General features: G+C 35.1%; 54 protein-coding genes, 6 pseudogenes and 1 riboswitch. Of the genes and pseudogenes, 22 read left to right on the top strand and 38 right to left on the bottom strand.

The annotated features are described in order from the left end of the window. Positions 1 to 297: 297 nt before the first annotated feature. Positions 298 to 406: riboswitch (NiCo riboswitch) on the bottom strand. Positions 407 to 1093: 687 nt separating this feature from the next. The 3 genes from IGJ25_RS17125 (at position 1094) to IGJ25_RS17115 (ending at position 3567) form a co-directional block, all read left to right on the top strand. Continuing rightward, positions 1094 to 1774 (top strand): IS6 family transposase, encoded by a 681-nt coding sequence (locus tag IGJ25_RS17125; protein WP_031645850.1) that lies wholly within the window; start codon positions 1094 to 1096, stop codon positions 1772 to 1774. A 257-nt stretch (positions 1775 to 2031) separates the two neighbouring features. After that, complete coding sequence (locus IGJ25_RS17120; protein ID WP_002341373.1) at positions 2032 to 2454, top strand: cupin domain-containing protein; 423 nt, start codon at positions 2032 to 2034, stop codon at positions 2452 to 2454. Between the two features lie 432 nt (positions 2455 to 2886). Further along, positions 2887 to 3567, top strand: a complete 681-nt coding sequence (locus IGJ25_RS17115; protein WP_162985213.1) for an IS6-like element IS1216 family transposase — start codon at positions 2887 to 2889, stop codon at positions 3565 to 3567. 305 nt (positions 3568 to 3872) lie between these two features. On the opposite strand, the gene IGJ25_RS17110 is transcribed toward IGJ25_RS17115, so the two are convergent. The 4 genes from IGJ25_RS17110 to IGJ25_RS17095 form a co-directional block, all read right to left on the bottom strand. Next, a complete protein-coding gene (locus IGJ25_RS17110; RefSeq protein WP_002337614.1) occupies positions 3873 to 4637 on the bottom strand; it encodes an ABC transporter permease in 765 nt (254 codons plus the stop codon). Further along, positions 4634 to 5287, bottom strand: coding sequence for an ABC transporter ATP-binding protein (locus IGJ25_RS17105; RefSeq protein ID WP_413118968.1), 654 nt, complete (start codon positions 5285 to 5287; stop codon positions 4634 to 4636). Before IGJ25_RS17105 ends, IGJ25_RS17110 begins: the two co-directional genes overlap by 4 nt. A gap of 83 nt (positions 5288 to 5370) precedes the next feature. Beyond that, positions 5371 to 5793 (bottom strand): cupin domain-containing protein, encoded by a 423-nt coding sequence (locus IGJ25_RS17100; RefSeq protein ID WP_002307506.1) that lies wholly within the window; start codon positions 5791 to 5793, stop codon positions 5371 to 5373. Positions 5794 to 6397: 604 nt separating this feature from the next. Further along, positions 6398 to 6823, bottom strand: coding sequence for a thioredoxin family protein (locus IGJ25_RS17095; RefSeq protein WP_086293238.1), 426 nt, complete (start codon positions 6821 to 6823; stop codon positions 6398 to 6400). 374 nt (positions 6824 to 7197) lie between these two features. Between IGJ25_RS17095 and IGJ25_RS17090 the strand changes: the two genes are divergently transcribed. Beyond that, the gene (locus tag IGJ25_RS17090) at positions 7198 to 7527 is read left to right on the top strand and encodes a hypothetical protein (protein WP_333719112.1); all 330 of its coding nucleotides are present in this window, start codon (positions 7198 to 7200) and stop codon (positions 7525 to 7527) included. 401 nt (positions 7528 to 7928) lie between these two features. Here IGJ25_RS17090 and IGJ25_RS17085 read toward each other — a convergent pair whose 3' ends face one another. The 4 genes from IGJ25_RS17085 to ssb form a co-directional block, all read right to left on the bottom strand. After that, positions 7929 to 8072 carry a putative holin-like toxin gene (locus IGJ25_RS17085; protein WP_221928441.1) on the bottom strand — a complete coding sequence of 48 codons (144 nt, stop codon included), beginning with the start codon at positions 8070 to 8072 and terminating at the stop codon, positions 7929 to 7931. Positions 8073 to 8417: 345 nt separating this feature from the next. Further along, entirely contained in the window at positions 8418 to 8777 is a 360-nt protein-coding gene (locus tag IGJ25_RS17080) for a transcriptional regulator (RefSeq protein WP_236596215.1), read from the bottom strand. Positions 8778 to 8963: 186 nt separating this feature from the next. Beyond that, the gene (locus tag IGJ25_RS17075) at positions 8964 to 9389 is read right to left on the bottom strand and encodes a hypothetical protein (RefSeq protein WP_201706002.1); all 426 of its coding nucleotides are present in this window, start codon (positions 9387 to 9389) and stop codon (positions 8964 to 8966) included. A 290-nt stretch (positions 9390 to 9679) separates the two neighbouring features. Then, positions 9680 to 10135, bottom strand: a complete 456-nt coding sequence (gene ssb, locus IGJ25_RS17070; protein ID WP_333719111.1) for a single-stranded DNA-binding protein — start codon at positions 10133 to 10135, stop codon at positions 9680 to 9682. Positions 10136 to 10215: 80 nt separating this feature from the next. On the opposite strand from ssb, the pseudogene IGJ25_RS17065 reads away from it, so the two are divergent. The 4 genes and pseudogenes from IGJ25_RS17065 to IGJ25_RS17050 form a co-directional block, all read left to right on the top strand. Continuing rightward, a pseudogene (locus IGJ25_RS17065) lies at positions 10216 to 10449 on the top strand (IS30 family transposase); the annotation flags it as partial. Positions 10450 to 10677: 228 nt separating this feature from the next. Next, complete coding sequence (locus tag IGJ25_RS17060; RefSeq protein WP_333719110.1) at positions 10678 to 11022, top strand: hypothetical protein; 345 nt, start codon at positions 10678 to 10680, stop codon at positions 11020 to 11022. A gap of 76 nt (positions 11023 to 11098) precedes the next feature. Further along, positions 11099 to 11488: a hypothetical protein gene (locus IGJ25_RS17055; RefSeq protein WP_333719109.1), complete on the top strand. Its 390-nt coding sequence runs from the start codon at positions 11099 to 11101 to the stop codon at positions 11486 to 11488. A 50-nt stretch (positions 11489 to 11538) separates the two neighbouring features. Further along, positions 11539 to 11715, top strand: a complete 177-nt coding sequence (locus IGJ25_RS17050) for a hypothetical protein (protein ID WP_010748115.1) — start codon at positions 11539 to 11541, stop codon at positions 11713 to 11715. A gap of 114 nt (positions 11716 to 11829) precedes the next feature. Here the strand turns inward: IGJ25_RS17050 and IGJ25_RS17045 are convergent, their stop codons facing one another. Next, entirely contained in the window at positions 11830 to 12168 is a 339-nt protein-coding gene (locus IGJ25_RS17045) for a hypothetical protein (RefSeq protein WP_438779482.1), read from the bottom strand. Between the two features lie 26 nt (positions 12169 to 12194). Beyond that, positions 12195 to 12737 (bottom strand): hypothetical protein, encoded by a 543-nt coding sequence (locus IGJ25_RS17040; protein ID WP_333719107.1) that lies wholly within the window; start codon positions 12735 to 12737, stop codon positions 12195 to 12197. 285 nt (positions 12738 to 13022) lie between these two features. On the opposite strand from IGJ25_RS17040, the gene IGJ25_RS17035 reads away from it, so the two are divergent. Next, positions 13023 to 13277 carry a hypothetical protein gene (locus IGJ25_RS17035; protein WP_333719106.1) on the top strand — a complete coding sequence of 85 codons (255 nt, stop codon included), beginning with the start codon at positions 13023 to 13025 and terminating at the stop codon, positions 13275 to 13277. 57 nt (positions 13278 to 13334) lie between these two features. Continuing rightward, a complete protein-coding gene (locus tag IGJ25_RS17030; RefSeq protein WP_333719105.1) occupies positions 13335 to 13979 on the top strand; it encodes a S41 family peptidase in 645 nt (214 codons plus the stop codon). 525 nt (positions 13980 to 14504) lie between these two features. Here IGJ25_RS17030 and IGJ25_RS17025 read toward each other — a convergent pair. Further along, positions 14505 to 14738 carry a hypothetical protein gene (locus tag IGJ25_RS17025; RefSeq protein ID WP_005237737.1) on the bottom strand — a complete coding sequence of 78 codons (234 nt, stop codon included), beginning with the start codon at positions 14736 to 14738 and terminating at the stop codon, positions 14505 to 14507. A 121-nt stretch (positions 14739 to 14859) separates the two neighbouring features. On the opposite strand from IGJ25_RS17025, the gene IGJ25_RS17020 reads away from it, so the two are divergent. Then, positions 14860 to 14946 carry a type I toxin-antitoxin system Fst family toxin gene (locus IGJ25_RS17020; protein ID WP_115224856.1) on the top strand — a complete coding sequence of 29 codons (87 nt, stop codon included), beginning with the start codon at positions 14860 to 14862 and terminating at the stop codon, positions 14944 to 14946. A 572-nt stretch (positions 14947 to 15518) separates the two neighbouring features. On the opposite strand, the gene IGJ25_RS17015 is transcribed toward IGJ25_RS17020, so the two are convergent. From IGJ25_RS17015 to IGJ25_RS16995, 5 genes are all read right to left on the bottom strand, one after another. After that, positions 15519 to 15872, bottom strand: coding sequence for a nucleotidyltransferase family protein (locus tag IGJ25_RS17015; RefSeq protein WP_333719104.1), 354 nt, complete (start codon positions 15870 to 15872; stop codon positions 15519 to 15521). A 345-nt stretch (positions 15873 to 16217) separates the two neighbouring features. Continuing rightward, the gene (locus tag IGJ25_RS17010) at positions 16218 to 16652 is read right to left on the bottom strand and encodes a hypothetical protein (RefSeq protein ID WP_104872370.1); all 435 of its coding nucleotides are present in this window, start codon (positions 16650 to 16652) and stop codon (positions 16218 to 16220) included. Positions 16653 to 17851: 1199 nt separating this feature from the next. Further along, positions 17852 to 18166, bottom strand: coding sequence for a hypothetical protein (locus tag IGJ25_RS17005; protein WP_142437834.1), 315 nt, complete (start codon positions 18164 to 18166; stop codon positions 17852 to 17854). Positions 18167 to 18169: 3 nt separating this feature from the next. Next, positions 18170 to 18457, bottom strand: coding sequence for a PrgN protein (locus IGJ25_RS17000; RefSeq protein ID WP_012481689.1), 288 nt, complete (start codon positions 18455 to 18457; stop codon positions 18170 to 18172). A gap of 135 nt (positions 18458 to 18592) precedes the next feature. Then, positions 18593 to 20092: a primase C-terminal domain-containing protein gene (locus tag IGJ25_RS16995; RefSeq protein WP_192415568.1), complete on the bottom strand. Its 1500-nt coding sequence runs from the start codon at positions 20090 to 20092 to the stop codon at positions 18593 to 18595. Between the two features lie 552 nt (positions 20093 to 20644). Here IGJ25_RS16995 and IGJ25_RS16990 point away from each other — a divergent pair. From IGJ25_RS16990 to ltrA, 4 genes and pseudogenes are all read left to right on the top strand, one after another. Beyond that, positions 20645 to 21556, top strand: a complete 912-nt coding sequence (locus IGJ25_RS16990; RefSeq protein ID WP_005237640.1) for a ParA family protein — start codon at positions 20645 to 20647, stop codon at positions 21554 to 21556. A 1-nt stretch (position 21557) separates the two neighbouring features. Continuing rightward, entirely contained in the window at positions 21558 to 21929 is a 372-nt protein-coding gene (locus IGJ25_RS16985; RefSeq protein ID WP_016612373.1) for a hypothetical protein, read from the top strand. Between the two features lie 308 nt (positions 21930 to 22237). Then, positions 22238 to 23227: pseudogene (locus tag IGJ25_RS16980) on the top strand (IS30 family transposase). Positions 23228 to 24075: 848 nt separating this feature from the next. Further along, positions 24076 to 25182 (top strand): group II intron reverse transcriptase/maturase, encoded by a 1107-nt coding sequence (ltrA, locus tag IGJ25_RS16975; protein ID WP_225582047.1) that lies wholly within the window; start codon positions 24076 to 24078, stop codon positions 25180 to 25182. 243 nt (positions 25183 to 25425) lie between these two features. Here the strand turns inward: ltrA and IGJ25_RS16970 are convergent, their stop codons facing one another. Both IGJ25_RS16970 and IGJ25_RS16965 read right to left on the bottom strand, forming a co-directional pair. Then, positions 25426 to 25854 carry a universal stress protein gene (locus IGJ25_RS16970; protein WP_005237651.1) on the bottom strand — a complete coding sequence of 143 codons (429 nt, stop codon included), beginning with the start codon at positions 25852 to 25854 and terminating at the stop codon, positions 25426 to 25428. Between the two features lie 10 nt (positions 25855 to 25864). Continuing rightward, positions 25865 to 27412, bottom strand: a complete 1548-nt coding sequence (locus IGJ25_RS16965; protein WP_141323609.1) for an Nramp family divalent metal transporter — start codon at positions 27410 to 27412, stop codon at positions 25865 to 25867. A 310-nt stretch (positions 27413 to 27722) separates the two neighbouring features. Here IGJ25_RS16965 and IGJ25_RS16960 point away from each other — a divergent pair, with 310 nt between their 5' ends. From IGJ25_RS16960 to IGJ25_RS16950, 3 genes are all read left to right on the top strand, one after another. Then, positions 27723 to 29522, top strand: a complete 1800-nt coding sequence (locus IGJ25_RS16960) for a heavy metal translocating P-type ATPase (protein ID WP_005237655.1) — start codon at positions 27723 to 27725, stop codon at positions 29520 to 29522. Positions 29523 to 29653: 131 nt separating this feature from the next. Beyond that, entirely contained in the window at positions 29654 to 30343 is a 690-nt protein-coding gene (locus IGJ25_RS16955) for a helix-turn-helix domain-containing protein (protein WP_034879047.1), read from the top strand. Further along, positions 30331 to 31227, top strand: coding sequence for an IS3 family transposase (locus IGJ25_RS16950; protein WP_142437796.1), 897 nt, complete (start codon positions 30331 to 30333; stop codon positions 31225 to 31227). The genes IGJ25_RS16955 and IGJ25_RS16950 overlap by 13 nt, the downstream gene beginning before the upstream one ends. A 147-nt stretch (positions 31228 to 31374) precedes the next feature. Here the strand turns inward: IGJ25_RS16950 and IGJ25_RS16945 are convergent, their stop codons facing one another. Both IGJ25_RS16945 and IGJ25_RS16940 read right to left on the bottom strand, forming a co-directional pair. Next, the gene (locus tag IGJ25_RS16945) at positions 31375 to 31575 is read right to left on the bottom strand and encodes a hypothetical protein (protein WP_005237664.1); all 201 of its coding nucleotides are present in this window, start codon (positions 31573 to 31575) and stop codon (positions 31375 to 31377) included. Positions 31576 to 31678: 103 nt separating this feature from the next. Beyond that, positions 31679 to 31924 carry a hypothetical protein gene (locus IGJ25_RS16940; protein WP_225582048.1) on the bottom strand — a complete coding sequence of 82 codons (246 nt, stop codon included), beginning with the start codon at positions 31922 to 31924 and terminating at the stop codon, positions 31679 to 31681. Positions 31925 to 32161: 237 nt separating this feature from the next. Between IGJ25_RS16940 and IGJ25_RS16935 the strand changes: the two genes are divergently transcribed. Then, on the top strand, positions 32162 to 32776 hold the full coding sequence (locus IGJ25_RS16935) for a recombinase family protein (RefSeq protein WP_270288498.1): 615 nt from the start codon (positions 32162 to 32164) through the stop codon (positions 32774 to 32776). 166 nt (positions 32777 to 32942) lie between these two features. Here the strand turns inward: IGJ25_RS16935 and IGJ25_RS16930 are convergent. The 8 genes and pseudogenes from IGJ25_RS16930 to IGJ25_RS16895 all read right to left on the bottom strand — a co-directional run. After that, positions 32943 to 33154, bottom strand: a pseudogene (locus IGJ25_RS16930) (hypothetical protein). A 69-nt stretch (positions 33155 to 33223) separates the two neighbouring features. Then, positions 33224 to 34321, bottom strand: a complete 1098-nt coding sequence (locus tag IGJ25_RS16925; RefSeq protein ID WP_270288497.1) for a hypothetical protein — start codon at positions 34319 to 34321, stop codon at positions 33224 to 33226. Positions 34322 to 34679: 358 nt separating this feature from the next. Next, positions 34680 to 34901, bottom strand: a complete 222-nt coding sequence (locus tag IGJ25_RS16920; protein ID WP_160806155.1) for a hypothetical protein — start codon at positions 34899 to 34901, stop codon at positions 34680 to 34682. 573 nt (positions 34902 to 35474) lie between these two features. Beyond that, complete coding sequence (locus IGJ25_RS16915) at positions 35475 to 37127, bottom strand: ATP-binding protein (RefSeq protein ID WP_160806157.1); 1653 nt, start codon at positions 37125 to 37127, stop codon at positions 35475 to 35477. Continuing rightward, the gene (locus IGJ25_RS16910; protein WP_160806159.1) at positions 37114 to 38487 is read right to left on the bottom strand and encodes an SIR2 family protein; all 1374 of its coding nucleotides are present in this window, start codon (positions 38485 to 38487) and stop codon (positions 37114 to 37116) included. The genes IGJ25_RS16915 and IGJ25_RS16910 overlap by 14 nt, the downstream gene beginning before the upstream one ends. Before the next feature lie 379 nt (positions 38488 to 38866). Next, on the bottom strand, positions 38867 to 39133 hold the full coding sequence (locus IGJ25_RS16905; protein ID WP_125395864.1) for a Txe/YoeB family addiction module toxin: 267 nt from the start codon (positions 39131 to 39133) through the stop codon (positions 38867 to 38869). After that, positions 39118 to 39369, bottom strand: a complete 252-nt coding sequence (locus IGJ25_RS16900) for a type II toxin-antitoxin system Phd/YefM family antitoxin (protein WP_125395862.1) — start codon at positions 39367 to 39369, stop codon at positions 39118 to 39120. Before IGJ25_RS16900 ends, IGJ25_RS16905 begins: the two co-directional genes overlap by 16 nt. Before the next feature lie 237 nt (positions 39370 to 39606). Next, positions 39607 to 40212, bottom strand: a pseudogene (locus IGJ25_RS16895) (recombinase family protein); the annotation flags it as partial. A 299-nt stretch (positions 40213 to 40511) separates the two neighbouring features. Here IGJ25_RS16895 and IGJ25_RS16890 point away from each other — a divergent pair. Then, positions 40512 to 40871 (top strand): ArsR/SmtB family transcription factor, encoded by a 360-nt coding sequence (locus tag IGJ25_RS16890; RefSeq protein WP_003726380.1) that lies wholly within the window; start codon positions 40512 to 40514, stop codon positions 40869 to 40871. After that, positions 40868 to 42985 carry a heavy metal translocating P-type ATPase gene (locus tag IGJ25_RS16885; protein WP_270288495.1) on the top strand — a complete coding sequence of 706 codons (2118 nt, stop codon included), beginning with the start codon at positions 40868 to 40870 and terminating at the stop codon, positions 42983 to 42985. The genes IGJ25_RS16890 and IGJ25_RS16885 overlap by 4 nt, the downstream gene beginning before the upstream one ends. A gap of 286 nt (positions 42986 to 43271) precedes the next feature. Here the strand turns inward: IGJ25_RS16885 and lspA are convergent, their stop codons facing one another. The 9 genes and pseudogenes from lspA to IGJ25_RS16840 all read right to left on the bottom strand — a co-directional run. Continuing rightward, positions 43272 to 43736 (bottom strand): signal peptidase II, encoded by a 465-nt coding sequence (lspA, locus tag IGJ25_RS16880; protein WP_201706028.1) that lies wholly within the window; start codon positions 43734 to 43736, stop codon positions 43272 to 43274. Between the two features lie 23 nt (positions 43737 to 43759). Next, complete coding sequence (locus IGJ25_RS16875) at positions 43760 to 43984, bottom strand: hypothetical protein (RefSeq protein WP_201706029.1); 225 nt, start codon at positions 43982 to 43984, stop codon at positions 43760 to 43762. A 206-nt stretch (positions 43985 to 44190) separates the two neighbouring features. Then, a complete protein-coding gene (locus IGJ25_RS16870; RefSeq protein WP_201706030.1) occupies positions 44191 to 44526 on the bottom strand; it encodes an ArsR/SmtB family transcription factor in 336 nt (111 codons plus the stop codon). Positions 44527 to 44549: 23 nt separating this feature from the next. Next, positions 44550 to 46517, bottom strand: coding sequence for a heavy metal translocating P-type ATPase (locus IGJ25_RS16865; RefSeq protein ID WP_201706031.1), 1968 nt, complete (start codon positions 46515 to 46517; stop codon positions 44550 to 44552). 29 nt (positions 46518 to 46546) lie between these two features. Then, entirely contained in the window at positions 46547 to 46882 is a 336-nt protein-coding gene (locus IGJ25_RS16860) for a hypothetical protein (RefSeq protein WP_074536935.1), read from the bottom strand. Positions 46883 to 47266: 384 nt separating this feature from the next. Further along, positions 47267 to 48607 (bottom strand): murein hydrolase activator EnvC family protein, encoded by a 1341-nt coding sequence (locus IGJ25_RS16855; protein WP_201706032.1) that lies wholly within the window; start codon positions 48605 to 48607, stop codon positions 47267 to 47269. A 396-nt stretch (positions 48608 to 49003) separates the two neighbouring features. Beyond that, positions 49004 to 49723 carry a glycoside hydrolase family 1 protein gene (locus IGJ25_RS16850; protein WP_270288494.1) on the bottom strand — a complete coding sequence of 240 codons (720 nt, stop codon included), beginning with the start codon at positions 49721 to 49723 and terminating at the stop codon, positions 49004 to 49006. Positions 49724 to 49758: 35 nt separating this feature from the next. Beyond that, positions 49759 to 50181: pseudogene (locus IGJ25_RS16845) on the bottom strand (family 1 glycosylhydrolase); the annotation flags it as partial. A gap of 3 nt (positions 50182 to 50184) precedes the next feature. Then, positions 50185 to 50634: pseudogene (locus IGJ25_RS16840) on the bottom strand (recombinase family protein); the annotation flags it as partial. A 407-nt stretch (positions 50635 to 51041) separates the two neighbouring features. Here IGJ25_RS16840 and IGJ25_RS16835 point away from each other — a divergent pair. Beyond that, complete coding sequence (locus tag IGJ25_RS16835) at positions 51042 to 51722, top strand: IS6 family transposase (protein ID WP_031645850.1); 681 nt, start codon at positions 51042 to 51044, stop codon at positions 51720 to 51722. A gap of 249 nt (positions 51723 to 51971) precedes the next feature. Here IGJ25_RS16835 and IGJ25_RS16830 read toward each other — a convergent pair. Next, positions 51972 to 53664: heavy metal translocating P-type ATPase (locus IGJ25_RS16830; RefSeq protein WP_438779481.1), on the bottom strand; the 1693-nt coding region annotated here is incomplete at its 5' end.

Genomic DNA, 53664 nt, shown 5'->3' with positions numbered 1-53664 from the left:
ACAACAGCATGTTTTGCCGCATAGAAGCCTAAAAAGAAAATTGAAATATAAAATAGTATGGAACTGTATGCATCATTTAGTGGGATAAAGATAAACCCTAAGATTGTAAATAAAACACCGACAACTAAAAATTGTCCTTGCCTACTTTTTGTTAGATACTCAACCATTTCTAAAACCTCTTTCTTATTTTTTGTTTTTTTGCTTACCAATTATTACAAATCCATTTCATCTCATCTTTTCACTCCCCTTTATTTAGAAATATATATATAAAAAAGGGCACACCTATAGAACAGAATTAACTGTCCCACAGGTATGCCCTTATTATTTACATACTCTGCTGCCGCAAAAATTGCAGCCCGGCTGCATGGACCTTTTATATGTCCACCGCCTGTTCAGATCACAATGAATATAACCAACAAACAAAATCTGTTATATTCCAAAGCTTTCATTATTTAGTTTTAATATGCTTCATTGATTCTCATGTGACTATTATAACAAATTTTTTTTGAATTTCAAATCGCTTTTCCATTATTTGAACAGGGTAGAATAGCAATCGCAGCCATAAGCTTTGTGGCGGATCGAAGTCTAGGAAATGTATGCTTCCTTAGTTAGTTCATAAAGTTTTATTTCCACTTTTTTAAATAATTTTTGATATTCTTCTCCCATTTTTTGGTAAATTTCTAATAATTGCATCAATTCTTTTTTTTTAATAAATCACCCATGTGTTCACTCCTGTTCTCCCTCTGTTGTTTTGAATATTCATAATACTTTAAAGTTAATATTCTTATTTTACCCTATTCCGTTATACGATTGTTTGAAAGTATTCATATAATTATTTACTCTTTATACTATTTTCCTACCTGATATTTTCTGGATTTATTTTCATATTAGAAAACAAACAAATACGGGTCAACAAAATATGTTAATCTATCAATAATTAAAAATGAACATATAAAAAAGGTTCTTAATAAGGCTAAAAAAGACTTAGTAAGAACCTTTCCCAATTTTAAAAAATTATGGTTCTGTTGCAAAGTTTTCTGATAAACTGATTTTAAGGTAAAATGAATGGAAAAGATAGCTTGGAGGAATCAAGATGGATCATTTTAAAGGCAAGCAATTTCAGAAAGATGTGATTATTGTCGCCGTAGGCTACTACCTTCGGTATAATCTTAGCTATCGTGACGTCCAAGAAATCCTATATGACCGTGGCATTAACGTTTCTCACACCACCATCTACCGCTGGGTACAGGAATATGGAAAACTACTTTACACTATTTGGAAAAAGAAAAATAAACAATCCTTCTATTCGTGGAAGATGGATGAGACCTATATTAAAATCAAAGGGAAATGGCACTATCTTTATCGAGCAATCGATGCAGATGGTTTAACCTTGGATATTTGGTTACGTAAAAAACGGGACACACAAGCAGCCTATGCTTTTCTTAAGCGGTTAGTGAAGCAGTTTGATGAACCGAAGGTTGTAGTCACAGATAAAGCCCCCTCTATTACAAGTGCCTTTAAGAAACTAAAAGAATACGGCTTTTATCAAGGGACAGAACATCGTACCATTAAATACCTGAATAATTTGATTGAACAAGACCATCGTCCAGTAAAGAGACGCAATAAATTCTATCGAAGTTTACGCACTGCCTCTACCACGATTAAAGGCATGGAAGCCATCCGAGGATTATATAAGAAAACCCGAAAAGAAGGCACTCTCTTCGGGTTTTCGGTCTGTACTGAAATCAAGGTATTATTGGGAATCCCAGCTTAAATCATAGATACCGTAAGGGATTTTATTCTTTATTTAAAACTTTGCAACAGAACCAATTCACGTCTTTTGTTAACGCCAATAATCACTATGAGGCTATTAGGGATATGATTTAAGTTAAATAAGCTATTGGAATTTGGAATTGATTATCATTGTCATATAAGCCTGTTTGGTAATTGATTTAATATGTGTCATGTTATAGTATTGATAGGATGAAGAGAAAAAATTTTCACCCTACAATAAAAAAGGAGGGTTTTGAAATGAGTTTAGATTATTCAGATCGAGGGAAACAACCTGTTGTAGAAAATATTGAGGCGATGACTGTCGAAAATGAAAATTTTCGAACAACTATTTGGACTGGTGAAAAGTTACAAGTGACGGTTATGTCAATTGAACCTGGTGATGATATTGGCTTAGAGATTCATGAAGGAATTGACCAATTTTTGCGTATAGAATCAGGTAGTGGAGTTTGCAAGATGGGACCAAAAGAAGATGATCTTTCATTTGAAAAGCCAGTAAAAGATGATGATGCAATTTTTGTTCCTGCTGATACTTGGCATAATGTGGAAAATACGGGAGACGTTCCTTTGAAACTGTATACTATTTATGCGGGGCCAGATCATGTAAAAGGAACCGTTCACCCTACTCATGAAGATGCTAGAAACGATCCGAATGAAGATTAGAAATTAATAAATGACTAGATAATAAGCAACCCCTACTATTTGCCGGTAATTTTTCGGTAAGTAGTAGGGGATATTTTTTTCTAAAAACCGAATTTGCAAAGTGTGTAAAATTTGCTAACTATTATTCGAAAATGTCCACCATTCATAAACAAAAATTTGTTTCATAAGCGGTTGACAAATGAATGGTCGTTCATATATGGTTGTCTTAACATATGATTCTTGGTTCATATGAATGAATTTAATGGTTGAGGAGATGAAGTTAGGATGGATAATTCTAAAATGAATAATTTCGAACAACATAGTCATACACATAGCTATGTTGGTGAGCATACACACGAACATACGCATGATCATAGCGGTTCTGTTGCAAAGTTTTCTGATAAACTGATTTTAAGGTAAAATGAATGGAAAAGATAGCTTGGAGGAATCAAGATAGATCATTTTAAAGGCAAGCAATTTCAGCAGGATGTGATTATTGTAGCCGTGGGCTACTATCTTCGTTATAACCTTAGCTATCGTGAAGTTCAAGAAATCTTATATGATCGTGGCATTAACGTTTCTCATACGACGATTTATCGTTGGGTGCAAGAATATGGCAAACTACTCTATCAAATTTGGAAAAAGAAAAATAAAAAATCCTTTTATTCATGGAAAATGGATGAAACGTACATCAAAATTAAAGGAAAATGGCATTATTTGTATCGAGCCATCGATGCAGATGGTTTAACCTTGGATATTTGGTTACGTAAAAAACGGGACACACAAGCAGCCTATGCTTTTCTTAAGCGGTTAGTGAAGCAGTTTGATGAACCGAAGGTTGTAGTCACAGATAAAGCCCCCTCTATTACAAGTGCCTTTAAGAAACTAAAAGAATACGGCTTTTATCAAGGGACAGAACATCGTACCATTAAATACCTGAATAATTTGATTGAACAAGACCATCGTCCAGTAAAGAGACGCAATAAATTCTATCGAAGTTTACGCACTGCCTCTACCACGATTAAAGGCATGGAAGCCATCCGAGGATTATATAAGAAAACCCGAAAAGAAGGCACTCTCTTCGGGTTTTCGGTCTGTACTGAAATCAAGATATTATTGGGAATCCCAGCTTAAATCATAGATACCGTAAGGGATTTTATTCTTTATTTAAAACTTTGCAACAGAACCGTTCGTCGAAAGTTCTCATTGGTTGAGGATAGGCATGTTCAAAACAATCAGTCCGATATCCTTTTAATCCAGTTGCTGCACTATATAAAAAATTTCATCATAGTTTCGCCCTAGTCGTTCCAAAGATTCGATGACAAAAATATCCTTCTTCCTTAAAAAATGAAGTTCTTTTTGCAATTATTCTCGTGAGGTCTTCTTTTAACTACATAAAATTGTAACCACTGGTTTTAAGAGTAGTGTATCATCCCAAATCATATAATTAATTGACTGCGATTGTTATAAAACTCACGGTAAGCCATATAACTAGCAATAAACGAAGAAATCGCAGTAACTGAAATCAACATAAACATCACAACAATTTGGTAACGAATCGCTTGAACAGGATCAATTCCCGCAAAAACCAACCCTGACATCATACCTGGTAGGCTGACAAGTCCAACCGTTTTTGTTTGGTCAATTGAAGGAGCCATGCCCGTTTTGACGCTTTCTCTTACAATACTCATGGACGCTTGTTTTTTATTGGCTCCCAATGCCAATTTTTCCAATACCTGTTGGCGTTGGTCCGTAAATTTTGAATTCAAAGACCGATAGGTCACTCCAATCGCAGTCATGGCGTTGCTGGCAATCATGCCTGTAATTGGAACGATTTGGGAAGGGGACCAGTCAATGACTCCTGAAAAAACAAGAATGAGTAAGGACAAGGCTGTTCCTACTCCAATAGCCGTCGTTGAAATTTTAAAAGAGCGGTTGATCCCCTCACTGCGTGTATGGGCGTTATAAGAAGCGTTGAACACAATGAACAAAACCATCGCTAAAGTGAGAAAGTTGTTATCCACTCGTAATACGTAGCTCAATACATATCCAATAAGGAATAATTGAACGACAGCGCGAATTCCCGCAATAAAAATGTCGTTTCCTAATCCCAATTTCTCTTTGTAATCAATCAACAAGGCAACTATCAAGAGGACAGAGGATAAAAGCAAAGAAAGATTACTGATTTCCAAATTGTTTGTCATTTCGATTCCTCCATTTTTCCACCTTTGATAGTAATCAGACGAGAAGCTTGGTCGATTTCTTCCTGGTTGTGAGTGACGGCCAACACCGTAGTTTGTTGGTCTTTCATCATGTCTCGGACTAAATCAAGGACAATCGCTCTGTTTTCTTGGTCCAATGAACTGGTAACTTCATCCAGGAGCAACACTTTCGGTTGATACATCAAATTTCGGACCAATGCAACCCGTTGTTTTTCCCCTCCTGATAGTTCCTTGACCTCTTTCGATAAGTAAGTTTCAGGTATTTGAACTCGTTCTAACAATTTTTTTGCACGCTCCCGATCAAATCCTTCTTCTCTTATGCGGGCAGGAAAAGACAAGTTCTCTTGAACTGTCTCATCGAATAGAGAAGCGTTTTGAAAGAAATAAGAGACTTCTTTTCTATACTCCACAGAATCGATTTTTTGCAGATCCGTACCTCGATAATAAATTTTTCCGGAAGTTGGGGAAAGCAGCGTACCAATTAATTTCAAAAGGGTACTTTTTCCACTTCCAGAAGGACCAGAAAAAACAATCACTTCCCCTTTGTTTACTGTAAAAGAGATATCTTGAAGGATTTGGTTTCCGTTTGCCTGAAAACCAACCTTCTCTAATTGAAACAATGAATCACTCATACCACTTCTCTCCTTTATAAAAAAGCCCTGCACCAGTGGACCATCCATACGGGTGCAGGGCTTTTGTTTCATCCTAGTGTACCTCAGTGTTCGTTTGGATCGTTTTTGGCGTCTTCATGAGTAGGGTGAACCGTTCCTTCAAGGTGATCTGGACCAGCATAAATGGTATACAGTCTGAGCGGCTTATCACCGGTGTTTTCGATGTTGTGCCACATGTCCGCCGGAACAAATACGGCGTCATCATCCATCACTTTTTGTTGAACATGTAAGTTATCTTTAGAAGGCCCCATTTTACACACGCCTTCTCCTTCTTCAATACGGATAAATTGGTCAATGCCTTCGTGCACTTCCAAACCGATGTCATCGCCCGGTTGAATGGACATTACGGTGACTTGCAGTTTACTGCCTGTCCAAATGGTCGTCCGGTAATTATCATTTCCTGTGGTGGCGTCTTCAATATTAATGATATACGGCTTCTTCCCATGATCCTTGTAGTCTATTTCCATCTTCCATTCCTCCTAGTCTTTGTACTGAAACAATGATACCTACTTCTTATTTATAATAATTCTAATTAATGGTACCACATCTAAAATTCTATGCAAAAAAATTGGCTTTTTGGAGAGCGATTCTAAACAAAGACCATATAACCCGCAATTACAATTGGTACCCCTTAATCCTCAGCACATAAAGGAAAAAATATGGAATCAAAAAATAACCGATATGTACTCTGGTTATGACTTGAATCAGGGAGAATTTCAGAGACGACACATCATACTTTTTTAGTTTGCACTTGTAAACTAACTAGCGTACATTAATTGTAGCCTATCCAGATCTTTATAAATGTAATTAAAGCAGCGATTCCTGTTAGGACTGCAGGGACGAACATTACGTATGTTGATTCAATTACGTACGCATCTACAAGGTATCCTTGCATTACAGAAAATGCAAGAACTGAAATGATATTCAATATAGTAATAATATAAAGTAAGTAATTTTTATATTTTTCTCGATTATTATCCTTTTTATAGACTATAAGTAACAAAAACACTTGTAGCAAAAATGGGACAACAGTAAGAAAAAAACCGATATTTTCTAACATCAAATCAACCTCTATTCTAAAAAATTATTTATGCTACCAATTTGATCGGTATAAGAGAAGCGCTCTTTAGTTTTCATATTTACTATAGTTGGAACTTCGGTTATCTCTAACTCATTAATATACCATAAAGTAGAAGGATTAGTTTCTTTTGTGTCCGTATCTATAATCAAGAATTTTTTATCTTCATATTGAGAAGATAAAAATAGTTTAGGGGCAAATGCATTGCAATACGGACAAGATTCTCTTGTAAATAGTACATAGTCAAAGTTATTAATATCTGATTTAGTAGTCACTGAAGTTTTTGCAGAGATTTCTTTTTCATAATAACTATATGAAAATACTGATCCAGAGGTCAACTGATTTTTAAACAAAAATAATACAAGCAAAATCGAGGTCAAAGCAAAAATACTTGAAATAACTTTAATTACTATTCTCATTAAGGATTACATGCCTTTGCAACAGTACCAGCAAACGTCTTCCATTTCCTTTTTTTTCAAATACGTCCTCAATTCTATCAATTTTTTTGCAAGGATTAAACTACCTTTTATCAACTTGATTCATTAGTTATAAAGGATTTATTATTTAACGAGCTGTATTAATAATACGTTTTATTTTAATTACATACATCGTTTTTATTCTAAAAAGTAAAATTTATTTTGCTTCAAACAATATGTTCAAGACACTTGGTATTTATCCAATTTAGCATCATCTATTTTTATGTTATTTTATAAAATGTTTTAATCTCATGATATTGTAACCCCTTTCTCAAATTTAAATTTAGTGTTATACTATAAAAAAAGGGGATTAAACTATGTCGAAAATATGTTTTACGCTAACTTCAAATTCTGGTATAGGAACAACTACAATATTCGCTACTCACGCTAGACTTAATATAGATGATTTATTAGCTTATTTTTCTGAATATTATAATGTAACAGCAGATTACCCAGAAGATAAAGATACTGTCGATATACTTGTTATCCCAGATTCCTTTGTAGCATTCATTAATAAACGCAATCTACCTGTTATTAAGGTACCTACAATTTTATTTTTAGAGAGGGACTTTGAGAAAATCAAGTTTTATATTGATAACTATTTTTTGGAAACTTCAAAAAACAAAATTCAGGTAGACAAAATATAATTCATTATTTAACAGTAGCTCTATTCAATGTCTCAGAATTTTTCATTGTTCACTCAGTTTCTTCATGCGTATGAAAGGTATTTCAAGTACCTGATGGATTTAGAATACCGAGGAGATAGTTTGTTAAATTACGAAACAATGGTGGTACTTAGGCCTTTTTTTAAGAAAGAAAAGCGATCTTTTTTGCCCTCTACGTTCCAGCCGTTTCCACCACTTAGGAGGACAAAAAAAATAGACGTGCAAGGCACATCTGTAGAGCAAAAGGTTGATATTTCACTGAAATCTTGCTATACTAACTATGTAAAGAGGAGTTGCGCTAACAACTCCCCTACAGCACCGTTTAAGACGGTGGCAGTACTATTATTTAAACGAAAATAACCGTGACCTGCTAAAGTAGACGGTTATTTTTTTTTGTCATTTTTCACTGCTGTTAGGATGCCAAAGATGATCGTTGCGATTAAAGAACCGAAACTAATCATTAGCCCTAATGCTTCAGCTACAGACAAAAAGCTTCTCCTTTCTAAAGAGTGAACACTTACTTTCATAAGCATCACCACCTTCCAAAAGATAGCCACCGTCACAAACTTTACTGTACTCATATTATACCATAACCCACGCTGAAAACCTATATTTATCAAGGTTTTTAGCGTTTTTTATCAACATTATTTAAGCCAATAAGCTTGTTCCTTCAGTCGCTCCAGCCACCACCACCGCTCCTTCAGAAACCGTGTTGTGGACACAACCCGAAGTGATCAATAGAAAAAAGTACCAGCATCAGGCAGAGATCTCTTGTTCTTTTAAAGCTAAAATAGACAAAGCATTCGCAAACTGCAGTAAGCTGGATTGAGAATCATCGACGATCACATTTTTCTGATAATGGATCCGATCGCTCACATGATTGATAATCCGTAGACAAAACGCATCAAAAAAATCTTTCGTCTCCGATCGGTGATTTCTGGTTTATATGGATGGCTAGTGGCCGTCAGACCCAAAGAAAATAAATGGTGAAAATAAAGAAACTCTTGTTTGAACTGCTGATTTTCTTGAACAAAGCTAGAGTGTTTGATTTCTGGTATATCTTGGTCTAAGAGCGAATACGTAGAATGGATCGGCGGCATCCTCGTCAATCCCATCCTTTCTCTTGAAACAAGATAACTAGAGAGCATCGATCCGATCTCTCTTTTGGTTTTATCCCAATCAATCACCTTTTTTTCAGGTAATTCAAATTGGTGAACATCAAATAATCGCACGTTTTTCCTCTTTTCATATTAAAGTAGTCACTGTTGTATGAGTATGGTTTACTCATACAGGCTTTGGCTAAGACGAAGGTGTAGCTTATACTATTGTCATTTGTTTTTTAGACACGAAAAAGCCCACGAGAGAATCATCGTGGGCTTTTTATAGATTAACTTATATCAGAGAATCAAACTCTAATATTAGTTAGAAATAAATAATGCACCTGAATAAGTTGCAATGTAAGAATTTCCACTTTTTTTAGATGATTGGAAAGTCAAAGTTCCTCTGTACCAAGCATTATATTTATATTCACTATATTTTGTACTTGATGGAAAATTTGTATTGCTGAAGGTCATTGTAATTGTTTTGTTATACGATCTGATTGGGACAACAGCTGCGGCTATAAAACCAGAATCGTTATTGTTACTTTTTTCTGGTTCGACTGAAATCCCTTCTAAAGAACCTAAATACCCCTTTTCAAATTCTAAATACTGCTCATCGTTCACTTCTACTTTTGCACTATTACCATTTATCTCTGCGTTATCAGTAACCGTAGAAGCATTTGCCTCATGTGAAAATACCATAAAAGATCCTAACGCAAGTAACATAACCATCAATTTTTTCATGCAATTAACTCCTTCTTATAAATATTTTTAAATTTTAAAAATACCATGAAGAATTTTTTAATCAATAAATCTATTTTGAACGATCCAACAATCATTATTTATTCTTCAACACTTAGAAATTGACTAGCTATTACCAAAATAGTAAGCTAAAGCTATGTTGATTATATGAGGTTAAAAAATCCAATAAGTGCACCTTTTATTTTCAACTCTCTCAGTGCCAACGTTACCAAACGTTGGCACTTTTTTGAGTTTTATTTCTGCAATCATTGGCTTTTGTATAATTAAAAAGGTTAATAATCATTTGACACATCAATTGCCGAACTGCTTTGTGCAAATGGATCCGTTTCTTGTTTTGGTAGCGGCGGCGGTGTTGGTTTGTTTTTTTCAGCTGTTTCGTTGGATTCATTCGCACGCTGCTCAGACACATCTTTTGATTCCATTAATTGAAACGTCTCTGCCACGACTTCTGTGACGTACACTCGCTGTCCTTGTGGGTTATCGTAAAATCTTGTCTGAATACGTCCAGTCACGCCGAGAAGCGTCCCTTTCTTTGCGTAAGTGGCAAGGGTTTCGGCTGGTTTACGCCAAATGACACAATTTATGAAGTCAGCTTCTCTTTGACCGCTTTGATTGGTAAAATTTCGATTCACGGCCAAAGTGAACGTGACCACTGCAGCACCGTTCGGTGTAAATTTTAATTCTGGATCTCTCGTTAATCTTCCTACTAATACGACGTTATTGATCATGCTTTATTCCCTACTTTCTTTGCTTTTTTTGGCGCATTGACAAATGAGACAAAAGTGATCTGTCCCGTATCGCTCAACTTGATTTTTGCATTATAGAAGGTGACACCATTGTCGGTAGAAAACATAAAAGTGCAGTCATTACTCTAGTGGAACAATTGTCCAAAGTAATCATTACGTTAAAACCTACTGGTAGACAAGCCAAGGATATTGAAAATAGATTGAATCAGTGGTTTGAAGCTGTCCCTAAACATTTATTTAAATCAATTACATTTGATTGTGGAAAAGAATTTTCTAATTGGAAAAGTATTAGCAACATCGATGTATCCTTAACAAGAACAAGCAAGTGGACGGATTTATAGTCCACTTGCTTGTTCGATAAATTTATTTGATATAAATATAGTGATTCGGTATAATTTTCACAATATTTAAACTTTTCAAAATATTAAATGTTCGGGTGAGAAATTCGAAAGAAAGGAGTAGATATAAAAAATATGAAGCGTTCAAAACAATAAATTCTCTGATTTGTATTCCCAAGTTTCTACATGGGAAAAACTGGGAAAACGTATACTACCAATGAAAATGGTATTGGGTATTCTGTTGTTGAAATTAGTACTGAAAATATATTTGAAGTGCCAGCCAGTCTTCCTATTACAGCTACAGATTATGAAAATGGCGTATTAGTTGATTACGATGGAAATGACAATGATTTTCAAGTGACATGGACAACAAGCGGAAATATGAGCGAAACGGTACACATGGATTCGAGTTTTAACGTTATAGACGAAACAACTGGAAAAACAGTTTCTAGTGAAGATATGAAAGTTGTAAAAAATGTTTTTACTAATGTGAAAGATAAGTGGAATCAAATCAATCAAAATTTGCAATAGTTTGAAGTGTTGTGCATGAAGAAATATTTGTTTTTATTGGGAGTAGTTGTGTCTTTGGGCGTATTGTTTTCTAAAAATGTTGAAGCTTCAGAAACGAAGGTCGCTACTATTTGACAACGAAACGGTAGCTTTAGAAAAAGTTGAAGACTTAGAAACAATTAGCTCGATTTTAGAAGAATATGGTTACTCGACAGAAGAAGTTGGATCTGTATATAAATATACTGTTGAAGATCCTGTACCAGTTTTTAATCGCACACGTGCTTACAGAGTGGATGTTCTATCTGCAGCTTATAGAAAGCATAAAATTGCTACAGGAGCAGCAGTTGGGGACTATTATAATAAGCGCTATAAGGCTTTAAATGTTCGAAATGGTTATGAATGGATAAGTGGGTATGCAGTTTATGTCAAGCAGGTAAGCACGACAGAGGAAGTTCTGGATCATATTCGAGTTTATAGGACATGGTAATATGCCATCTAAAAAAGTGATTCTTGAAAGGAAATAAGAGGTATTTAGAAATGAAAGTATTATTAGGCTCACAAGTAGACATTCTATTTTTAAACGATAAAATAGAAAATATTAGAGGTACAGTAATAAATATTTTTGAAGATTCTATGAGAGTAGAAGTTGAAACAACAAAAAAGCATTTAATCATATTGAAAACAGCAATCGCAACAATAACACTTTTGGATTAACTCAGTTAGTTTAAATATAGTTAACACAAGACGCCCGTCAATCAAACGATTGACGGGCGTTCTTTGTGATTTTCAATTGGTCTAGCTATGTTGAAAGCCTAAAACGTCGGTAAATCAAGCTTCTTCTCTTTGGGTCTTTTGTGAAGAAACCGGGGGGACGAGTTGGAACGGTGTTATGTTCCAAGCAGGACTCGTCGCAAGATAAGCGAAATGTTGCTTTTCTAACAAGCATAAAATGCAGCGGACTTGATCCGCTGTTTTGTCAGACGCAATGGCCAGACATTCCACAAAGTCAGCAGGCAAGGAGAAAACGGAACGATTCGCTGTCTGCCAACCAGTGACGATCGTTGGATCAAATTCATACCTACGACAAAAATCACCCACTGATAAACCAAGGTGACCTACGATATACGCAGTCACAGGATAGCTGGCAACATAAGCTGAAAACGACATACACAATTCATCCTTTCAACACTATCTTAGAGTTCACGGAAAAAGTGCCACCACTTCTTCTGTCTTTCTTGTTTCGGTCGCATGACTTCATTTTCAGGAGTAAATTTCCCTTTATGTTCTGAGGGGCTCTCATAACCAATCTGAGACGTTTTAAAATTTTTGGTATTATTGTAGGATTCTTTGTTTAAATCTTCTGAAAAATGTTCCTGCGACGTCAGAAGCAGTATTTGTTTGTTCGCTTGCAAAGTTAGTTGTTGTTGCTGATCAAGAAGTTTTTGTTGTTGGGCTAATAACGACTGCAGCTGTTCAATTTGTGCGTCCTTTTGTTGCAACTGTGCAAACAACTTAATTTCTATACTGTCAGAGCTTGCTACGTCAGGAAGTTCGAACGCTTCAAGCAATTCGGTACGTCCTAGCTTGTCAGCAAGGTGCAACACCCCTGACCATAGCACTGTCTTGTATCCTTGGCTATTTTTAGCAAGGTACGTTGGCTCTAGGTTGTCAACATGTTTCCTCATAGCTTGTCTGCTAATACCAAAAAGTTCAGCAAGTTCTTTTACTGTCAACATTTGTTTTGGTTATCTATCCGTTGTCACAAGGGTGTCACCTCGTTTGTTTTTCTTTTAGTATACAGGAATCCAATCTAATAAACGAATTTCAATAAGATCCTTTCTAATCAATTAGAAAATATTTTTCAAAAATGCATATGAAAAAAATATAATAAGCAACTATTTAGAGATTAGAGAGAAAAATGAACGCTAATAGTTTTTATCACTAATCGGTCGAAAGGTCCATGGTTTTCCATCCAAATTATGTTTTAATAATGTTAAAATCATTTATGGAGAATACTTAGTATGAAAATAGTGAAGCGTATTTTATTAGCTGTAGTGACAATATGTGTTTTATTTTTAGGGATTATCTATTTTTGGGGGTATAAATTAAACATATATTTAGTACCACCATCCCCTCAGAAGTATGTACAAGTTGCCCTAAATAACATGGACGAACTTGGGCTGTTCACTGACTCAAAAGAATGGGTAGAAACTAAAAAAAATACGATACAAGAAACATCAAATGCTAAAGATTATGCAGAAACAATCCCTAATTAAAAAAAGGCGATTAGAGTTGCAGGAGGCAAGCATTCGTTTATTGAAGATGAAGAAAATATGTCAAAAAAAAGTATTGAAGAATATATAAAACCCAAGGCAGAAGTCGAAAATGATATTTTAGTATTAACTATTCCTGCATTTACTGGAAGTGATAAAGAAGCTGAAGAGTATACTACTATTTTAGAAACGGCATTGCATAAGAAAATTTATAAGTCCGTAATTGTTGATTTACGTGGAAATACAGGAGGAGATATGGCTCCTATGATATTAGGTCTATCTGCCATATTACCAGATGGTAAATTATTTAGTTATGTAGATAGAAACAACGATTTAGAGCCTGTAACTCTTAAAAGTGGCGAATTAAACAGTAACATCTCAACAATAAAAATAAGTGATAACAAAAAAATAAAAAAAGTGCCGATTGCCATATTAATAGACAGTAATACAGGGAGTTCTGGCGAATTAACCGCTTTGTGCTTTAAGGGGATCCCTAATGTTAAATTTTTTGGGTCTGATTCAACAGGTTACACTTCTGCCAATCAAACTGTCTATTTATACGATGGATCGACATTACAAATAACTTCTGCTTTTGTAAAAGACAGAACAAATAAAATTTATAAAAATGTTCCTATTAATCCAGATGTTCAAACAAATAATAGCAAAAGTTCTGCAATAGAATGGATAAAATCTCAATTAAAGTAAAAAAACTTGCAAAGAAAAATCTTTGCAAGTTTTTTTTACTTTGCTACTTGTGCTTTTTTCTTGCAACATGAGTAAATCCAATACTTAACCACCCGAAAAATAACACTAACCAAATTGTACTATGTCTTGCTAGAAATGCGATTAAACTTAAAATAGCGACAATAAAATATAAAAAATAATCATATTTTGAAAAGAATTTACCCATAACTATTCCACCTTAGAGTTATATTTTCTATAATATATTCTCTTTTCTTAATGTTGGTCTATCAGTTTTTAGTCTTAGTATACGTGCAGCTGCTGTGTCAGGAACTTCGAACGCTTCAAGCAAATCGGGACGACCTAGCTTGTCTGCTGATACCAAAAAATTCAGCAAGTTCTTTTACTGTCAACATTTGTTTTGGTTATCTGTCCGTTGTCACAAGGGTGCCACCTCGTTTGTTTTTCTTTTAGTATACATGAATTCGCTTTGCCAAGAGAAACCGATTGAATGCAGCAATCAAAGTAGAGGAACATGCAGTAAGAAAACTACATGTTTTCTTCTAGTAATTTTAGTGTATAGTCGTCCGCTATGATCTCACCTTGCATGATCAGCAGTAAATGGTCGAAAGGGATTTTTGTGGATTTACTGAGTCGGTTCAGTTCTTCCTCACTCTTGATCCTTTCATAAATTTTTTTGGTTCGCTCGATTCGATCCCATTCTGTATTGGTCAAGTAGCGGGAAAGTTCATAGGTTAGCCGAGAATCCTCTTCACCGTGCACAAGATCAACTCCTCTTTTTATGGATTATTATAAAGGCAATAGAAAATAAAGAAACAACTGATCACTTGAATTGTTCATGTTATACTCGTTAATGGCAACTGCCCCGTGAGGGGGTGTAAATATGCTAGAAACTTTAATATCGCTGATTATCGCTCCACTATTCGTGGGTCTAGTACTCTTACTAGTTGATCGCTGGCTAGACGATTAGCCGATAGTCGAAGCAGTTGCCTTCTGGCCCCAACGCTGGAGTCGCAACAGCGCAAAAAAAGCCCTCCTATTCGCAGTAGGAGGGCTTTTTGGTGTAAACATGCTTGTTCTTTAATATCGCTTCGCACATTTATTATAGCAAGAAATTTTGAAAAAATCAAAATGCAGCAATCAGTACCGATCGTTTTTTCACATTGAAACTATTTGCGATTTTCTGTCTAAAAAAGTTGGTTACATTCTCAACTTTTATCGGTCAAAAATGTAACCAACTTTAAAATTGCTCAATCCCTTGCAGCACTGAGGTTTTTCTGACCTCGTTACATGTAGGAAGTCGTTTCCTAACCCCCCTATTAGTAAATGGGGGTCACGGTCACTTCAGCTTGCTGTGCGAGCTGAAGTGACCCAGAAAGGCTACAAGGATTTTTTGCTAGCGCAAAAATCCTACAGCGTCTGCACAGCAAACGCTGTACGCCATTTCTCTTTTTTATCATAACGAAAGTAAACTATTTTGCAAAGTTTTTTCTCTCTAGCTAAACAAAAGTTTTGTAAAAAACGATCAATGATATCTGCGCTTCAACCCTTTACTTTAAATGAGTCGCTCGTTTTAAAATCATAAATCATTACACAATCTGCTTCTATATTTTCTTTGAGAAGAGGGTTTCTTTTTTTGTTTGTTTCTGCGTTGATTGCACGTAGTGTAATAAGGTCTATCTCTTTTTTTAATGCGCTACTTAATTTACTTTTTAACCGAATCACATCAAATATATTGTGGAGCAAAGACCCTTCAGCGTCGATTAAAATATCTAAATCACTGGTTTCTGTTGCTTCGTTTCGAGCGTATGACCCAAACAAAAAAGCTTTTTTTATTTTCCATTCTAAAAATATTGGTGTACATAATTTTTGAATGTCACTAATTATATAAATCAACTAACCGAACTCCTTGTCTTCAATTTGAATATTAAAATAAAAATGAAAAGCGACAATTATACTCACCGTTTAGGAAAAAATATTGATAAAAAAGTGAAGGAACAGGTAAATCGATTGCTTCTTTTAGATCAAAAAAGGGAAAGAGCATAAGGTAAACGCACCACTCTCATGTTGAAAGTGGGAAAATAGGCTGTGCCTATTGCGTTTTGAAGAAAATAAATGTGATATCACAGCATAGTTTTTAGCAGTTGTCAGGGAGTTGTTCAGAGACTACTCAAGTAGTCATTTTTGCGAAAAGTAGTCTCTAGGTACCACCATCGATCGTCCTTTTTGAAAGACAAATTTTTACAAATACTTCGCAATCAGATCATTGTAAGTGAGCGATTCTGAATTTAGTTTTTCTTCTTTTGCTTTCTCTTTTTGATTATTAACGGGTCTTTTTTGTGATTTATTTTTTGCTTTTTTTCGCCGACTATTCGCCCATTTTCCTCTTTGTTGTGCCTTTACTTCTTTGTATTTTTCAGAATTTTCGAGATCAAAAATATCGACGTCCATCGTTTCCGCAAAACTATTTGAATAAATTAAAAGTTCATCCAAACGGTTTAAAAGTGCCCGCATTTGGATATTTTCTTTTGTCTTTAATCGATACAATTCCAAAATAATATAGCGAATTAAGGCACTATCCGTTGCTGAATCTTCCACTGCTAACAGTTCTTTTAATTCTTCTAATGCTTCTCTATGTTCAGGATCAATATAAATTTGCAGCCGTTCCTTTGTCATTTGTTTTCACTTCTTTCAGTCTGTTTATTTTTTAGTCGTATATTTTGTTACTTCTTAGGTATAATAAATATAAACAATTAAAATATTCAGAAACAACGGTGCAAATAATGTTAGTGGGTTTTGGTTGTGCTAAACACTTTATATAAATCTTCATATTGTATTATCCCCCTCTATTTGTAACAACCGTCATGCATTTTACGAGCTTTATCTAAATGATCAATAGGATTTATCTTATTTATTCCCTAGTCCATATTGTTTTCCATATGATATTCTAGATATTCTAAATTATTAGTATAGTGAAGTTTATTCTCTTCTTTACTTCTATTTAACGCCTCACCTATTGTATTAATAAATCTCGATCTTGGTTAATAAGATCAATTTTTAAAACCAAATATATATCCTGATTTCAATCACTGACAACACATAGATTCTTCTTCTCTAACGAATCTATTATAAATTGAGATAGTTCATAATCGCTAGATATGAATTTATCCACTGTCGAATTTGCTGGATTAGATACTAGTATTATAAATGTATTTTAAAGAAAACAAGTGTCTTCTTCATAACTATTACATCTCCTCCATCCTCAAAAATTTATACCAAAAAATAAGAAAACAAATGCAATATAAAGGAGGATTCCCCCTCCCAAAACAATAAAAAAGTAGAAAACGTATTTAGTCGTTTTGCTAATATCATTCGCATTTCTTATCTTAATACTAATAAAAATATAAAACCCTATGAGTATTAAAAGTGGTAGCATTTTGATCAACAATTTTTATCCTTCCTTTGAGAAAATCATTTTGGAACTTTTTTTTTATGTTAACCGATATTATAATTTAAATTTTAATGATTATTCATACACATTATATTCGTCAAGTAAATCGCTATAATTAAAAACTAAGAGATATACTGTAACAACTATACATAAAATAGCAATACATTTTGAAAATGGATCAACTTCAACGTTAAAGACACTTTTAATTATGTTAGATAAAGTAATCGCCACAGTAACTCACATGGTTTCTTGAAAACTAAAAATGCGGACGCAATCCTTTAGGAATTTACTATAGATCTATTTACACCATTTTTCTGACAAAAATACTACCTGTCCAAATAATACTCATATTCCACCTGTATACATTTTAAAAACATAAGAGAAAGCCTAGTATTCTTTACTCAGCTTTTATAGATACATATATCTATACCTTCAATTCCTTCTTCCAACATTCATAAGACTCAACAGTTGCACTTTTTTTCATTCTCCTGCAAATTCCACTAAACAATGACCACTTATAATCATCAAGAATGGCAGTACCTACTCCCCCTAATCCTAAGAAAAACAGTAAAAGTAAATATAAAAATAACATCATATTCGTCCATAACGATAAAAAAGTCAACAAAAGAGAAACTAAGCCTACTGTAACAAATGAAAAGAACAGAATACCATAATAAATCTTCAAAAGAACAGACCATTCTTTGATTCTATTAAGAACAGATAACTCCTCCTCCGTCATGAATCAGTCCACCTGTTCTTTCTTCTTCTTTGGATCAATACTCTTTAAAAACCTCTCCTCCAATACCAATAAATGACGATAAACATCATCCATCGACCAGCCTGAAGAAAGACTAAGACAATACAAAAAATCACAAGGCAACGTCTTTACGGTACGGTTTCTTGTTACCCAACTTGCTACTGTACTCTGCTTATAGCCATGCAACTCACAAAATTGCTCTACTGTCATCCCTAGCCGCGAAATAATAAATACATTGATCGGGTAGGGATATACAAAGGTATTGATACTCATAGTCAGAAAGACCTCCCACCATATTATTACGTTTGCGATAATAATACTACTCTTTCTTAAGACCAGCAAGCAAGGCGGAGAAAAAAAGGAACGTATCATAGATATAATGTAAAAGGCAATTTGCACCTTTTAGTTTCAACCTGTATCGATCATGAACAGATCTGTTTGCACACCGATCCTATTAGGTTCTATCAAGCGTTTCAGGGCTGTCTGGATAAACGTGTATTCTCTTCCAAAAGCTTCTGAGATCGCAGTGAAATAAGCCCCATGGCTTTCTTTTTTTAGCCGGATAACGGAGCGCATCAATCCATGTATCGAAGCTAGCATAATACCTCCATTACGACCAGCACGAACACGAAAATGAATTTTGTTCTCTTCTTTTAACTGCTTCAGTACTTTGTCCAGGGAACGTTTTGGGATCTTTAAACGTTCAGTTAACTCTTTTTTTGTAGAAAGAATGTATGGTTGTTCTTCATAGGATTGCTCATTCAAATAGGACAGTAGATCTTCTGCCCATTCATAACTATGTGAGTACTTGCGAACAGCTCTTTCTTTCTTGAATTTCCACCAACCCCGTTTTTTATTGAATAGCTGCTCTTCAGAAAGATTGGCATCGACCCACTCTTGGCATAATAGGACAACTTTTTCTCTGTGCGCTGCTTGATATTTTCCGGAGTAAGCGGAACGAATGATTCTGGTTAATTCTCGATCAGATAAAGGGTTAGCCAAGCGGTCATTGAATTCTAACATCGTCAATTCACATGCTTCTACTTCGTATCCTGACGAAAAGTATGCCAAAGACAAGGTGAATATGACATTATTTCGACCATATACGCCCTTTTCACCTTGTATTTTTTGACTTTTTAGCAACAGCTGGAACCATGGTTCATCGACTTGACGAAATTCTTGAGTAGATGGTAATACAAAAACGTTCTTGATCTCCGCTTTTTTGTCCGCATCTTCTCTCATTGACCAGTCGATCCATTCTTCGAAACTATAACGATACTGTGGTTCAAAGAATAAAACATTCTCTTCAGAAGGCATTCGTGTGATCCCAAAATGATTGGCATTTACATCAACTGGAAACCGATAATCATTTGAAAATTTGTTTCTTAGATTTTTTGAAATCATTTTGGCCACATTGATCACTTTAAAATTTGATTTCTTCGTCACGTATGCAGGCTTGTCTAGTACATAGAAAGCTTGAAATCCATGCGGTGTACGTAGAATCATTGTCGGCATAAAGCCGATCTCGTGACTAGCTAAGATAATTTCTCCGTAGTCAAAGTTTGGATCCAATGTGTCAAAATCAACAAAGAAAGTATTGATTTGGCGTAAATTGTCCTCAGAATGACCTTTTGTAAACATTCTGGCTTCATCAGCATACGTTCCATAGCGAAATACATTTGGTGTCCAATGAGTGAATCGATTATTGTTTTCGATCACCCCTTCTTCTGAAGTGATCACTAGTCCAATCCCCTCGATCATGTGTTCCTTTGAACGGTACGCAAAAATAGCCCCCTTTCCCGACTGATCACTAAAAGAGACCGGTTTTAAGTGGCTGTTTTTATATTTAAATTTACGGATACCATTTTGTAATACCGTCGAATATACGACATCCAAAGAAGCTGCCATGACTTTATTCCTTCCCAAACTAAAAGAGAACACAAATAATCTTAAAGATTTGTGTTCTCCCAATAGCTTAGAAGTCTTAAATGAATGACAAAATAAGCGTGTATATATTGAGTTGCTCGTCAAAAAATGGTAGAATAAGTCTGTAAGTTCGGATTGTCAGTCCGAAAAACTTATCAAAATTACATAAGTGGTTGTCAGCCACTTACATAACTTCTGAGACGAGCGAGAACACATAGGCTTTTTATGTGATTCAGATAGAATAGTGAGGCCAATTTCACTTTTTTATCCGTCTCTTTTTTTTTATGTAATTTTCTTTTAAAGTGTAAACTTTTTTTTAATGCTGTAAACCTTTTTTTTATACTACAAAGTTACCCTATTTTTAAACATTTGTAAAGATTATCAAGTGGCTTGATTATAAATTATATTTTATAAACTATACTTTATAAAATATAATTGACAACATATTTCCTTCTGGTATAATGTTCTTAGACAGATATATATATTATATTTTGCAATTTATATTTTATATTTTATAAACGGGAGGTTTGTTTAATGGAATTATCGCAAGAAAACTTGAAATTTGTTTTTGAATATAGAAATGTCGTCAGAAGACCATTAACTATTACTGTAGCAAATTCCAAGGGTGGAGTAGGTAAAACTACTATTATAAGATACTTGAGCTATGTACTTGCTAATATGGGATTTAAAGTGTTGGTAGTGGATGCCGATCCGCAATCAAATACTACAAAGACAATGTTGTTGACTAAAAATTATCACTCTAAAGACGATGACATTTTCATTATTGAAAAAACTATGCTAGCTGGAATCGTTGAACGAGATTTGAAACAATTAGTTCTTCCAATAATTGAAAACTTGGATTGCATTCCATCACATATAGATTTTAAAAACTTTCCAAAATATTTAACTAAGCTTTATGGGGACGCTATAGAAGGAATAGACGCTGATTATATCGAGGTCGAAAAAAACAGAATTTCAGTCTTGAAAGATTTACTTGAACCAGTCAAGCCGGATTACGATTTTGTTCTCATCGATACCCCACCTACTATGTCTGATTTCACTAGGAATGCTGCTTACGCTTCTGACTATATTATTATGGCTTTTCAAACTCAATCTGACAGCTTAGATGGCGTTGAAGATTATATATCAGAAGAAGTCACTCCACTTGTTGAAAAATTTGATTGTAAGACTGAAATAGTTGGAATACTTCCAAATCAGTTGAGTAAAGGTAGTATAGATCGCCAAGTTGTCAATGATGCTATCGAAAAGTTTGGTGATCAAAACCTTTTTGATAATATTTTACCACATGTTAAGCGAGTGCAAACAACACCGAGGACAGGTTTAAATACTGACACTTATTGGGACAAACTTGCTTATGAAGAAGTTTTTGTACCTTTAGCAAAAGATTTCATTCATAGAATAAAGTTATTCGAAGGAGAAAACTAACATGACCGATAATGCAAAACCAGGTTTCTTTTCAAAGCAAAAACCTGATAATTCTTATAAAGAAATCCCTAAACCGAAATCAGCATTTACTTCTGACAACACAGATTTACTAGAAAATATTCACCCTGAAGAAGACGTATTAAAGATAAACAACAAGTCGCTTGGTATACCAGCCATAGTCTGGTGCGAATTTACTGCTTTGCTTGATACTACTGATAATGATTATACCTATGAACTACTCGAAGAATTAATTCACGAAAGAACTGCACGTTTCGATCACAATCAAAAAACAACCTACAACCGAATATTAGAGCGTAAGAAAGATCAGGAAAGAGAACGGATATATAAGAAAGAAAAAAGGAAGAAGATATAAATCTTCTTCCTTTTTATATTTTGTAAAGTACAATTTATAATTTATATTTTGCAAATTATAAATTGTAACAAAAATTAAGCCTTTAAATACACATAATTACTCGCTGGCAGAGGTTTTATAAATATTGTTTTATAATTTATATTTTATAATTTATAAATATACCCAGCCGTGTTCTCTTGACTAGAAAAGCGAACGTGTGTTCTAATGTGTATGGTGAATGTACAATTTAAGTGCAACACCAAAAAAAGCCATAAACTAAATTCCTGTATAATGGTGTTTGACGAACAATCATTAGGAGGAATTTAGCCATGGCTTCATACACACATCTTACTACACATGAAAGAGAATTGATATTCTTATACCACGGATTTGGATTTTCTTATCGCCGTATCGGACGGCTTATCAAAAGAAACCCTTCAACTGTCATGCGTGAGTTAAAACGTCACTCGACAAAGAAACGCGCTTATTCACCATCTGTTGCTCAAAAAACATACAAGAAAAATAAGAAACGTTGTGGTAAGAAGCGATTGCTAGATTCCTCTCCATTAAAAGAATGTGTTAGAAAGTTATTTTTAGAAAACCAATGGTCTCCAGAACAAATTTCTCAGAGAATCAAGTTAGAAAATAACGGTGAATCGATTAGCTATAACACGATTTATCGCGCTATCTATCGTGGATTATTCAATGATGGTTTTACAAAAGATAGTAAAGAGGCTAGAAGGAAGCTGCGTCGCAAAGGAAAGCCTAAAAAAAGCGCTCTTGATGGACGAGGACAATTCAACGATGCCCCTAGAATTCACGATCGACCAATTTCAGCAGAAAAAAGAAGTGAAATCGGTCACTGGGAAGCCGACACAGTGATTGGTGCTTAAGGGAAAACTTGTTTGGTCACACTTGTTGATCGGAAATCACGTTTTCTTCTGGCAAAGAAGACACCAAAAAAAGACTCTAAATCGGTCAAGAAGACAATTATTGATTTGTTTTCCGGGGTCAAACAAGCAAATCTTAAAACGATTACGCCTGACAGGGGACAAGAGTTTATGCTTTATCATGAATTTAGTAAAGCATGCGGTATTGACTGTTTTTTTGCGGATCCTTATAGTCCTTGGCAACGGGGAACAAATGAAAATACTAATGGACTACTGCGAGAATACCTACCCAAAGGGCAAGATTTAACTGAAGTATTAGACAGTACAGTGGATCTATTTGTTTCTAAACTAAATCTACGACCCAAGAAGTGTTTGGGTTGGAAAACACCTTATGAGGTCTTTTATGACAAGGTGTTGCACTTAATTTGACAATCTGCGTATATAAAACGTATCTTTTTTTAGAAAAGGGGATTTATCATGGTTATGCAATTTGGCGTAAATCCAAGGTTTGACTATACTAAAGAACCCTCACGAGATATTCTTTGTATCGACTGTAAGTCATTTTATGGTGCGAAACGTTCCTAACTGAAAAGGTTAGGCACACAAGATTTTCTTGTGTAGAACTAATGATTTGAGGAGTGAAATGACGGTGTAACGCCCTGAAGCGCTCCCTCTGATACTCCGATTGGCAATACCTTAAGTTAGAATAGGAATTGTCAAAAGCTCGGTAAAGTCGGCTGAGAGTTACCGCAGTTGCATTATGCAATCGAAAGCTGTTCAGCGGTGAATGGTGTAACCTATAGGCCGGGAGTCCAGAAATTACTCATGGTGAGAATGTGCAGCTGCACTGACGAACTCGCGAATGTACGAATCTATAAGCTTGGGGTACAGAAATGTATCTTACCCGCACAAATATTACTGTGACAAAGGGTGTAGCTTGCGGTTAAGTAAGAATCGTAGATATGAACAACCGTGCAATGTAGTAGGCATTGGAAAGTTACAGGTTCAGAGTGAGCGCCTAAAAGTAAATGTAGGGATAAAATCATTGGAACGTTGAAAGCTAGTGTCGTGGAGGACTAACTTCCTTTGAAACGGTTGAGACGAAGAATAATAAGCTCATTTACACTAGTGAGAGTAGTGGCACAGTACCTATGAAGCAGTGATAATAAGCTGTGGAGGGATAGCCACAAGTCAATTTGCTTTACTAACAGTTATGATACAATCCATAGAATCGAGTATGACAAAATAAACGCCGACGTCCGAAAGGAGGCGGTGCTATGGAAAACGTATCAGCATCACATTCAATTCGCCATATGGAATATTATGGTCTTATTGATAGCTTTGATTCTCTTTACAAAGAGAGTAGCGAGAACAAAATTTTCAGTAACCTTATGGAAATTGTCACTTCTCCTAATAACATTCTATTGGCATTTCGGAATGTTAAAGGAAATTCTGGTAGTACTTCCCCAGGCGTCGACAAAAAGAATATTGATGATTTAAAAGCAATACCGAATATCGAGTTTATAAAAACTGTTCAAACAAAATTTTCAGAATATAAACCGCAACCAGTTAAACGAGTAGATATTCCTAAGCCAAATGGGAAAACTAGACCACTAGGTATACCAACAATATGGGATAGAATCATACAACAGTGTCTACTACAAGTTTTAGAACCGATCATGGAAGCAAAGTTTCATGATAAGAACTATGGTTTCCGACCTAACCGGTCGGCACATCATGCATTCGCTCAAGCAGTACGAATGGCGCAACTTTCAAAACTAACTTTTGTAGTAGACATAGACATAGAAGGATTCTTTGATAACGTAAACCATTCAAAACTTATTAAACAGTTTTGGACATTAGGGGTACGTGATAAATGGCTTCTAGGTGTTATCCGAGCAATGCTTAAAGCACCTATTATTCATAGGGATGGACGCATTGAACATCCAAAGAAAGGAACCCCGCAAGGCGGTGTTCTCTCTCCACTTCTTGCCAATGTTGTTTTGAATGAACTGGACTGGTGGATATCTTCTCAATGGGAAACACACCCGACTAGGAAAAACTACGATTGTTATCATCAAACAAGAAAGCAATGGATTAAGAGCAACAAATATCGAGCACTGCGTGCTTCGAAACTAAAAGAGATTTATATTGTTAGATACGCAGATGACTTCAAAATCTTCTGTAGAAAACGAAGTGACGCAGACAAAATCTTTCTAGCCACTAAATTATGGTTAAAAGACCGACTGAAACTTGATATAAGTGCTGAAAAATCAAAGGTAGTGAATCTAAAGAAACAGAAATCTGATTTTCTCGGATTCACAATGAAACTGGTACGCAAAAGAAAAAGCTTTGTGATTGAAACGCACATGTGCGCCAACTAAAACACGACGGACTCACTCCGATGGAAATCAGAAGTAAGGCTGTCGCTTAAGTCTTTTTATTAACCTGTAAGAGGAGATAGAGAAAGGGACTTTCTCTATCTCCTCTGAAGGCCAGTTCGAGTGAAACTCGAACAAATCTTTTTGTTTTTTTTGACTGTCTACTTGACAGGGAGCAGTTCAAAATAACTTTTGGATTTTATGGTCTTTTTGCTCGTAGATAAATAATTCTGTTTCCGCCTCTTTTTAACGATATACTAAAACAGAAATTGTCGCATTTTTCGCCATGTAACTAGCCTGTGTGCCTAAGTATTTCCGGATAGGGTTACGTGATTTAGAACCAATGATTAATAAATCAGCCTTTGAAATTGGAATAAATTCTTTGACAATAACTTCACCCGGATTTCCTTGACCAATGAGAACTTCCACATCTGTTAGTCCTTGCTCTTTTGCGTAAGTACGATAGGTTTCACCTTGGCGAATTAATTTTTCTCGAGCGTTCTTTAAAAAGGTCTTATCCAGAATTTCATACGTATTAATGTCTTCGTTTTCTAAAACAAGTGCGATGATAAGCGAAGAGTCTTCTAGTTTCGCGCGATGGACAGCATAATGGAAGGCTTTTAACGCATCTTCTGACTCTTCCACACCAACTAAAATTCGTTTGAACGCATACATATTGCTCCTCCTACTCCGTTTCACGCATATTATTTAATTGAATGCGCGCATTTAATTTTTTGTTTCCTTTATATAGATCATAAACTGTCCATGCCAACAAAAGAAGCACAATAGCTATCGTAAAGTAGGCAATGCTATCTGCAATGACAAGATCTGTTTTACTTGCGTTGTCACCGAAGAACCCTTCAATTTGTCCGGGCAATCCGATTAGATTTAAATATGTTAATCCGATGACTGAAATCCAACCTAATAAGCGAATGATCCATGAGTTTTTGAAGCGATCACCCATTTCAAGACTACTATCCGTCATCATGAGTAGTGGGACCATTGAGAATGGTAAGGCAAAAGCTAGAAAGACTTGAGAATTATTCATTAACGTATTTAACGCAGTATGTTCTTCAATAGCCGATTTACCACTGGTTAACGCCACACAGACTAAAACCGGAATCACCGAGATTAAACGAGTAACAAGGCGCCGTAACCAAATCGGCATTTTCATATGAATGAAACCTTCCATGATTACTTGTCCTGTCAAAGTACCAGTAATCGTAGAATTTTGACCAGATGCAAGTAGCGCAACTGCAAAGAGAGTAGACAATAAACCAGATTTCGCAACCTGAACTAGGATACCATTACTTAAAGTTGAAGGATCTGATAAGGCTTCATACAATCCAAAGAAGGATGGATCTTGGACAGCACCAGTTTTAAATACAGCAACACCCATAATAAGAAGCAACGAGTTAACAAAGAAAGCCATCGTTAATTGAATATTAGAATCCCATGTGGTAAAGCGAACTGCTTCGGCAACATCATCTTCATCGCTATGATCAATGGCACGTGTTTGAGAAACAGCCGAATGCAAGTACAGATTATGCGGCATCACAGTTGCTCCAATAATTCCTAGTGCGCCTGTTAGAGGAGTTTGACCGCCGATACTTTTCGATGAAGAGAATGTTTCGCTTGTTGGAATAAAGCCTTTCATCACGGCAGCCCAATCTGGATTTGATAGAGCAACTTGATAGACAAAGACAAAAAGAATGACAAAAATCAAACAAACCACGATTGCTTCGATCTTACGGAATCCGACTTTTGTCAACAATAAAAGCAACAAGACATCAAAGACGGTAATAAAAACAGCATACAATAAGGGAATATCAAATAGTAGGTATAAGGCAATAGCTGCCCCGATAACCTCGGCAATATCTGTGGCCATAATCGCTAATTCAGTTAAAATCCACAAAATAATACCTAATGATTTGCTCGTACGCGCTCGAATCGCTTGCGCCAAGTCCATCTGAGTGACGATTCCTAGTTTAGCTGCCATGTATTGTAAAAGCATAGCAATCAAGCTAGACATTAAGATCACCGACATTAATAGGTATTGAAAATTTTGTCCACCAGTAATAGAAGTGGACCAGTTTCCCGGATCCATGTAGCCGACTGCCACAAGTGCACCCGGCCCCGAGTATGCGAACAATGTTTTCCAAAATCCCATACCTTTAGGAACAACGACCGTCCCATTTATTTCCTCAAGTGATGGACCATTGGCGTGTTCCATCAACTTGTGCTTATGAGCATGATTTTCATTTTTACTCAAGAAGATAACCACCTTTCATTTCTTTTCAACGCTAGTTTACTCCTCAAATGAAAAAAAGAAAAGGATTTTTTCGGAATGCCTAAAAAAAATGATAGGCACATCGACGTTTAACTCTAACTACCTAGTGGATTAACGTATTAAATTGAAATAAATATAATATAAAATAGGATTTTGATAGTTGCATCTGATTATCGTTATCAATTAGAGGATTATATTATCATTCGAAAAGTTGTGGTGCTACACTCTTTTTGTGAAATAGAGGAGGAGAACAATGAAAAATTACCAACGATTTATTCTAACTTTAACAATCGGTTTCGCAGCCTTACTAGCTGAATTTCTATTCAAAAATCCGACAATAGCTTATATGATTGTAGCGATTACGGGTGGGTTAATTGCCATTCAAATGTTGATTGGCATGATTGCTACACTGCGTTCGGGAAAATACGGTGTGGATATTTTGGCTATTACTGCCATTGTAGCGACATTGGCGGTCGGTCAATATTGGGCTAGTTTAGTTGTGCTAATTATGCTTACTGGTGGAGATAGTCTAGAAGATTATGCTAGCCGACAAGCTAGTAAAGAATTACAAGAATTGTTAAGCCATTCCCCTCAACTTGCTCATGTGATTAAGGGAGCGGAAATCATTGATTGCAAAGCTGAGACGGTGCAACTCGGTGAGCTTGTCTTAGTTAAACCAGGTGAGCTTGTACCAGTGGATGGTGTGATTAAAGAAGGTCAGACGACGTTGGATGAATCTTCTTTAACAGGTGAGTCATTACCAGTCGAAAGAGGAATTGGCGATGAAGTGATGTCAGGGTCGCTAAATGGCGATCAAGCATTTCGTTTTAAAGTAACTAAAGTAGCTGCTGATAGTCAATACCAATTATTGGTCAAATTAGTAAAAGAATCGGCTCAAAAACCGGCCAATTTTGTTCGTTTAGCAGATCGGTATGCGGTACCTTTCACGATTATTGCGTATGTGATTGGTAGTTTGGCATGGTTTTTCTCTAAAGATCCGGTACGCTTTGCAGAAGTCCTAGTAGTCGCATCACCGTGTCCTTTAATCTTAGCTGCTCCGATTGCGCTAGTCGCAGGTATGAGTCGGTCTAGCCGCAATGGTATCGTGGTGAAAAATGGGACAACCATCGAAAAACTTGCAACCGCTAAAAGCTTTTCATTTGATAAGACGGGGACAATAACAGAAGGAGCGCTCTACATTGATCAATTATCTTATACGAGTGGTTATACGGAAAAAACATTTTTACAACTCGTAGCCAGTGCGGAGCAAGAATCGGGGCATGTCATTGCACGCTCCATTGTTCGGGAAGCCAAAGAAAAAGGTGTGGCATTATTGCCAGTGAAAGATTTGGAAGAAGTGACTGGTCAAGGTGTCGTATGCTTTATTGAAGGAAACGAAGTAAAAGTAGGTAAATCGACCTTCGTAGGGAAGAAAGATGTCCATCGCTTAACAAACGAAGTCGCGGTATTTGTTGCTGTGAATGGTGTCATGATAGGACATGTGACTATGAAAGATCAAGTCCGTCAAGAGGCAAAGGAAACGATGCAAATGCTAAAGGCGGAAGGAGTAGAGAGCATCCATTTATTAACAGGAGATAAGCAAGAAGTAGCAGATAGTATTGCAGACCAAGTAGGCATTGATGTGGTGCATGCTGATTGTCTACCGCAAGATAAAATCGCCTATATTCAAGAAATCCCAGCGCCACTTAGACCAACAGTCATGGTCGGTGATGGAGTAAATGATGCTCCAGCTCTTTCCGTAGCGGATATCGGAATAGCGATGGGGGCGCATGGTTCGACAGCTGCCAGTGAAAGTGCAGATATTGTTATTTTGAAAGATGATTTGGCTAAAGTAGCTCAAGCCAGAGACATTGCTAAACGAACAATGGTCGTAGCGAAACAATCGGTATTGATTGGTATCATTATTTGTTGTGTATTAATGGTAATAGCTAGCTTTGGAATCATTCCAACATTATTAGGGGCGGCTTTACAAGAAGTGATAGATACGGTTGCGATTTTATCGGCTTTACGAGCACGAAATGATACAAAATAGTAAAGAGGCTGAGATAGAATGATTCAGCGACAATAAACCAGAAAATCCAGCAATTGTTTTGATATGCTCCCAACATAGTAGACACTAGAAAAAACAAAAATTTCTAGACTACTATGTTGGGAGTTTTTTATATGTCAAAAAGAGTAAAGTTTAGCGTTGATGAAAAATTATATTCTGTTAATCAAGTGTTACAAGGGAGGATATCTAGAAATGCTGAAGCAAAAAGAATCGGTATCAGTATCGGGACTTTGCATGATTGGCTTCGTAAGTTCGAAGAAGGTGGTTCTGAACGACTTAAGGAACTTAGAACGTGGACGACATACTCAGAGGAAACCAAGTTATGTGCTGTTAAAGCCGTCATAGACGGAGGGGAATCCAAACTGTCTGTAGTCAAAAAGTATTCTATTTCAGGTAACAGTGTTTTGAATAAGTGGATTTCCAAGTATACTAGTGGTAGCGAAGTTAAATCCACTAGCAAAGGAAGGTCAAAATCCCGTATGACTAAAGGCAGAAAAACCGACTATAAAGAACGAATTGAAATCGTGCAGTACACGATTGCTCATGAACTTGCCTATGATAAGGCAATCGAGAAGTATCAGGTGAGTTACCAACAGGTTTATTCGTGGGTGCGAAAATACCAATCACTTGGACAAGAAGGATTGAAAGACGGACGTGGTCGCAAAAAGAGTCTAGAGGAACTAACAGAGCTAGATTGTCTCAAACTAGAAAATAAGAAGCTTCAAGCAGAAAAAGAACACCTTGAGATGGAGGTGGCTATCCAAAAAAAGTTGCAAGAAATTCGGGATCGATTCAAACGCTAGCGCTATCTCGAAAAGAAGCGAAATTTTTAGCAGTCAAAGAGCTTAATGAAGAGCGTGGTTGGCCAATCAGCCGACTTTGCCAACTAGTAACTGTCTCAACGCAGGGGTATTACAAATGGAGCAAACGTGTTCCGACTAGCCAGGATGAAGAAACGCAACACATCGCTGAAGTCAATACTGAAATCCATCTTGGATGTAAGAAAATCTACGGTTATCGCCGAATGACAGTGGCTGTGAATAAAAAGCTGGAAACGCGCTATAATTGCAAACGAATTCACCGTATTATGCGTATTCTAGGATTCTATTCGGTTATTAGAAGACCGCGTCCGTCTTGGCAACGGTCAAATCCTATTCATCTAGCAGAGAATATTTTGAATCGTAACTTCGACGCCGCCACGTCCCCAAATCAGATTTGGTGTACAGACATCACTGAGTTTAAATATGGGAATGGTCAGAAAGAATTTCTGAGTGCGATCGTTGATCTTTGGGACAAGTCTATCATCGCCTATGTATTGAGTCCTAGAAATGATAATGAAATCGTCATGGATACACTAAAACAGGCCTTTGAAGCCAACCCAGGAGCACGACCACTGATCCACAGTGACCGTGGGTTCCAGTATACTTCTCATGCTTACAAAACATTGAGAGATACGTACAAATTTACCGCAAGTATGTCACGAGTTTCGAAATGTCTAGATAACCAACCAATCGAAAGCTTTTGGGGCACTTTAAAAGCAGAGCGTTACTACCTGAATAACTATGCGACCAGAGAAGCTTTGGTCACGGACGTGGAAGACTATATTCACTTCTATAATCACAAACGTATCACACTAAAACACGACGGACTCACTCCGATGGAAATCAGAAGTAAGGCTGTCGCTTAAGTCTTTTTATTAACCTGTAAGAGGAGATAGAGAAAGGGACTTTCTCTATCTCCTCTGAAGGCCAGTTCGAGTGAAACTCGAACAAATCTTTTTGTTTTTTTTGACTGTCTACTTGACAGGGAGCAGTTCAGATTCGCTTGTTTATGATCAATTCTGTTTAATTCTATCTAGGATCACTTCAAATGTTTCAAAGGTATCTATATCTAACTGGCACAGCCAAAGCAAGTATTTCTTTTCCTTATATGTCCAGTCGACAGTAGGGTAGGACGACAGCAAATTGGTGTACCTTGCTCTTTGCTCACTTGAAGCCAGTTGCCAGCGCTTTTCAAATATTTTTTCTTCTTCCATTATCGATCCCCCAAAAAGAACGCTGCCTGAAACTTCAATAACGGGCAGCGCAAGTCTAATGACGAAGATCTAAGTATATCATAACAAACAATTATGAAAAAACTTAGAAGGTGCTAAATGTTCTACCGTCTTTTGCTTTGCTTCTATTCTTAATGTGTTTCATTATGGTCGCTCTACATAATTTTTCATTGATCACGCACTCGTTAATTGTTGAGTACTTCCTTACATTGCTTTCTTGATCAATCACTTTTATTCCATTTGCATCATGGTAGTTCATAGGAGAAGCTCGACCATCAGAAATAGCTGCTCTTATCTTTTGAACTTCTTTTACAATTTCTGGAAAATTCATCCATCCTGACTCAGATGTCATATGTAATAATCTATAGTACTTATCTTTTTTTTCAATCTAGGGATTCACCACTCCATTTTTTCTTCTATTATAAACTATTTAGTATTTACAATTCAAAAGCTCATTGCATGTTTAAAGTGTACCCTAAATAGACATGTATATAACATTGAAAAATATGGCTTTCCAATGTATGATTAGGGTGTATTTTATATAGATCGAGAAAGCAGGTAAAAATTAATGAAAATTGCATATATCCGAGTATCATCAATCGATCAAAATGAACAACGGCAAATTGAAGAAATGAAAAAGTTTGGTGCTAAAAAAATTTTCATCGAGAAACAATCTGGAGCGACTATTAGTCATCGTCCAATTTTCCAGGAAGCTTTAGATTTTGTCAGAGAGCAAGATATTTTTATTGTAGAAGCCATCGATCGACTTGGACGCAATTATGACGAGATTATCGATTCAGTTAATTATCTAAAGAAGAAAAATGTGCGACTCATTATCACCAGTTTGCCGATCATGGCTGAAGCAATCGGAAATCCTCTCCTGGATAAATTTATCAAAGACCTAATCATTCAGATTTTGGCCATGATTGCCGAACAAGAGCGTACTGAATCCAAACGTCGTCAGGCACAAGGGATAAAGATTGCTAAAGAAAACGGCGTCTATAAAGGTCGTCCTAAGTTATACAGTGCAGACACAAAAGATCCTCAACGACGCCTTGTTTATAAAAGCATCGTTCAGGATCTTGAGAATGGAGTTGCTATCTCAAAGATTGCAAAGGATCATAATGTAACAAGACAAACTATTTATAGAATAAAAGAAGATAGCGCGGTCAACATCGATTAGATGATCATGCTGGTTTCTTATCTGTAAAACTGGCTACACTTGTATTATTCAATAGAATTTTATTTAGTAATACAATTAAAATAAAAGAAGTGACCGTAAACTAAAATTGTACCTGTAGGTTGGACACTCTTTTTTACAAGTGTCCTATCTACAGGTACAATTTTATTTATAGATTCGCTCTTTTGTCACTGCTACGTTTAATTTTATTTAGGATCACTTCAAATGTATCGATATCTAGTTGGGAAAACCAAAGTAAGTACTTCTTTTCCTTAGATGTCCAGTCAATATTAGGGTAGGAGGATATCAAACTGTTATATCTTGCTTTTTGCTCACTTGAACTAACTTCCAAGGTTTTTTAAGAATTTTTTCTTCTTCGATAACTAGTCCTCCTTTAAAATTTTTAAAATATATTTATTAAGTAGAAACTTTCTATTTAATAGAAAGAAACTAGTTTAAATATTTATTGAAAAATTCGTTTTCTCTTTCTTTTATTATATCTTTACTGATTGATCGGTTCTCAAAAATAATTTCTCTGTATATATCAATAGCAGCTTGAACCGATACATCTGTGATATAGTTTTTACCTTGTTTCTCAAAACTACGAACTCTTTCACAACACCTGAAAATATCTTCAAGTTGTTGACGATCATCTTGATTAAATTTATCATAGTTGAAATCCATTATTATATCGTCATCTTTGTGATAAACTCTATTTTTTGATTCCAAATTCTCGGAACTTCCTGAAAATGCTTGCTTAAAAAAATCTTTACCAGCGTATTCATAAATATATTTTTTTTGATTAATTAATTGTTTATAAATATCACCAGTTTTAAATGCAATCACATCTGTATTTTCGTTTATTTGAGTTTCACACAACAAAAGAATAATATAATCAACTTCTTTACTATCAATTCTTTCTAACATTTCGACGACATCATTAAACATAGGCATAATGCCTGTTAAACTTTTTTTAGTACCTCTTTTATTGGTCAAGTATTTATTTTTAAATTCACTGTGTACCTCAATCAAAAAAGCTAGTTCTATTTTTTTCCCATTTGCTATTTTCTTCAGTTCTTCTCTATATGATTCTACTTTTGCCATATGCTTATTTAATGAGTACTTAAAAGAACTAATAAAAGTGGGATAATCGGTATTATTAACGCGTTTAAACTGATTCCAAATTAGATTTTGAATATCATTAATTGCTGCAAGATCAATCTCTGGAGATTCACCTATTTTTGAATTCCATCTATTAAAGACACTTTTAGACTCAATATTATGCATTATTCCTGTCGATCCCACTCTTCCGTCTTTTTTTTGCAAAGAAAGGTGATCTACTCTAAAGTGCTCTATACCAACAATACATTCATCACGTCTGTCATTTTGAAAAGTTTTTTTTACAAAATCTGGTCGTTCCTCAATTTCTCTATAAATAAAATCGCCGGAGAGTCTCGAGGCTATTTTTTTTGTAACTGAATGCTTAGAATTCCCAATCTGTATAGCTTTTTCCAATGCATACAATTCATTATTTTTTTTATTTTTCATTCAAAACCTCCTATATTGAATAGCTGTAATTAGTCTCCTCTTTAAATCATACACCAATCGAATTGATGACACACTCTTTCAAATGCAAAACTGCTGCTAAACTCATTCTTTACACTTAATTTTCGTGATAGACCTGTTTGTTTAGCAAATTCTTTTAAATTCTAAGTTCTTCTTCTCTGAGATAAACAGTATTACCTGTTTGATTGCCTCTAATCAAAATCTATACAAACGTTTAAGCAAAGTTATTTTGTCCTATTTGAGGATCTTTAAAAGTTTTTACAGGGAATATAAAAGCGTTCTAAGCAATGCAGCATAAGTACAAAAGATACAAAGATAACAAACAAAAAAAGCGGATCTTTCATAGATTCGCTCTTTTTTCATTACTATGTTTAAATTTATCTAGAATCACTTCAAACGTCTCAAAGGTATCTATATCAAGCTGACACAACCACAACAGATACTTCTTTTCTTTGTAGGTCCAATCAACAGTAGGATAGTAGGACAGCAGACTATTGTATCTCGCTCTTTGTTCAGTTGAAGCAAGTTGCCAGCGCTTTTCAAAAATTTTTTCTTCTTCCATTATCTATCCCCCAAAAAGAGCATTGCCTGAAACTTCAATAACGGGCAGCATAAGTCTAATTTCGCAGATCTAAGTATAGCATAACAAATATTTTTGAAAAAAATTTGAAAGGAATCTTTAGCTTTTATTCTGTTGAGCATATCGATAAATAGACATTATTTATGAAATAATGCATGAGACTATCATCAATATCTCTCAGAGAAGCAGTTAAAACAACCTCATTTTTTAAAAAATATTGTCCCTCATCATAGCTAAATTGTGTGCGTTTTGCATAACTCAGCTTGACTAATTCATTTTCTTGACGAAGGTAAAACACATCATTGGGGGAAATATTCACTCGGGTAGAAGTAAGTTCCACTGAAATAATTAAAATTAGATCGTTTTCTTCCTAATGATTGACAATATGCATTGCCTAACAGACAAATATAAGGGAATGTCACACATCTCTTATATTTTTTTAATCTTCACTAGTAGCCTTTCCGTCATAGTAATCTGTTATGATTTTATTTTTCTTATTGCTTCTAAAAGATCAAATATGACCTTTTAGAAGCAAGTTTTTGGACACCTAATAACTTACTCAGCATCAATCTTTGAATTGTATAATAAGCTTGGAGTATTATTATTATGCGAACGACTACACTTGCTAACTGTTATATATAAATCCTTTAAGAGATTTATACTGGTAAGTACAGCCTCACCTGTATTCAATTTCTTAATTTGCCCAATTTGATTTTCAGAAAGATGATTTTGAATTGCCTTCAATTCATCTGGAGCTGTCAGCCTATGTACTAACAATGTTCCAATTTGACCTAGTAAAATTTTATCCACATCGTTTGGATTCTGCGTTGTTAGAAAAAGAAAAATCCCTTTTTTGCGCCCTTCCCTAGCAATAATGTTTAGTCCTGTACAAAATGAAAATCCTTCATTTGATACACTTTTTGTATAACGGTGAATCTCATCAATAAATATTATAAAGGGATTGATTTTATCTTTAGATAAATTAATTAGATGGTTTGTTATTAAATCTACAATCATCCCCCCAACTTCATCAGTCGTACCGATTCTTGAAGTATTAATATATAAAGATTTTCTTGTATCATTTGATGACCAATAGTCTACAATGTCTAGCAATCCTTGATTATCAGAATTGAAAAAATTTAAAAAACTTGTATTTGATAGTTTATAATCAATTTTTTGCACTAAATACTGATTCGAATTAAAGTTAAAATCATCGTAAATGAAATAATAATCCTTTCCACGCTTCTCTCTTTTGATAGCTTCGTTTGCTACCTGTTCTGATAAAAAACAAACCTCAAATTCTTTGTCGCTTGGAGAAAGTGATGCCATATGTTGCGTGACCACATCTACTTTTTTTTCAAATTTTTCATATATACCAGATAAATTATTTTTCTTTTGGTATCTTAACGAACTAATTGCTGAGGCAAGAACAGCTGGCTGAGTACCATCGTTTGTTTCGAATAATATAGACCATTGCTGCATGGATAAGGCAGAAGATGAAATAAAGGCATCTTCTCCCAAAATATACTTATCAACCTCTTCTTTTGTGAACGAATCACAATATTCCCCAGTAGGGTCTATTATCAAGGTTCTTATCTTATCATTGATCAGTTTATCCAAAATGCTCAAAGCAGATGTAGATTTACCACTATTAGTAGTCCCAACTGTCATTAAATGTCTGTTGAACAGAGTCTGCGGTTGTAATTTAATAGGGTAGCTCTGAGAACTGAAGGCTAAATTTGCAAAGTAAGACATCTGTTTCTCTCTCTCCGGATCAACCTCTATAGATTCAATAAAAAGTTCAATAGCTTTTTCATTTGCAATATACACTTTATCCGTAATACCAACTGTATTTGTACCATTGAGTTTAAAATACTTCTCACCAAGTGGGATATATCCAAGTATATCAATACTTATTTCTGGAAATATTTTTTCTTGCAGACCATTTGTTAACATCTCATGAACACTATCTGAATTTGGAACTTTGGATTGGAAAATTTCTCCAAAAAACAAACCATTGCTAGAATCAATCAAGACATAGAAATTTATTGTATTTGGAGAGAGAATATCGGTTCTTAATTTCCTGTATGAAAGTAGCGAAAGATTTTCAATCTGAATCGTAGAATACGAACGATTTACTTGTGAAATCATTCCAAGGTAATAATTACTTTTATCAGCTACGTTGAAAAAACTGTCAATTTTCATCATTTAAGTACCTTCCACTCAAGTAATCCACTAAGTCGCTGTTCATAGTTGCTTTTAAAAATGAAATTGGGTAACCATCACACATTAAACGGATGAGTCCTGCCCAATTTTGATTATACTTAGAGTCTATCTCATCAAATTCGATATATCTATTGTCTTCTTTATCCCACTCTCTATTGGGGTCAATATTAAAATCGGTGACCAGTAATTTGAGGCTAGAGTTATTTTTTAAAGCTTGAGTAATCATTTGAGATATATGGTCGTCCGCAAAACTAAATCCAGAAGAAATAAGCAAAGTATTTGGACGCTTTATAAGATCTTGAAACTTTGCAAATAGTTCAAAATAAGGTTCTTGATAACTCTGTGCAAACTTGTCTGAGCTAGGAAAAACTATTACCATTTTATCCGTATCAATAATACTATGCTTATCTTTTCTCAAAATATCACCGTTATCTTGTTTCTCCCAGGTAAGGGATCCATGTATTTTTACCAGATTAAACGTCTTATCTTTGAACTCAACTTCTCTAGTTTTAATATTCTGAGCTTCTTTAACGAGGTTCCATTCAAATATATCGCTATCAAACTTTGGTACTGATGTAAAATTGAAACCATCAAATATAACAAAATTGTTTTCAGCTGCGGCTTGCTCAAATAAGTCATCATAATTTGTTGTAATAACTGAAAATTTATTTCCATCTTTTCCTGATAAATTAGATAAAAGATTTAATAATGCTCCGTGTTTCAAGACTTTGCTATCATATGAATAAGTTGTATTTTCCTTAATTAAAAGTAAAATTTTTTCGATAGTACTATTAAATTTTTCTTTATCATTATCAGGTACATATGGTCGATAATGAAATAATGTCGACAAGAAATCCTCTAGATTAAAATTGTCAGCCAGTTGAGGAATGTGTTCTGCTTTAATTTGATCTCTAGCTAATATGTATCCGTCGTTGTATTTACATTTTTCTGCTAATTGTTCCAATGTATAAAGATCATCAATCTCATGTAGCTTCAAATATACATCTTCAGCTATCATCTTTACTGTTTTCCCATACTTTGGATTTAAATCAGGCGCTACTGATGCTCCTGCACCTGCTAGGAAAACAATGTTGGAATACTTTTCACCATAAACTGTTTTACGGATTTTCTCACTAATTAAACGTTTAAAATCAATCTCTTGAAATTGACTTTGAGAATCATCTGTTAAATTTTGTTTCTCAAGTATACCACTGGAATCATAGAAATTCGTAACGCCAGAATCATTCTTTTCTATGCCAAATTTACTTGACTGCGACAAATAATGATACTCTATCTGACTCTCCTTAGGGTTACTAACTTCATCAAAAAAGAAGAAAAACATGGCACTTACTCCTCCACTTCAAACTTAGGTAAACTATTGATTATATCAACATTTTGATAGAAATCGTTGGTGAAAACCTTAATGATACCTCGTTCGCCAAGATGATCACTAACCCAACGAAAAGCTTTAACATGAGTAGCATATAGAACTTTTTAGTCAAGGCAGCCTTTGAATATGAAGCATAGGTCTATGCGAGCTGCTTGTCTAACTTAGTATAAAAAATATCTTAATTATTGTCTTTTTGGCTAACTTGACCAATAGAACAAGGTGGATTACCAATGATAGAAGTAAATAATTCCCAAAAAAAGAGCGCTGCGTGAAACTTCAATAACGCGCAACGCTAGTCTAATTTATGCAGATCTAGGAATAGTTTATCATATTATAGTCCACGTTCATAGTGTGACCAAACAGAGAGAATTGTGATCGTTTTACTCTCTTCCTCCACGCTGTAAACCAGTCTGTGTTTTATATTTAGACGTCTTGAATAGTAAGGTAATCCAGTTAATTTTTCGTATGGTGGCGGTGTCTGAAAAGGATTTTCCTTTATAACTTTGATCAGTTCATCAAACTTACTAGCTAGATTTACACTCTTCAATTTAGGCAAATCTTTGCGAGCATTCTTTTTAATCTTTACATTGTATCCCAATCAATTTCACCTAAGTCTTCACTTTCTTCATTATCAAAGTGTTTTATCCGATCCAGTACGCCCGCATTTTGTAAGTAGATTGTTTCTTGTAACGAGTTCCAATCGCTCTTACTAATCATTATTACGCTTTCTTCCTCTTTTGTACTTGCAATTTCTACAGGTTGACTGTCGGACACAACGTGCTTAATGATTCCGTAAAGATTTTTTCTTGCATTCGTCGGTGTAATTACTTCCATAAGTTCTCCTCCTTTTTTTATAAATCTCTTAAGTATATTATAGCGTACGTTTAAACGTACGTCAACGAAAGGAGAGAATATATTTGCCATTTCTTACAAATCTTCAAGTCTTGTCGTAATCGTTTTTTGATCCTTGATTTGTTGTTTCGCTTGCTTAAGGTGCTTATTGTTTGCAGTCCTATTTAACAAATGAGCGGTTTCTTGCATTGATTCATGGTCTTTAGCGGCCGTTAAAGTCATCTGCTCTTCAGCGGCTTGCTTTTTGATCCGTTTTAAAGTTGATAAGGAGATTTTCATCATCTTCTCTACTTCCCTCATACTATGGGTTTCCATCAATGTTAGTGCAAGTTTGTAATGATCATTCAGTATACGTTTTGGACGTCCTTCTTTATAGTTCTTCTTATTGGCTTTATGCCATTGTTTCCCCTCTTGTGTCCTGGTCACGATTAAATCTCTTTCAAACTGTGCAAAGCTTCCAAGCATGTTCATCATCAATGTTTGCATAGAATCTTTTTTATTTGGTTCAAACGTCAAGGCATTGTCTAAAAAAGTAACTGTCACGCCTGCTTCGTTTAAAGTTGAAATAATCGAATTTAAATCAACGATACTTCTTGCTAAGCGATCGATCTTTGTTACTAAGACGAGATCACCTTCTTCTACTATTGAAAGTAGTTCTTCTAATTCTCTTCTACCTTCTTTTTTTGTACCAGTATATTTTTCACTAAAGATTTTTTCAGCACCCGCATTTTCTAATTTCAAAATTTGCGTTTTGTAATCTTGATTGCTGGTACTGACTCGTGAATAACCATAAATTGCCATTTTTCTCTCACACTTTCTGGACATAAGTTTCTGACACCTGTCAAAACCAAGTATATCAAGAAAAAATATTGTGGTCAAAAACTTTTAAGTTTCTGACCACAGTCAATGTTTGTCCTAATACTCATAAATTTAAATTTATATTGAACAATGATTTATTTTCGAGTTTATGAACACAAAAATAAAGTGATACCTATCAATTATGCTATCTAAAAGAGTGTCCAGAAATATGTCATTTTATGAACATTCAAACATTCACTTGAATATAGATGGATGTTCTGATACAATACATTCAAACAAGCATTTGAATGTAAAGGAATGATCGTATGAATAATGAAATTTGTGAAATAACTTGTATTCATGAAGACAAAGTTAATCGTGCTAAATCTAAACTAGCAAACTTTGATACTCCGTCAGTAAGTGGTTTCTTTAAAATATTGTCAGATGAAAATCGACTTAAAATTGTACATGCTTTAGTTCATGAAGATGAGCTGTGTGTTTGTGATATTGCTAATATCATTGATGCTTCGGTCGCAACAACTTCACACCATCTGAACTCCTTAAAAAAATTGGGAGTAGTTGATAGTCACAAGGATGGTAAGTTAGTCTACTATTTTATTAAAAATATCAAAATCTTAAATCTTATGGAGCTTGGCGTAAATTTTAAAGAAGAGGTGCTAGCATGAGTGAGAAAATGACCGAAAAAACCTATCGAATAGAAGGATTAAGCTGTACAAATTGTGCAGGTAAATTTGAAAAAAATGTAAAACAGTTGCCAGGAGTTACGAGTGCAACAGTAAACTTTGGTGCAAGTAAGATTTCAGTAGAAGGCCAAACAACAATTGAAGAACTCGAAGAAGCGGGAGCCTTCGAAAATCTTATCATTCGTGATGATCAAGAAAATGATGAACAAGTTAGATCAAAAGAGTCTTTTATTAAACGGAATATCGCTTTAATCATCTCTCTTGGTTTTATACTTGTTGCTGTGATTTCCCAACTATCATTGGGCGAAGATCATTTATTAACGAAAGCTCTTTATATATTGGCAATAATAATTGGTGGATTTGATTTATTTAAAGAAGGGTTCTCTGATTTGATCAAATTGGACTTCTCCATGGAATCTTTAATGACTATTGCAATTATTGGGGCCGCATTTATTGGAGAATGGGCCGAAGGTTCTATTGTAGTAATACTATTTGCTATTAGCGAAGCTTTGGAACGATTTTCAATGGATAAAGCAAGACAGTCGATTCGTTCTCTTATGGATATAGCTCCCAAAGAAGCTCTTATCAGGAGAAACAATGTAGAGCAATTAGTCAGTGTCGATAAAATCGATATCGACGATATTATGATCATTAAACCCGGACAAAAAATAGCCATGGATGGGCTTGTTATCAACGGTCATTCTTCAGTAAATCAAGCAGCAATAACAGGAGAATCGGTTCCTGTTGAAAAACAGTTAGATGATGAAGTGTTTGCAGGAACACTAAATGAAGAAGGTGTTCTTGAAGTCAAAGTAACAAAAAAAGTAACGGATACAACGATTGCCAAAATCATTCACTTAGTTGAAGAAGCGCAAGGAGAACGAGCTCCTGCACAAGCCTTTGTAGATAAATTTGCAAAATACTATACGCCATTCATAATTATTATGGCCCTTTTGATAGTGGTTGTTCCTCCGCTATTCTTTGGTGGTGACTGGAATAAATGGCTTTACCAAGGGTTATCCATTTTAGTTGTCGGATGTCCTTGTTCATTAGTGATCTCAACACCTGTTTCAATTGTTTCGGCTATTGGTAATGCAGCAAAAAATGGTGTTTTAGTAAAAGGCGGAGTCTATCTGGAAGAAATTGGTCATTTGAGAGCAATTGCTTTCGATAAGACTGGAACCTTAACAAAAGGAAGGCCTGTCGTAACGGATTTCATTGCAACCAGTTCTGAAACTGATATAAATTATCTATCGATTATTTCATCGTTGGAATCTCTTTCTCAACACCCATTAGCTTCTGCTATTTTAAACGAAGCGGATAAAACTAATGTGGATTACAAGTCAATACAAATCGAGGATTTCCAATCTATCACAGGTAAAGGACTTACAGGTATACATCAAAACATACGTTACTATATTGGAAGCCCTAAACTGTTTTCTGCATCAGTAATCGAAGAAACAGCGGTCAAAGTACAATACAGACAATTTCAAGAACAAGGGAAAACCGCCATGTATTTCGGTACTGACGAACAAATTTTAGGAGTAATTGCTGTCGCGGATGAAGTAAGAGATTCAAGTGCTGCCGTTATTTCTGAACTCCACAAGTTGTCAATTGAACACACTATTATGCTTACTGGTGATAATACTAAAACCGCTGAATCTATTGGTAAGCAATTAGGTGTGACTGAAATAAAAGGAGATCTAATGCCTCAAGAAAAATTAGATTCGATTAAAGCGTTGCGGACAACTTATAATAAAGTAGCAATGGTGGGCGACGGCATTAATGATGCACCAGCATTAGCTGCATCGACGGTTGGTATTGCAATGGGCGGTGCAGGAACAGATACGGCTCTCGAAACTGCTGATGTTGCTCTAATGGGCGACGATTTACAAAAATTACCATTCATTGTTAGACTTAGCCGCCAAACTCTAAAAGTAATTAAGCAAAATATCACCTTCTCATTAGGTATAAAACTATTAGCTCTACTACTAGTCATACCAGGTTGGCTAACACTATGGATTGCTATTGTAGCAGATATGGGAGCAACGCTTTTAGTAACATTAAACGGATTACGATTGATGAAAGTTAAATAACACAACAAATAAAAGAAGGCATGTTTATAAGCGTGCCTTCTTTTTATGATACATTTTTAGTTTTTTTGAACGCTAGTTATGAAGCAAACTATGCGCCATTTAAATATTAAAATGACAAGGCCCTAAAAGAAAAGTGATTTCCTCTTAGAGCCTCTAAGGATGGAGCGATTTTAACGAATGTGACAGAATCTGATTGTGTCACATCCGTAAAATTTATGGAATATATTTAAGCAGATACTTTTTAGTAGCACTTTTCCCAGAATTGTCTTGCATAAGACCATTAAAATCACTGATTTTTATTCTCTACATTTGATATTTTATCTGATAGATAATCAGTGATCACCAAAAGCACACCAAACGTCAACATTACATCCGCAATATTAAATACAGGGAAATTTAGAAAATCAAGACGCAGCATATCAACTACATAGCCAATCCTTATTCGATCTACTAAGTTTCCCAATGCACCTGCAATAATAAAAATCAGGCCACTCGTCAGAATCTTTTTTTTACTTTTTAACATTAGCCAACCCAACATAGCGATTATGGGCACCGATATAACAATCAATAAGTTTGTATTATTACTCAAAATCCCCCAAGCTGCCCCACTATTTTGAATATAGGTCAGTGAAAAAATATCGGGAATAATGACTCTTTCTTCATATAATGCAAAAATACTAACTGTCAATAATTTAGCAATCTGGTCTACACTTAGAAGAACGAATATTGATATTACACTTAAAAATAACATGAAAGCCCTCAACATCTAAATTTTTATTTATTGAATAAATTTGAAAGTTTTTCCCATAACAACAATATAGTTTCCTTGTCATTAAAAAAAGGCATTTGCACAGTATCTAAATTTTCAAATAATCCAGCTGCCTGATCATAATAATCTGCTAAGAATGTAGCTTGTTCATTCAAAAGAGCATTTGCTTCTTCAATATTGCCATTAGCTATTAGATCTTTGATTGTTTGTAAAATTTCTTCTCTATTCATTAAGTTCCTCCGTATCAAAATATTTACCTCAATTACTTAACACATCAGTTAATAATCACAAATTAACGCTGATAAAGATAAATGATACTATAATTAAAACTAGGAATATTTGAGTTAAACAGCCTAAGCAGCCTCTGTTACTTCTATAGGAACCATGATTACCATGATGTTCTTTTTTGTAAGTGTTACTTTTATGGTGGTCATCTCTATAATAATCTTTTTTGTGATGGTGTCCCACAAAATTCACCCTCTTCCATAGTGTGTTCAAACATAACTTTTAAAATAGTTTTTATATGTTCATCTTTCAAGGAGTAGTACATATACTTTCCTTTACGCTCTGCTGAAACCATCCTATTACTTTTCAACTTAGAAAGATGATGCGATGTTGCTGTGTGTGATCTTTGGACCAATGACTGTAATTCAGAGACATTTCTTTCTTGTTTCGACAAAAAAAACAGTATTTTTAGTCTGGTTCGATCATTGAGTACTTTTACGATTTTCTGGACTCCCTCAACTGATCTTTCTAAATCCTTATTTTTCATTTAGAATCTCCGTCCTATAATTTTCACATTTCTTTTTGAGGAATTAATAATCTCAATCCGTTAAAAATAACCAACACAGTACTTCCTTCGTGAGCTAAAACTCCTATTCCTATAGTCATTTTACCTAAAAAGTTTAATGATATTAATAGCAACACAATAAACATTGAAAAGATAATATTCTGCCAGACAATTTTATTTAATCGTCTAGATACTTTATGAGCATAAACTAAATTCGATATGTCATTCTTCATTAGAACCACATCCGCTACATCGATAGCAACATCCGTTCCATCGCCCATAGCAATTCCTACATCCGCATTAACTAAAGCTGGCGCATCATTGACTCCGTCACCTACCATTGCAGTTAGTCCATATGAATCCTGTTGCTGTTTAACAATTTTCGCCTTATCTTCCGGTAAAACATTAGCAATTACTTGACCAATCTTTAGCTCATTGCCAATCGATTCACCCGTAAGTTTAGCATCCCCTGTAATTAAAGTAGTGTGAACACCTTGATCATTGAAGTATTCTATTGCATCTTTTGCATTCAAGTTAGGGACATCCATTAATGCAATTAAACCTATAACTTCCTTATTGATTGCTATTAAAACAACAGTCTTTCCGTCTTTTGAATACTCATTAACTTTTTCTTTTATGTTTTTATCATAACTATTAAATTCCGAAGGTTTAGAAATTCTATACTCATTATCATTGAAAGTTGATACTAATCCTCTGCCAACCTCATTTTCTACTGATAGTGTTTTTGTCTCCGTATGTGGAAAATTACTAACTATAGCAGTCGCTAAAGGATGATTTGATTCTTTTTCCATTGATACAATAACGTCGATTACCTCCTCTTCGTCGACCCCATCAATGAAATATTGATTTGTAACAACGGGTTTTCCTTTCGTCAAAGTCCCTGTTTTGTCAAAAGAAATAGCTTTGAGTTCCCCTAAATTAGATAAAAATGATCCCCCTTTAAACAGTACACCTCCCTTAGCTAAATTAGAAATCGCTGATAAAGTAGCGGGTACCGCACTAGCTGCTAATGCGCACGGTGAAGAGGAAATTAAAAATACAATACTTCGATATAAAGTTACATTCCAGCTCCATCCAAAAACTGTTGGACCCAAGACCAATATAAATGGGAAAATCATCAATACTAAGGTCACATACTTGGGCTCTAACCTCTTTATGGTTGTTGCTGTTTTACTCAAATTTTTCTGCGATTGATCAACTAGTTTTAATATTTTTGCAAATACAGTATCGCTACTATCTTTTGAAACTTCCATAACAAACGAACCGGTACCATTAATTGTACTTCCGAATACATCGTCACCTACTGTTTTTTCTTTTGGAATACTTTCACCGTTTATAGACGACTCATCGATTGATGTTGTTCCAGAGATTATTTTTCCATCTGTAGGCACTTGTCCTCCATTTAAAACTTGCACTTTATCTCCGACCACTAATTGATCAACTGACACGACTTCAACAGAGTTGTCAATTGATAGTCTTCTGGCTTCCGTGGGATTTAGCTTTAGCAGATTCGTAATTTCTCTCTTACTCTTCCCCTCTGCGTAATCTTCTAAGAAATGTGCCCCTGCAAAAATCAAAATTAATAGACCAGCTTCCTCGAAACTGCCAATAATCATTGCAGCAGCTGCTGCTAATACCATTAAAAAATGAATATTAGGCATAAATTTTTTTGTTTTCAAACTATCTTTTATTGTATCTCCAAAGCCCTCTATGATTACATGGTACCCTGCAGAAACCACCGTAATACTAAATAACATGTTAGAAAGTATAAGTAGATCTTCTCCTAAAAATAGAGCAATTAAAAATGCGATTAACCCAATGAAGTAAAAATACACTGGGATATTCCCATGACTGTGATCGTGTTCTTCATTATGTTTATGCTCAGTACCCCCATGGTTACTAGTCTCGTTTTTAAGAGAATGATTTTTATTGTTGATTTCTTCTTTGTCCATTTATGTTACCTCCTAAATATTGTTTATGATTAATCATAGTTTTTGAATTCTTTGTTTTCATTTAAAATCTCATCCACATTTCGCCGATAAAAATCATGCTCTTTCAACCACTCCTTAAAGCTACCCTCAGATAACTGATAGATTCCTTTTATTTCTTGGTTATTGAAACCTAAGCTAAGTAATTTTAAATATTTTTCTAAAGTTAAGTCTCCAATTTTTTTGTTTTTGGAGCTATATCCTAGAAACTGTCCCAACAACTGAATTTCTTTTTTTAGTTCTGTATGATCACTATCTAACCAGTTAGGATTTTCATTTAAAAGCTTAATCAATTTTCTCCGTATTTCTTTTTTTCTTTCTTTTGACATCTTACTCATCCTTTAGTTAATGTAATAATATTATAAATGACCAACCAAACATATGTCAAATCATTCATATGTTTTTTAAAAAAATACGGTTTTTCTTCTGTGTAATTAGCTTCGATCGATTACTTTTGAACATATAGCACCAATTTTTACCTAAATTTACGTCGATATCTAAACCACATTCTATAAATGAGATTAAACTATTTTGAAAAATATTGAAATAATTATCTAATTTATATTCTTTATACTTTTCTTTAACGTATTAAAAGTTAATTCTATTACTTCGAATAGTTTAAAAAAAGGTGTATAAATCAAATGAAAAATCTAGCGTAATAAAGCATACTGCCTTAAACACTAGATTTTTCTAAAACAAAAAAATTTGCAATTCTATAAGCCTATATAAGTCGCTGGGTCCACAAAACCGGACCACAATCCTGTAGACATGCCCAAGTGAAGGTGAACTCCAGTAGAATTACCCGTCGTTCCCATCCCTCCTAAGTATTCTCTTGAAGAGACTGACTGGCCTACTGATACCGCCGGTGGTGTACTCATATGCATATAATAACTATACATACCGTTAGAGTGTTTTATAATCACATGATTTCCAGTAGACGGTCCATAACCTGCCGCAACAACTTCTCCGGAATTAATTGAATAAATCGGAGTTCCAGTAGATCCGGTAAAATCTAAACCGTCATGCTGATTTCCAGAATATCCTGTAGGATCTGAGCGAAACCCAAATCGGCTTGAAATATTAATAGAATCTAGAGGCCTAGTCCAACCATTATTTGACGAACTAGACTCCTCGGTTGATGGAACATCTTTTTCTTTGGAAGACAAATCTACGTTGCTTTTTTCTTCATCCGATACAACATTTTCTTCAGATTTACTTGTCTCGCTTGGATTCTCTTTTATTGGTTTTTCATCAACCAATTCCGCATTCTCTGCTGAATTATTATTACTTGTCTCTTGTTTCTTAGATACTTCCAAATCAGCCATTCTTTTAGCTTCTTCTTCAATTTTTCGTTGCTTTTCCAAAGCCTCTAAAGCTAATTTCTTTTTCTTTTCTGCCTCATCTCTTTCCTCAATGAGTTTCTGTTTCTTTTCTTCTTCAGTATTTAGGGATAAGGATAATTCAGCTATTTCTAATTCTTGTCCCAATTTGATATCTACTAAGTTTCTCTGTTTCTTATCTAATTCAGAAGATTGATCTTCGATGTCAGCTAGTTTTTTTTCTAATTCTTTTTCAAGTACAACACTTTTTTCTATATCCATCTGCTGTTGTTCCACTATACCATTACTCGCGTTCATAATCGTAATAGAGGCAACTGCTTTATTTATTGCATCACTAATAGATTCTGAACTGAGTAATGTCTCCATTAAACTATTTGATGAATCAGAAGTTTGAATATCTCTAGCTTGATTTCTTAGTAAATCTTTTCTTTTGTTAATCTTTATAGTGAGCTCCGTTATTTCTTTAGAAATTTCATTTGCTTTTTTTTCTGTAACTGATTTATTTTCGAGTATTTCTTTAATCTCGGCATCAATTTTCTTAATTGAATTATCGGTATCTAACTTTTGCTCCTCTATGGTCTTTGTTTCTTTCTTTATAACATCAATTTTCTGTTCCTGTTTACCGATCTCATTGTCTAGATCCTCCGCATATGCAGAAACCACTGACATAGAAAACAACATTAAAATACTGGAAATAAAAATATTTTTTTTCACAAACAGTTCTCCTATACTTTTAATAAATATTATTTATATAAAGCATAGCAAATAGAATAAATAATATTCGAAATAATAGAATTTAAAACAAATAGAAACAAATAGAAATATTTTGTCATATTTTTGAAATACAATTAACCGATTTTGATAGTAATCCGATGGATACTCAACAATATCTGATTACACCTTGTAGCATTAAAAAAGATATACACTCCCTGTTAAGCTTTTTCTTATCCTATCTCAATTTTACGTAAGTGTGAGGACTAAAGGATTTTAGCCAATTAATTCCCTTTGTAATTCTCATCTTAATAATAAGCTTTTCTTAAATTGAAATATTAGAGACTTGTAAATCTAAAAATTTTCTACATTTACAGTTCATGAGTAAGCAGTGGCTTCCTACAAGTTATTCCCATTGGAACCAATAACATCTTTATACCAATAAAAGGATTTTTTCTTGTATCTTTCAAAGTTTCCTTTCTGGTTGTCATTTCTATTGACATAAATCAACCCATATCTCTTTTTCATCTCCCCTGTGCTTGAACTGACAATATCTATAGGACTCCAAACCATATAGCCCCAGACTTCCACACCCTCATATATCGCTTGCTTCATTTCTATTAAATGAGATTTTAAGTAGTTAATTCTGTAATCATCATTAATTGAACCATCTTCTGTAACTTTATCTACTGCCCCCAATCCATTTTCTACAATCATTAAAGGAATATTATAGCGATCATACAATTTATGCATTGTGTATCTTAAGCCCACTGAGTCTATTTGCCAACCCCAATCAGAAGTATCTAAGAATGGATTTTTAATCCCACCTAAAAGATTACCCGCCGATACTTCATGCCCATCCTCGGAGGAGATGCAATTGCTCATGTAATATGAAAAAGAATAGAAATCAACTACCCCTTCTTCCAAGACCTTCTCATCATAATCAGATAATTCTATTTTTATATTATTTATCTTAAAATAGTTTTTTGCATAATATGGATACTTTCCTTTTACTTGAACATCTGCACAAAAATCGTTAAACATTCTATCCATCTCCTGAGTCAATATGTTATCCTCAGGTCGACTTGTTAATGGATACAAGGTAACATGAGCAATCATGCATCCGATTTTAAAGGATGGGTTGATTTTACGTCCTAACCTAACAACTTTGGAACTTTGGCACTTGCCATAAAAACATTGTGCAATGCCTCAAAACGTGCCTCTTTCGACTTTCTAAGATCCAAATCATTGATTCCTAGAACTTCTAAAGCTCCATCTTCTAACAAAGAAAAGTTAATTTCATTAAAAGTAATCCAATATCTCACTTTACTCTTAAATCTCTCAAAAACTGTTCGTGCATATCTCTCAAAAAATGTAATTGTTTCCTTACTATAAAAACCATTAAAATTTCTAACTAAATGCATAGGAAAATCAAAGTGACACAGTGTAACGATTGGTTCAATCCCATACTTCGCACATTCATCAAACACACTGTCATAAAATTGAAGTCCTTTCTCATTCGCGTGCTTTTCATCACCGTTAGGGAAAATCCTACTCCAAGATATAGACAACCTAAAAGCTTTTAGGTTCTGTTGCCGACCTTTGAATTTGCCTTTTTTCTTAGCAATTTCGATTCCTTGTGCCTGACGTTCCTTAATTTTTTTTCGTTCTGATTCTGCTTGATACTTGTACAATTCAATGACAAGGCTATTAATCAAACGCCTTAAATTTTCATCTTCAATACCATTCATTGAGGGTAAATTTAAGACTTCCAGGGTTGCGCCCTTAATTTGAATTTGATTCATCAATTCTGTTAATTCTTTATTATTCCGTGCTAATCGATCTAATTCAGTAACAACAACAATATCCCCTTCACGGATATAATCAAGCATAGCTTGTAATTGTGGTCGTTCAGTGGACTGTCCGCTTATTTTGTCTGAAAAGACTTTAGAAACGCCCTGTAACGCTTGTAATTGCCGATCTAAGTTCTGTTCTTTGCTACTTACTCGTGCATACCCTACTTTAGTCATGTTAAAAAACACCTCCCTTGTTAAGAAAAAAATAAATTGGATATGGATTCTATTTAATCACTTTGACTAGCAAATACTAACAACAAGACACACACACCAAAAATCAAAAATTCACTACTTTTAGTTAAAAACCACGTAACCACAAGAACTAATCCAATCCATGTAATCGGGTTCTTCAAATATTTCTCCAAGATTTTTCTCCTCTAATATGCTCAACTTAAATGACCTATTCAATAAATCGGCTCTATAATTTATGGGACTGATGAATCAGAATTGATTCTTCAGCCCCATTTTCATTTTAGGTATAAAAAAACATATCGTTCTCTAGTATGGGTTCTGTTGCAAAGTTTTCTGATAAACTGATTTTAAGGTAAAATGAATGGAAAAGATAGCTTGGAGGAATCAAGATGGATCATTTTAAAGGCAAGCAATTTCAGAAAGATGTGATTATTGTCGCCGTAGGCTACTACCTTCGGTATAATCTTAGCTATCGTGACGTCCAAGAAATCCTATATGACCGTGGCATTAACGTTTCTCACACCACCATCTACCGCTGGGTACAGGAATATGGAAAACTACTTTACACTATTTGGAAAAAGAAAAATAAACAATCCTTCTATTCGTGGAAGATGGATGAGACCTATATTAAAATCAAAGGGAAATGGCACTATCTTTATCGAGCCATCGATGCAGATGGTTTAACCTTGGATATTTGGTTACGTAAAAAACGGGACACACAAGCAGCCTATGCTTTTCTTAAGCGGTTAGTGAAGCAGTTTGATGAACCGAAGGTTGTAGTCACAGATAAAGCCCCCTCTATTACAAGTGCCTTTAAGAAACTAAAAGAATACGGCTTTTATCAAGGGACAGAACATCGTACCATTAAATACCTGAATAATTTGATTGAACAAGACCATCGTCCAGTAAAGAGACGCAATAAATTCTATCGAAGTTTACGCACTGCCTCTACCACGATTAAAGGCATGGAAGCCATCCGAGGATTATATAAGAAAACCCGAAAAGAAGGCACTCTCTTCGGGTTTTCGGTCTGTACTGAAATCAAGGTATTATTGGGAATCCCAGCTTAAATCATAGATACCGTAAGGGATTTTATTCTTTATTTAAAACTTTACAACAGAACCTTGATGACAATCAAGTTTGAATAAACGATTTTTAGCATGTATTTAAAATAGATAAAGCTGATAATTTCTGTTCAGAAATTATCAGCTTTTTTGACGATTTAGGCTTTCGCCAAGGGTAAGCTTCATTCCCTACAGATACAAATTTAAAAAGCTGTAGATATTCGCTCACCCTTTCAGCTAATATCATGATGCAGTCTAATAAGCACCACTTAATTCCGCTTTTGTTTTTTCGGACCCTAACAACCGCAAGCCGTTTAAGATGACGAGGATTGTGGAGCCCTCATGGAATAGTACTGCTAAAGGAAGTCCCAGAACGCCGAACATATTTAAAGTAATCAAGCTGACAATAACAGCGATGGAGAAAATGACATTTTGAATAATGATTTTATTTAATTTCTTGCTTAGCTGATAGCTATAAAACAATTTAGACAAATCATTCTTCACTACAACGACATCAGAGGATTCCATTGCGACTGACGAGCCACTTCCCATCGCAATTCCGATATCTGCATTCGCTAGCGCGGGCGCATCATTGATCCCATCGCCAATCATCCCAACAACTTCTTCTTTTCCTTGGCTTTTTAAGACAAAATCTATTTTATCTTCCGGTAACATGGAAGAAATATAGTCATCTACCTTTACTTCCTTTGCAACCTGTGCCGCAACCTTTTCGTTATCTCCCGTTAAAAGATAAACCTTGATGCCCTCTTTTTGGAAATCCGCAACCGTACTCGCTGACTGCGGACGAATTCGATCCCGGAGTGAGAAGTAACCGACGACTTCATTTCCCTTCGCTACAAATATGGTCGTATCGCCTTTTTCCAGTAGCTTTTCAAACTGATCAAATTTATCATATTGCTTAAATGCATCCGGTTTTCCAACTAGGATTGCCCCTTTTTTAATTCCCGAACCAGCAATTTCTTCAATCGATTCCGCTTGATTCACTTGTGCTAAGTTAATCTCTTTAAAGGCAGAAACAATTGCTCTTCCGATTGGGTGACTGGATTGTTGCTCCATATAAATGACTTCTTTTAACAGCTCTTGGTCCAAATGATAATCGACCACTTGGAAGTCGCCATACGTCAATGTTCCGGTCTTATCTGTATACAAAATATTCATTGTACTTAACGCTTCCATTGCGGCTCCACCTTTAAATAAGATACCGTTTTTGGCTCCATTACTTATCGCGCTTAACGTAGCCGGTGTAGCTGATGCCATCAATGCACATGGACTAGCCACTGTTAAAAGTACCATTCCACGATAAAATGCTTCTTCTAATGGTAGGCTTAGGAAATAATATAGAAAGAAGATGAAAATAGGTATGATAATTAAAACGCCAATCACGTACTTACTTTCAATACGGTCTATAAACTTTGCGATTCGAGAAGGTTTGTTTTGTGCTTCTTCAACCATCCGGATAATATTGGAAAACATGGTTTGATTCAGTGTCTTGTTTACTTCTATATGAAAAACATTTCCTTCATTAATCGTTCCGGCAAAAACTTCCTCCTTTAACTCTTTTTCTACTGGGACAGACTCACCCGTTAAAGCCGCTTCATTCACGATTGCATTTCGGTCGATCAAGCCATCAATAGGGATTTGACCACCTTTCGATACCACGACAATGTCCCCAATAACTAACTCTTTCGTAGGGGTAACCACTACATCCCCATTTTCTTTTAGCACTTGGGCTGTGTCGGGTACTTGCGCCATTAATTCTGAAATCGCGCTGGTGGATTTGTTCGTTGCATAATCTTCCAAAACTTCTGCAGCAGCAAAAATCAATAGCAACGCCGCTCCTTCAGACTCAAAATCAATGATTACTGCACCAACTGCTGCCAAAACCATTAATAGGTCGACATTTGGTGAGCGATCTTTAATCGTTTCA

It is taken from the genome of Enterococcus sp. DIV0240d, from assembly GCF_051711245.1.
GTDB classification, from domain to species: Bacteria; Bacillota; Bacilli; order Lactobacillales; family Enterococcaceae; genus Enterococcus_D; species Enterococcus_D casseliflavus.
This window is presented reverse-complemented; position numbering and strand designations above follow the sequence as displayed.

Coding starts and splice junctions, on each gene's coding strand:
- IGJ25_RS17120 (WP_002341373.1), top strand. CDS start 2,032: ATGAGTTTAGATTATTCAGATCGAGGGAAACAACCTGTTGTAGAAAAT.
- IGJ25_RS16960 (WP_005237655.1), top strand. CDS start 27,723: ATGAAAAATTACCAACGATTTATTCTAACTTTAACAATCGGTTTCGCA.
- IGJ25_RS16910 (WP_160806159.1), bottom strand. CDS start 38,487: ATGTTTTTCTTCTTTTTTGATGAAGTTAGTAACCCTAAGGAGAGTCAG.
- IGJ25_RS16890 (WP_003726380.1), top strand. CDS start 40,512: ATGAATAATGAAATTTGTGAAATAACTTGTATTCATGAAGACAAAGTT.
- IGJ25_RS16935 (WP_270288498.1), top strand. CDS start 32,162: ATGAAAATTGCATATATCCGAGTATCATCAATCGATCAAAATGAACAA.
- lspA (WP_201706028.1), bottom strand. CDS start 43,736: ATGTTATTTTTAAGTGTAATATCAATATTCGTTCTTCTAAGTGTAGAC.
- IGJ25_RS17125 (WP_031645850.1), top strand. CDS start 1,094: ATGGATCATTTTAAAGGCAAGCAATTTCAGAAAGATGTGATTATTGTC.
- IGJ25_RS16965 (WP_141323609.1), bottom strand. CDS start 27,412: ATGGAACACGCCAATGGTCCATCACTTGAGGAAATAAATGGGACGGTC.
- IGJ25_RS16925 (WP_270288497.1), bottom strand. CDS start 34,321: ATGAAAAATAAAAAAAATAATGAATTGTATGCATTGGAAAAAGCTATA.
- IGJ25_RS17110 (WP_002337614.1), bottom strand. CDS start 4,637: ATGACAAACAATTTGGAAATCAGTAATCTTTCTTTGCTTTTATCCTCT.
- IGJ25_RS16870 (WP_201706030.1), bottom strand. CDS start 44,526: ATGAAAAATAAGGATTTAGAAAGATCAGTTGAGGGAGTCCAGAAAATC.
- IGJ25_RS16865 (WP_201706031.1), bottom strand. CDS start 46,517: ATGGACAAAGAAGAAATCAACAATAAAAATCATTCTCTTAAAAACGAG.
- IGJ25_RS16940 (WP_225582048.1), bottom strand. CDS start 31,924: ATGAATTTTCCAGAAATTGTAAAAGAAGTTCAAAAGATAAGAGCAGCT.
- IGJ25_RS16915 (WP_160806157.1), bottom strand. CDS start 37,127: ATGATGAAAATTGACAGTTTTTTCAACGTAGCTGATAAAAGTAATTAT.
- IGJ25_RS16985 (WP_016612373.1), top strand. CDS start 21,558: ATGACCGATAATGCAAAACCAGGTTTCTTTTCAAAGCAAAAACCTGAT.
- IGJ25_RS17085 (WP_221928441.1), bottom strand. CDS start 8,072: ATGAAAGTAAGTGTTCACTCTTTAGAAAGGAGAAGCTTTTTGTCTGTA.
- IGJ25_RS17020 (WP_115224856.1), top strand. CDS start 14,860: ATGCTAGAAACTTTAATATCGCTGATTATCGCTCCACTATTCGTGGGT.
- IGJ25_RS17075 (WP_201706002.1), bottom strand. CDS start 9,389: ATGAAAAAATTGATGGTTATGTTACTTGCGTTAGGATCTTTTATGGTA.
- IGJ25_RS17045 (WP_438779482.1), bottom strand. CDS start 12,168: ATGTCGTTTTCAGCTTATGTTGCCAGCTATCCTGTGACTGCGTATATC.
- IGJ25_RS16995 (WP_192415568.1), bottom strand. CDS start 20,092: ATGGCAGCTTCTTTGGATGTCGTATATTCGACGGTATTACAAAATGGT.
- IGJ25_RS17035 (WP_333719106.1), top strand. CDS start 13,023: ATGAAAATAGTGAAGCGTATTTTATTAGCTGTAGTGACAATATGTGTT.
- IGJ25_RS16835 (WP_031645850.1), top strand. CDS start 51,042: ATGGATCATTTTAAAGGCAAGCAATTTCAGAAAGATGTGATTATTGTC.
- IGJ25_RS16860 (WP_074536935.1), bottom strand. CDS start 46,882: ATGTCAAAAGAAAGAAAAAAAGAAATACGGAGAAAATTGATTAAGCTT.
- IGJ25_RS17060 (WP_333719110.1), top strand. CDS start 10,678: ATGGGAAAAACTGGGAAAACGTATACTACCAATGAAAATGGTATTGGG.
- IGJ25_RS17095 (WP_086293238.1), bottom strand. CDS start 6,823: ATGAGAATAGTAATTAAAGTTATTTCAAGTATTTTTGCTTTGACCTCG.
- ltrA (WP_225582047.1), top strand. CDS start 24,076: ATGGAAAACGTATCAGCATCACATTCAATTCGCCATATGGAATATTAT.
- ssb (WP_333719111.1), bottom strand. CDS start 10,135: ATGATCAATAACGTCGTATTAGTAGGAAGATTAACGAGAGATCCAGAA.
- IGJ25_RS16945 (WP_005237664.1), bottom strand. CDS start 31,575: ATGGAAGAAGAAAAAATATTTGAAAAGCGCTGGCAACTGGCTTCAAGT.
- IGJ25_RS17010 (WP_104872370.1), bottom strand. CDS start 16,652: ATGACAAAGGAACGGCTGCAAATTTATATTGATCCTGAACATAGAGAA.
- IGJ25_RS16875 (WP_201706029.1), bottom strand. CDS start 43,984: ATGAATAGAGAAGAAATTTTACAAACAATCAAAGATCTAATAGCTAAT.
- IGJ25_RS16970 (WP_005237651.1), bottom strand. CDS start 25,854: ATGTATGCGTTCAAACGAATTTTAGTTGGTGTGGAAGAGTCAGAAGAT.
- IGJ25_RS16920 (WP_160806155.1), bottom strand. CDS start 34,901: ATGGAAGAAGAAAAAATTTTTGAAAAGCGCTGGCAACTTGCTTCAACT.
- IGJ25_RS16990 (WP_005237640.1), top strand. CDS start 20,645: ATGGAATTATCGCAAGAAAACTTGAAATTTGTTTTTGAATATAGAAAT.
- IGJ25_RS17000 (WP_012481689.1), bottom strand. CDS start 18,457: ATGAGTATCAATACCTTTGTATATCCCTACCCGATCAATGTATTTATT.
- IGJ25_RS17040 (WP_333719107.1), bottom strand. CDS start 12,737: ATGTTGACAGTAAAAGAACTTGCTGAACTTTTTGGTATTAGCAGACAA.
- IGJ25_RS16885 (WP_270288495.1), top strand. CDS start 40,868: ATGAGTGAGAAAATGACCGAAAAAACCTATCGAATAGAAGGATTAAGC.
- IGJ25_RS16900 (WP_125395862.1), bottom strand. CDS start 39,369: ATGGAAGTAATTACACCGACGAATGCAAGAAAAAATCTTTACGGAATC.
- IGJ25_RS17030 (WP_333719105.1), top strand. CDS start 13,335: ATGTCAAAAAAAAGTATTGAAGAATATATAAAACCCAAGGCAGAAGTC.
- IGJ25_RS17005 (WP_142437834.1), bottom strand. CDS start 18,166: ATGACGGAGGAGGAGTTATCTGTTCTTAATAGAATCAAAGAATGGTCT.
- IGJ25_RS17055 (WP_333719109.1), top strand. CDS start 11,099: ATGTTGAAGCTTCAGAAACGAAGGTCGCTACTATTTGACAACGAAACG.
- IGJ25_RS16955 (WP_034879047.1), top strand. CDS start 29,654: ATGTCAAAAAGAGTAAAGTTTAGCGTTGATGAAAAATTATATTCTGTT.
- IGJ25_RS17090 (WP_333719112.1), top strand. CDS start 7,198: ATGTCGAAAATATGTTTTACGCTAACTTCAAATTCTGGTATAGGAACA.
- IGJ25_RS16850 (WP_270288494.1), bottom strand. CDS start 49,723: ATGATTGCTCATGTTACCTTGTATCCATTAACAAGTCGACCTGAGGAT.
- IGJ25_RS17050 (WP_010748115.1), top strand. CDS start 11,539: ATGAAAGTATTATTAGGCTCACAAGTAGACATTCTATTTTTAAACGAT.
- IGJ25_RS17105 (WP_413118968.1), bottom strand. CDS start 5,287: ATGAGTGATTCATTGTTTCAATTAGAGAAGGTTGGTTTTCAGGCAAAC.
- IGJ25_RS17100 (WP_002307506.1), bottom strand. CDS start 5,793: ATGGAAATAGACTACAAGGATCATGGGAAGAAGCCGTATATCATTAAT.